Origin of the sequence: Buchnera aphidicola (Pentalonia nigronervosa), from assembly GCA_014622685.1 — a bacterium.
Classification (GTDB): domain Bacteria; phylum Pseudomonadota; class Gammaproteobacteria; order Enterobacterales; family Enterobacteriaceae; genus Buchnera; species Buchnera aphidicola_BD.
Genome location: CP061275.1, coordinates 519,045 through 576,715, shown reverse-complemented (window position 1 = coordinate 576,715; position 57,671 = coordinate 519,045). Strand labels below are relative to the sequence as shown.

Annotated in this window: 48 protein-coding genes, 7 tRNA genes, 1 other RNA gene and 2 pseudogenes (2 of these 58 cut by a window edge); 32 read left to right on the top strand and 26 right to left on the bottom strand. The window is 26.3% G+C overall.

Annotated features, from left to right (window positions below; all coding sequences use genetic code 11):
• Together tal and ICW73_02575 are read right to left on the bottom strand one after the other, a co-directional pair.
• Positions 1–753, bottom strand: partial view of a transaldolase gene (tal, locus tag ICW73_02580; protein ID QNS01834.1) — the 5' portion only. 198 nt of this gene lie to the left of the window's left edge; the window shows 753 of its 951 coding nt (coding positions 1–753); the start codon lies at positions 751–753; its stop codon lies beyond the left edge, outside the window.
• A gap of 207 nt (positions 754–960) precedes the next feature.
• A pseudogene (locus ICW73_02575) lies at positions 961–2,180 on the bottom strand (beta-ketoacyl-[acyl-carrier-protein] synthase I).
• Between the two features lie 186 nt (positions 2,181–2,366).
• Here ICW73_02575 and rsmI point away from each other — a divergent pair.
• Both rsmI and rnpB read left to right on the top strand, forming a co-directional pair.
• A complete protein-coding gene (gene rsmI / locus ICW73_02570) occupies positions 2,367–3,212 on the top strand; it encodes a 16S rRNA (cytidine(1402)-2'-O)-methyltransferase (protein QNS01833.1) in 846 nt (281 codons plus the stop codon).
• 33 nt (positions 3,213–3,245) lie between these two features.
• Positions 3,246–3,633, top strand: an RNA gene (gene rnpB, locus ICW73_02565) — RNase P RNA component class A.
• Between the two features lie 92 nt (positions 3,634–3,725).
• On the opposite strand, the gene pmbA is transcribed toward rnpB, so the two are convergent.
• A complete protein-coding gene (gene pmbA, locus ICW73_02560) occupies positions 3,726–5,066 on the bottom strand; it encodes a metalloprotease PmbA (protein ID QNS01832.1) in 1,341 nt (446 codons plus the stop codon).
• 228 nt (positions 5,067–5,294) lie between these two features.
• Between pmbA and ppa the strand changes: the two genes are divergently transcribed.
• Entirely contained in the window at positions 5,295–5,828 is a 534-nt protein-coding gene (gene ppa, locus ICW73_02555) for an inorganic diphosphatase (protein QNS01831.1), read from the top strand.
• 39 nt (positions 5,829–5,867) lie between these two features.
• Here ppa and ICW73_02550 read toward each other — a convergent pair whose 3' ends face one another.
• A complete protein-coding gene (locus ICW73_02550) occupies positions 5,868–8,783 on the bottom strand; it encodes a hypothetical protein (protein ID QNS01830.1) in 2,916 nt (971 codons plus the stop codon).
• 359 nt (positions 8,784–9,142) lie between these two features.
• Between ICW73_02550 and rpmB the strand changes: the two genes are divergently transcribed.
• Both rpmB and rpmG read left to right on the top strand, forming a co-directional pair.
• Positions 9,143–9,370 (top strand): 50S ribosomal protein L28, encoded by a 228-nt coding sequence (gene rpmB / locus ICW73_02545; GenBank protein ID QNS01829.1) that lies wholly within the window; start codon positions 9,143–9,145, stop codon positions 9,368–9,370.
• 12 nt (positions 9,371–9,382) lie between these two features.
• Positions 9,383–9,550 carry a 50S ribosomal protein L33 gene (gene rpmG, locus ICW73_02540; GenBank protein QNS01828.1) on the top strand — a complete coding sequence of 56 codons (168 nt, stop codon included), beginning with the start codon at positions 9,383–9,385 and terminating at the stop codon, positions 9,548–9,550.
• Positions 9,551–9,684: 134 nt separating this feature from the next.
• Here rpmG and fliR read toward each other — a convergent pair whose 3' ends face one another.
• The 12 genes from fliR to fliF form a co-directional block, all read right to left on the bottom strand.
• Positions 9,685–10,452 carry a flagellar biosynthetic protein FliR gene (gene fliR, locus ICW73_02535; GenBank protein QNS01827.1) on the bottom strand — a complete coding sequence of 256 codons (768 nt, stop codon included), beginning with the start codon at positions 10,450–10,452 and terminating at the stop codon, positions 9,685–9,687.
• Positions 10,452–10,721 (bottom strand): flagellar biosynthesis protein FliQ, encoded by a 270-nt coding sequence (fliQ, locus tag ICW73_02530; protein ID QNS01826.1) that lies wholly within the window; start codon positions 10,719–10,721, stop codon positions 10,452–10,454. Before fliQ ends, fliR begins: the two co-directional genes overlap by 1 nt.
• A gap of 73 nt (positions 10,722–10,794) precedes the next feature.
• The gene (gene fliP / locus ICW73_02525; protein ID QNS01825.1) at positions 10,795–11,934 is read right to left on the bottom strand and encodes a flagellar type III secretion system pore protein FliP; all 1,140 of its coding nucleotides are present in this window, start codon (positions 11,932–11,934) and stop codon (positions 10,795–10,797) included.
• Positions 11,935–11,959: 25 nt separating this feature from the next.
• Positions 11,960–12,349 carry a FliM/FliN family flagellar motor switch protein gene (locus ICW73_02520; protein ID QNS01824.1) on the bottom strand — a complete coding sequence of 130 codons (390 nt, stop codon included), beginning with the start codon at positions 12,347–12,349 and terminating at the stop codon, positions 11,960–11,962.
• Between the two features lie 26 nt (positions 12,350–12,375).
• Positions 12,376–13,275 (bottom strand): FliM/FliN family flagellar motor switch protein, encoded by a 900-nt coding sequence (locus ICW73_02515; GenBank protein QNS01823.1) that lies wholly within the window; start codon positions 13,273–13,275, stop codon positions 12,376–12,378.
• A gap of 98 nt (positions 13,276–13,373) precedes the next feature.
• Entirely contained in the window at positions 13,374–14,048 is a 675-nt protein-coding gene (locus ICW73_02510) for a flagellar hook-length control protein FliK (GenBank protein QNS01822.1), read from the bottom strand.
• A 149-nt stretch (positions 14,049–14,197) separates the two neighbouring features.
• Complete coding sequence (locus tag ICW73_02505) at positions 14,198–14,446, bottom strand: hypothetical protein (GenBank protein ID QNS01821.1); 249 nt, start codon at positions 14,444–14,446, stop codon at positions 14,198–14,200.
• Positions 14,447–14,501: 55 nt separating this feature from the next.
• Entirely contained in the window at positions 14,502–14,972 is a 471-nt protein-coding gene (locus ICW73_02500) for a flagellar FliJ family protein (GenBank protein QNS01820.1), read from the bottom strand.
• A 35-nt stretch (positions 14,973–15,007) separates the two neighbouring features.
• The gene (locus tag ICW73_02495; GenBank protein QNS01819.1) at positions 15,008–16,366 is read right to left on the bottom strand and encodes a FliI/YscN family ATPase; all 1,359 of its coding nucleotides are present in this window, start codon (positions 16,364–16,366) and stop codon (positions 15,008–15,010) included.
• Between the two features lie 16 nt (positions 16,367–16,382).
• A complete protein-coding gene (locus ICW73_02490; protein ID QNS01818.1) occupies positions 16,383–17,036 on the bottom strand; it encodes a flagellar assembly protein FliH in 654 nt (217 codons plus the stop codon).
• The gene (fliG, locus tag ICW73_02485) at positions 17,029–18,021 is read right to left on the bottom strand and encodes a flagellar motor switch protein FliG (protein QNS01817.1); all 993 of its coding nucleotides are present in this window, start codon (positions 18,019–18,021) and stop codon (positions 17,029–17,031) included. Before fliG ends, ICW73_02490 begins: the two co-directional genes overlap by 8 nt.
• Positions 18,018–19,658: a flagellar M-ring protein FliF gene (fliF, locus tag ICW73_02480; GenBank protein QNS01816.1), complete on the bottom strand. Its 1,641-nt coding sequence runs from the start codon at positions 19,656–19,658 to the stop codon at positions 18,018–18,020. The genes fliG and fliF overlap by 4 nt, the downstream gene beginning before the upstream one ends.
• Positions 19,659–19,878: 220 nt before the next feature.
• Between fliF and fliE the strand changes: the two genes are divergently transcribed.
• Complete coding sequence (gene fliE / locus ICW73_02475) at positions 19,879–20,190, top strand: flagellar hook-basal body complex protein FliE (GenBank protein QNS01815.1); 312 nt, start codon at positions 19,879–19,881, stop codon at positions 20,188–20,190.
• Positions 20,191–20,288: 98 nt separating this feature from the next.
• Here fliE and ICW73_02470 read toward each other — a convergent pair.
• Positions 20,289–20,361 (bottom strand) — tRNA-Ala (locus tag ICW73_02470).
• A gap of 296 nt (positions 20,362–20,657) precedes the next feature.
• Positions 20,658–22,067 (bottom strand): glutamate--tRNA ligase, encoded by a 1,410-nt coding sequence (gene gltX / locus ICW73_02465; GenBank protein QNS01814.1) that lies wholly within the window; start codon positions 22,065–22,067, stop codon positions 20,658–20,660.
• Between the two features lie 204 nt (positions 22,068–22,271).
• Here gltX and ICW73_02460 point away from each other — a divergent pair.
• Positions 22,272–22,346: transfer RNA gene (locus ICW73_02460), tRNA-Val, on the top strand.
• A gap of 7 nt (positions 22,347–22,353) precedes the next feature.
• Positions 22,354–22,426, top strand: a tRNA-Lys gene (locus ICW73_02455).
• Here the strand turns inward: ICW73_02455 and ligA are convergent.
• Positions 22,392–24,437, bottom strand: coding sequence for an NAD-dependent DNA ligase LigA (gene ligA / locus ICW73_02450; GenBank protein ID QNS01813.1), 2,046 nt, complete (start codon positions 24,435–24,437; stop codon positions 22,392–22,394). The genes ICW73_02455 and ligA overlap by 35 nt on opposite strands.
• A 1,206-nt stretch (positions 24,438–25,643) precedes the next feature.
• Here ligA and ICW73_02445 point away from each other — a divergent pair.
• From ICW73_02445 to ICW73_02430, 4 genes and pseudogenes are all read left to right on the top strand, one after another.
• The gene (locus ICW73_02445; GenBank protein ID QNS01812.1) at positions 25,644–25,901 is read left to right on the top strand and encodes an HPr family phosphocarrier protein; all 258 of its coding nucleotides are present in this window, start codon (positions 25,644–25,646) and stop codon (positions 25,899–25,901) included.
• Positions 25,902–26,048: 147 nt separating this feature from the next.
• A complete protein-coding gene (gene ptsI / locus ICW73_02440) occupies positions 26,049–27,758 on the top strand; it encodes a phosphoenolpyruvate-protein phosphotransferase PtsI (protein QNS01811.1) in 1,710 nt (569 codons plus the stop codon).
• A 34-nt stretch (positions 27,759–27,792) separates the two neighbouring features.
• A complete protein-coding gene (gene crr / locus ICW73_02435; protein QNS01810.1) occupies positions 27,793–28,296 on the top strand; it encodes a PTS glucose transporter subunit IIA in 504 nt (167 codons plus the stop codon).
• 80 nt (positions 28,297–28,376) lie between these two features.
• Positions 28,377–29,173, top strand: a pseudogene (locus ICW73_02430) (undecaprenyl-diphosphate phosphatase).
• Positions 29,174–29,191: 18 nt separating this feature from the next.
• On the opposite strand, the gene ICW73_02425 reads toward ICW73_02430, so the two are convergent.
• Entirely contained in the window at positions 29,192–30,427 is a 1,236-nt protein-coding gene (locus ICW73_02425; protein QNS01809.1) for a tRNA CCA-pyrophosphorylase, read from the bottom strand.
• Between the two features lie 195 nt (positions 30,428–30,622).
• Between ICW73_02425 and rfaE1 the strand changes: the two genes are divergently transcribed.
• Positions 30,623–31,567 (top strand): D-glycero-beta-D-manno-heptose-7-phosphate kinase, encoded by a 945-nt coding sequence (gene rfaE1 / locus ICW73_02420; GenBank protein ID QNS01808.1) that lies wholly within the window; start codon positions 30,623–30,625, stop codon positions 31,565–31,567.
• A 263-nt stretch (positions 31,568–31,830) separates the two neighbouring features.
• Entirely contained in the window at positions 31,831–32,478 is a 648-nt protein-coding gene (gene ribB / locus ICW73_02415; protein ID QNS01807.1) for a 3,4-dihydroxy-2-butanone-4-phosphate synthase, read from the top strand.
• Positions 32,479–32,491: 13 nt separating this feature from the next.
• Here ribB and tsaD read toward each other — a convergent pair whose 3' ends face one another.
• Entirely contained in the window at positions 32,492–33,505 is a 1,014-nt protein-coding gene (gene tsaD / locus ICW73_02410) for a tRNA (adenosine(37)-N6)-threonylcarbamoyltransferase complex transferase subunit TsaD (protein ID QNS01806.1), read from the bottom strand.
• A gap of 220 nt (positions 33,506–33,725) precedes the next feature.
• On the opposite strand from tsaD, the gene rpsU reads away from it, so the two are divergent.
• The 3 genes from rpsU (at position 33,726) to rpoD (ending at position 37,672) form a co-directional block, all read left to right on the top strand.
• Complete coding sequence (gene rpsU, locus ICW73_02405) at positions 33,726–33,941, top strand: 30S ribosomal protein S21 (GenBank protein ID QNS01805.1); 216 nt, start codon at positions 33,726–33,728, stop codon at positions 33,939–33,941.
• 65 nt (positions 33,942–34,006) lie between these two features.
• Complete coding sequence (locus ICW73_02400; protein ID QNS01804.1) at positions 34,007–35,758, top strand: DNA primase; 1,752 nt, start codon at positions 34,007–34,009, stop codon at positions 35,756–35,758.
• An 81-nt stretch (positions 35,759–35,839) separates the two neighbouring features.
• Complete coding sequence (rpoD, locus tag ICW73_02395) at positions 35,840–37,672, top strand: RNA polymerase sigma factor RpoD (protein ID QNS01803.1); 1,833 nt, start codon at positions 35,840–35,842, stop codon at positions 37,670–37,672.
• 913 nt (positions 37,673–38,585) lie between these two features.
• On the opposite strand, the gene secB is transcribed toward rpoD, so the two are convergent.
• From secB to ICW73_02375, 4 genes are all read right to left on the bottom strand, one after another.
• On the bottom strand, positions 38,586–39,032 hold the full coding sequence (secB, locus tag ICW73_02390; GenBank protein ID QNS01802.1) for a protein-export chaperone SecB: 447 nt from the start codon (positions 39,030–39,032) through the stop codon (positions 38,586–38,588).
• 135 nt (positions 39,033–39,167) lie between these two features.
• Positions 39,168–39,593 carry a rhodanese-like domain-containing protein gene (locus ICW73_02385; GenBank protein QNS01801.1) on the bottom strand — a complete coding sequence of 142 codons (426 nt, stop codon included), beginning with the start codon at positions 39,591–39,593 and terminating at the stop codon, positions 39,168–39,170.
• A gap of 150 nt (positions 39,594–39,743) precedes the next feature.
• Positions 39,744–41,123, bottom strand: coding sequence for an argininosuccinate lyase (argH, locus tag ICW73_02380; protein QNS01800.1), 1,380 nt, complete (start codon positions 41,121–41,123; stop codon positions 39,744–39,746).
• A gap of 50 nt (positions 41,124–41,173) precedes the next feature.
• Complete coding sequence (locus ICW73_02375; protein ID QNS01799.1) at positions 41,174–42,385, bottom strand: argininosuccinate synthase; 1,212 nt, start codon at positions 42,383–42,385, stop codon at positions 41,174–41,176.
• A gap of 215 nt (positions 42,386–42,600) precedes the next feature.
• On the opposite strand from ICW73_02375, the gene ICW73_02370 reads away from it, so the two are divergent.
• Together ICW73_02370 and ICW73_02365 are read left to right on the top strand one after the other, a co-directional pair.
• Positions 42,601–42,738, top strand: a complete 138-nt coding sequence (locus ICW73_02370; protein QNS01798.1) for a hypothetical protein — start codon at positions 42,601–42,603, stop codon at positions 42,736–42,738.
• Positions 42,739–43,552: 814 nt separating this feature from the next.
• Complete coding sequence (locus ICW73_02365; protein ID QNS01797.1) at positions 43,553–43,753, top strand: hypothetical protein; 201 nt, start codon at positions 43,553–43,555, stop codon at positions 43,751–43,753.
• 1,718 nt (positions 43,754–45,471) lie between these two features.
• Here ICW73_02365 and metF read toward each other — a convergent pair.
• On the bottom strand, positions 45,472–46,383 hold the full coding sequence (metF, locus tag ICW73_02360) for a methylenetetrahydrofolate reductase (GenBank protein QNS01796.1): 912 nt from the start codon (positions 46,381–46,383) through the stop codon (positions 45,472–45,474).
• A 101-nt stretch (positions 46,384–46,484) separates the two neighbouring features.
• Between metF and murB the strand changes: the two genes are divergently transcribed.
• The 13 genes from murB to rpoC all read left to right on the top strand — a co-directional run.
• Positions 46,485–47,534, top strand: a complete 1,050-nt coding sequence (murB, locus tag ICW73_02355; protein QNS01795.1) for a UDP-N-acetylmuramate dehydrogenase — start codon at positions 46,485–46,487, stop codon at positions 47,532–47,534.
• A 272-nt stretch (positions 47,535–47,806) separates the two neighbouring features.
• Positions 47,807–47,879, top strand: a tRNA-Thr gene (locus ICW73_02350).
• A 14-nt stretch (positions 47,880–47,893) separates the two neighbouring features.
• Positions 47,894–47,975 (top strand) — tRNA-Tyr (locus ICW73_02345).
• A gap of 26 nt (positions 47,976–48,001) precedes the next feature.
• Positions 48,002–48,072, top strand: a tRNA-Gly gene (locus ICW73_02340).
• An 8-nt stretch (positions 48,073–48,080) separates the two neighbouring features.
• Positions 48,081–48,153: transfer RNA gene (locus ICW73_02335), tRNA-Thr, on the top strand.
• A gap of 286 nt (positions 48,154–48,439) precedes the next feature.
• Positions 48,440–48,823, top strand: coding sequence for a preprotein translocase subunit SecE (secE, locus tag ICW73_02330; GenBank protein QNS01794.1), 384 nt, complete (start codon positions 48,440–48,442; stop codon positions 48,821–48,823).
• Between the two features lie 2 nt (positions 48,824–48,825).
• A complete protein-coding gene (nusG, locus tag ICW73_02325; protein ID QNS01793.1) occupies positions 48,826–49,374 on the top strand; it encodes a transcription termination/antitermination protein NusG in 549 nt (182 codons plus the stop codon).
• Between the two features lie 41 nt (positions 49,375–49,415).
• On the top strand, positions 49,416–49,844 hold the full coding sequence (rplK, locus tag ICW73_02320; GenBank protein QNS01792.1) for a 50S ribosomal protein L11: 429 nt from the start codon (positions 49,416–49,418) through the stop codon (positions 49,842–49,844).
• A 2-nt stretch (positions 49,845–49,846) separates the two neighbouring features.
• Positions 49,847–50,542 carry a 50S ribosomal protein L1 gene (rplA, locus tag ICW73_02315; protein QNS01791.1) on the top strand — a complete coding sequence of 232 codons (696 nt, stop codon included), beginning with the start codon at positions 49,847–49,849 and terminating at the stop codon, positions 50,540–50,542.
• 236 nt (positions 50,543–50,778) lie between these two features.
• Positions 50,779–51,285 carry a 50S ribosomal protein L10 gene (gene rplJ, locus ICW73_02310; protein ID QNS01790.1) on the top strand — a complete coding sequence of 169 codons (507 nt, stop codon included), beginning with the start codon at positions 50,779–50,781 and terminating at the stop codon, positions 51,283–51,285.
• A 51-nt stretch (positions 51,286–51,336) separates the two neighbouring features.
• A complete protein-coding gene (rplL, locus tag ICW73_02305; protein ID QNS01789.1) occupies positions 51,337–51,705 on the top strand; it encodes a 50S ribosomal protein L7/L12 in 369 nt (122 codons plus the stop codon).
• A gap of 173 nt (positions 51,706–51,878) precedes the next feature.
• Positions 51,879–55,907: a DNA-directed RNA polymerase subunit beta gene (gene rpoB / locus ICW73_02300; GenBank protein ID QNS01788.1), complete on the top strand. Its 4,029-nt coding sequence runs from the start codon at positions 51,879–51,881 to the stop codon at positions 55,905–55,907.
• A gap of 69 nt (positions 55,908–55,976) precedes the next feature.
• On the top strand, positions 55,977–57,671 hold the beginning of the coding sequence (rpoC, locus tag ICW73_02295) for a DNA-directed RNA polymerase subunit beta' (GenBank protein ID QNS01787.1). 2,532 nt of this gene lie beyond the right edge of the window; 1,695 of the gene's 4,227 nt are visible here — the first part of the coding sequence; the start codon lies at positions 55,977–55,979; its stop codon lies off the right edge, out of view.

Sequence of the window (57,671 nt, the reverse complement as noted above, 5' to 3'; positions counted from 1 at the left end):
TAATTCTTTTAGTAGTATCGGAGAAATAGTTAATCGATCACATCCAGATAAACATAAAATCTGCTGAACATTACGAAAGCTAGCACCCATAATAATTGTTTTATAATTATGTTTCTTATAATAATCATATATTTTACAAACAGATAATACACCTGGATCTTTTTCAATGGAATCTTTTGCAATTAAATTTTTTTCAACATACCAATCATAAATCCGCCCAACAAATGGAGAAATTAAAAATACATCCGATTCAGCGCATGCACGCGCCTGAGCAAAAGAAAACAATAAAGTTAAATTACAAAGAATATTATCTTTTTTCAATTCTGCTGCTGCTTTTATACATTCCCAAGTAGAAGCTAATTTAATTAAAACACGAGTACGACATACACCTTGTTCTTCGTACATATCAATAATTTTTTTCGCTTTTGAAATACACTGATCTGTATTAAATGACAAACGAGCATCCACTTCACTAGAAATATACCCAGGTATATATTTTAATATTTCTGATCCAATATCAACTAATATTTTATCACTCGCATTAATTATTTTATCGCTATGTACACCGCCTTTTTTCTTAGCATATTGCACTGCTTGATTAATAAAATATTGATTAGAATCTAAACTTACTGCTTGCAAGATTAAAGATGGATTTGTAGTAGCATCTTCAGGTTTATACTTGCGAATAAATTCTATGTCACTAGTGTCTGCAACAATCGTAGTAAATTGTCTTAATGCTTGTAACTGATTCATAATTTTATTTCTCTAGTTTTTTTTAAACATCATAATTTTAAAATATATATAAATTATATATATTTTACTGAATATCAGTAAATAATGTTTTTTTAAATTTATACAATTAATATGATGAAACTATTACATTGTTACATCACCATATAATTAAAAATTATTGTAATATTATCAATGCATAAAAAATTTTATATATATTATTTTTGAAAATTATTCATATTTTTGTATAATTAATGATGTATTGACGCCACCAAAACCAAAACTATTGGACATTGCTGTTGTAAAACGTATATCTAATTTATTTTGTAGAATATTAATATTTTCTGCACTAGGATCTAAATTTTCAATGTTAATTGATGGTGCTATAAAACTGTTTTTTAACATTAATAATGTATAAATAACTTCATGCACTCCAGAAGCTCCTAATGCATGACCAGTTATTGATTTAGTTGATGAAATAATTGGTTTTTTTTCATCTGAAAACACCGTCCTTATTGCATTCAGCTCTACAATATCACCAATTTTAGTTGATGTACCATGTGTATTAATATAATCAATAGATTTATTTTTATATTGTTTTGCTAACCGCATACAACGTACTGCTCCATCACCTGATGGTGTAACCATGTTAAAACCATCAGAAGTAGCAGCATATCCAATAATTTCGCCATAAATATTCGCAGTACGCGATAAAGCAGAATTTAAACTTTCTAAAACTATAATTCCAGCACCACCGGAAATCACAAAACCATCTCGGTTGATATCATAAACACGCGATGATTTTGTAGGATATTCATTAAAATTAGAAGATAAGACTCTCATTGCATCAAACACACAAGCTGATTCTAAACTAACTTCTTCTCCTCCGCCTGCAAAAATAATATCCTGATGACCAGACTTAATCAGTTCAAATGCATGACCAATACAGTGTGCAGAAGTGGAGCAAGCAGCACTTACAGAGCAAGTAACACCATAAATTTTAAATAAAGTAGACAAAACAGCTGATATCCCTGAAGTCATCATTTGTATTGCAATATATGGATTGAAAAGTTTTATGTTGCACATATTTTTTTTGCGTTGCAAAGCTTGTGCGTAACATTTTAAAGATCCTAAACTTGAACCAACTATTAATCCAACACGAGGATTTTTTTGATAATTTCGATCTTGTAAATTTGCATCTTTTATTGCTTCGTACATACAAAGTACGGCATATTTCGAACTGTCGTTCATAAAACGATAGATTTTATTTTTTATAACAATTTTTTTTTTAGCTTAATATTGCCCCAAACTTGACTCTTCATCCCTAAACATTTCATTTCTTTTGAAAATTCAATGCCTGATGTTCCATGATATAAAGATTTAAGTACTTCTTTTTGATTATTACCAATACTCGAAATAATCCCAAAGCCTGTAATTACGACTCTTTTCATGCATCTTTCCTATCTTTTTAGAATAACATTTTTATGAATATTCAATGTTGTAAATAAATTAAAAAATTCATTTAAAAAAATCATTTTTTAGTCTTAACTAAAATGATCTTTAAATAGACATAAACATTGACCATTTAAAAAAAAGTTTTATATTATTAAAATATCATATTTATATATGGATAAAAAATGAAGCTATCTCATTCCGGTATTCTTTACATTGTTCCGACGCCTATTGGTAATTTATTAGACATTACTTACCGTGCGTTGAAAATATTAAAAAAAGTCGATGCTATAGCTGTTGAAAGCATTCAACACACAAACATTTTACTTAAACATTTCGATATTAAAAACACTTTGATCTTATTAAACAAACATAATGAACATACACAAAGTGAAAATATAATCGAAAAACTAAAAAAAGGTGCAATAATTGCATTAGTTTCCAACGCAGGCACTCCAAATATCAACGATCCTGGTCATATTTTAATCGTACGATGTCGCGCTTGCAACATTACTATTGTACCTCTTCCTGGAGCTTGTGCAGCTATTACTGCGTTAAGCGCTTCTGGTATATCTACGAATCGTTTTTGTTACGAAGGTTTTCTTCCTATTAAAAAAAAAGCAAGATGTGATCTGTTAAATTCATTGAAAGAAGAGACTAGAACAATAATTTTTTATGAATCAAAATATAGAATCATAAATAGCATAAAAGATATAATAGAACAAATTGATAAGCATCGACATATTGTAATAGCTCGGGAAATAACAAAAAAATGGGAATGTATATACGGAACGCAAGCATCATTAATGCTAACATGGCTGCAACAAGAACAACATCGACACAAAGGTGAGTTTGTTATAATTATTGATGGATTTAAAAAAAAATATGTCAGTTTATCTAAAAAGGTATTAAATACGTTTCTAATGTTAAGAGAACATTGCTCATTGAAACAAGCTGTTTTAATTACTAGCAAAATACATAATATTAAAAAGAACAATTTGTATGAATACGCTGTTAAAAAAACCACATGACAAAAATATTATAATAAGTTACAATCTGTATTTGAAGTTGACCAAACAGTCGCTGTTTAATGTTTTTTATAACATTTAAGAGAGGAAAGTCCGGGCTCCATAGAGCAAGGCGCCAGATAACATCTGGAAAGCGCAAGCTTATGACTAGTGCAACAGAAAAAAAACCACCTATTTTATATCTTTAAAAACATAAAATTCGGTAAGGGTGAAATGGCGTGGTAAGAGCACACCGCATAATTGGTAACAATTTTGGCATGGCAAACTTCCGCCTGGAGCAAAGCTAAATATAGGTCCATTTTTTTTATTATACGTATTGCTCGTACTGATAAAACCTGGGTAAGCTGCTTGAATCAGTAAGTGATTACTGATCTAGATAAATGACTGTTCAAGACAGAACCCGGCTTATAGGTCAACTTCATAATTTATAAAATATTACTAAAATAGTATAAAAAATTTAAAAATAAAAAAATAATCAATTTCTTATTTCTCGTAATTACACAGCATAACTTGAATCTAATAACCAGAAATTTGCATATTTTCTAACAATATTGAACCACATTGAATATCATTACGCGTATCGATATCGTTACTGATGCTAAGAATAGAACGCCATATATTTCTTAAATTTCCAGATATAGTAATCTCATTTACTGGATGCGCGATTTTTCCATTTTTTACCCAAAAACCTATTGCACCCCGAGAATAATTTCCACTAACAATATCGACTCCTTGACCCATTAATTCTGTAACTAATAAACCATTATCCATTTGTCTCAACAATTCTTCAAAAGATATATCTTTAAAACTAATAAACCAATTATAAACATCACCGCAATTTCCAGTACTAATTAAGTTTAATTTTCTTGCATTATAACTGTTTAATAACCAAGTTTTTAATATTCCATTTTTAATAATGTCTTTATAACGCGTAGATACACCTTCATCATCAAACGGTCTACTACCCAAACCCTGTTTAACATGCGGATCTTCATGAATATTAATCCATTCAGGAAATATTTTTTTATTTAAATCATTAATTAAAAATGTAGATCTTCTATAAACATTATTTCCGTGGATTGCGTCAAAAAGATGTGAAAATAACATATGAGATATTTCTGATGAAAAAATTATCGGAGATTTCATAGTACGAATTTTCTGCGAACCTAACCGAGAAATTGCGCGTTCAGCAGATTTTCTACCAAGAATTTCAGGTGATTTTAAAAAATCTGTTTTTCTTGAAATTGAATAATCAAAATCTCTTTCCATATAATTTTTATCTTGAGCAATAACACAATTATATGCTGAATAACGAGTAGATTTATATGTTTCTAGCATACCTAAACTATTACCAAAAATATTTATAGTAAGATGATTACTAAAAAAACTACCTTCACTATTAGTAATCCGTTTATCAAATTTAAACGCTTCTTGCTCTGTTAAAATAGCATATTTTATTGCATTTTTAATATTTAATTCTTCAGGATGGAATAAATCAAGATCCAAAACATCGGAAAACAATAAATTTTCATCTGGTAGTCCTGAAAAAAAATCAGAAGAAGAATATTTAGAAATATTTATAGCAATGTCTAACATATTTTTAATACTATCAACACTAAAATGTTTTAGTGATACACTACCTTTAGAAAATTTATTGTACACTGTAATAAATAATGCGCCATCACTATTAAATGCTATATTTTCAACGATGCTATTTCGTACATTTACACTAATACCAATTGTTTTTTTTATGCATACCTCAACTTCGCTTACTCTATTCTTCGACAAATTCAGTGTCTCTTTAGCAATATTTAAAAGTAAGTTTTCTTCTTGGCAAATATCTTGAATTAACTGCATTTAAAAATCCTTAAAACATATATTTTTATATGTTAACATTATATAAAAAAAACATCTATAATCCAAATAATTACTACGTTTCAAAACGTAATCACTTTTTTATATATAAATAAATTATATTTAAAAGACACACTGAAATATATACAATATTAAAAATATCTATTTTAAAGAAGAATATTCAAACCAATTGAAAAATTACAAAATACGAAATGTATTTAAGGAATAAACGTGAGCATCAATAAAGTAAAGGCAGGAGATAATATCCCTAATGATATATATGTTATAATAGAAATTCCATCGAATTCATATCCTATAAAATATGAAATTGACAAAAAATCCGGTGTGCTATTTGTAGATAGATTTATACCTACACCAATGTTTTATCCATGTAATTACGGATATATTAACCAAACTTTATCACTTGACAATGATCCTTTAGACGTTTTAGTTCCCTCACCTTATCCGATACAATCTAATACAGTTATTCATTGTAGACCCATTGGTATTTTAAAAATGCATGACGAAGCAGGACATGATGCAAAAATCATTGCTGTCCCAAATGTAAAAATTTGTGAAGAATATAAAAATATAAACAATATATCTGACATATCTAATTTATTAAAAAAACAAATTGTACATTTTTTCCAAAATTACAAAAACCTAGAAAACAATAAATGGGTAAAAATTCTTGGATGGGGAAATCACGAAGCAGCGAAAGACGAAATTCATGAATCCTATACACGATATAAAAATAAAATATAATGTTTCAAATCAGATTAAAAAATACCGTTAAATAAAAATCTAAATAACAAAATTTTTTTCATCTATATCTAGATGAAAAAAATGAAAATCTATGTATCCTAATAAACTATATTTTCCAAGAAAATAATGTAAAATCAATCGTGAAAAGAAATGTAATTTAATCCGAGGAACAATTTCAATTATTGACTTGTTACTATTAAATACAATATTCCATTCAAGATTTTGATTTTTATTTAAACCAGATTTTAATGTTAATACAATGTGCCCATTTTTAAGAAAAATTTTTGCATTAATTTTAAAAATTTCTATATTTTTTAAAAAAGAATGGAAACATAAAGCAACATATTTTAACAAATCATGATTCGTAAAAAAAATATTTTTAAAATGTATATCAGCTAATATTTGAGGTTCATACAGTGAACCAGTAATGTTAATATTACTATTAAATATTCCACTAATATGCTTAAATTTTGTATTAAAAAAATTTAAATATGATGCCGAATAGTCTGTAAAAAAAATTCTTCCATTTATCTTTTTTTTCTTATAAATATCTATAATATCTAAATACCCAAAAAAATAACTTTTTTTTGACATATTTTGTAAATTTTTAATCCACCAATTAGTGTGTATTTTACTATTCTGAAAATTAATAGCAATCTTTAAACAATCTATTTTTTTTTGAAGATATATCTTATTACTTCGTTTTTTTAATTTAATATTATCACCGGTTAAAAATATATTTCCATTAGATACACCATTGCCAAACGTCCATTTTAATTGAGTATCAACAGAAAATTGACCTGAAAAACTAATAGAAGATCGTTTAAAAAAATTAAATAAATACATTTTTTTTTGATATATATAATCCGAAAATAAACTAATTTTATTTAAAAAAATATTGCTGGTATAAATTATGTTTTTGTTTATATAATGACTATTAAAAAATATAAAATTTTTTAAATGCCATTTACCCAAAAACGTATAAATATTTAATTTTTTAGCAATGCTATGCCAATTTTTCGACTTTACATTAAAAGTACTATTAATGTTTAATTTCACACGAAAAACATGGCTATTAATAAAAAAAGAAAATTGCTTTTTATACTTTGTCCAAACCGATCGAAAACAAATTGAACGAATAAAAAACTTAGAAAAAAATATATTCTTTGCATTTAAAATAAAATATCCTGAAGATCCATGTATTAAACGTATATTTGTACGTATATTGACATGTTTTAAATATATCTTTTGCCAAGATAAATTACGTCCTATAATATTACCTTTCACAATCGGGTGTAGTCGAACACCATCTATATTTGATACAGCAGTTATCATTCCTTTTAAGTCTGGAAAAAAATACTCTAAATGATTAGCATGTATAAAGGTATTAATATGTAATTGATGATTTACTGAACCGTGCAAAGATAAGTGATTTTTTCCAAAAAATAAGTTCATTTTTGGAACATTTATACAGTGTAAATTTCTAAAATTTAACGAACCTAACAACAACATCTTCTTATCCATAATATTTCCATGTAAATATATCTTCGGAACAAAAATATTACGATTACCATGATATAAATTATTTAATATTTTAATTTTTCCAAATATATTTAACATGTATTGATCAAAATACACATGATCATCGATATTTTTTTTAAATTGTGTAACATGAATGTCATTTAATTTTTTATTTTTAATAGGGATAAAATTAATTTCTTTTAAAAAAATATGCTGAAAATTACCTTTTGCTTTTACACGCATTAATATCGACGGTATATTTTTTATATGAATTATATTTTTAAAAAATATAAAATAATTATTTATGTCACCTTTCAAAATAGCATGAACATGATAAAAATTTAACAAGACATCTGTATTTTCAGAAAAATGTACATGATGACTTCTGGCAGTGATAAAAAATGGATAATTTAATGAATTCAATAAAAATGCACCATGAATTCTAAAATTAAACAAATTTTTACATTTTATTTGAAATACTAAACGATCATATATATTACCAGTGAAACAAACATACATTTTTTTTCTTTTTAAACCAGATATAAATACTGTATTTTTTAAAAAATATGAAATAGATAAATTTTTTTCAATCGTCAAACAACCATGCGATTCTATTTTAAAAAATGGACAAGATAATTTTATTTTCTTAATATTTAAAACATTTTTTTTTATTTTTGCTGTAAACGTAATACTGGAAAAGCGTACATTTTTATAATTAAAAAAAATTAATTCTTGACATTTTACAAACATGACATTGATATCAATAGGAAAAAATGAACTATGCTGTTTTAAAATAGAATTTAATAACAAATATATATTTCTTTTATAAAAAACATATTTTTTTTTTAATAAACTTTTATGCTTAAATTTTTTTTGCATGTTCTTATGAAAAAAAAACACACTAATTTTTTTTATTTTAGTAGGAAATAATGTAATACTGTGATTTTCTGCATTTACTCCGCTCAATACATTTAAAAATCGCATTTCTCCTTGATTCGAGTGCAATAAAATTTTATCAACGTATATTTTCTTTACATAGAATGGATTTCGAATAACAGAATTTTTTTTTAAAAAATGAATTGACATACTACTATTTGATGGAAAAAATTTATCTTTTTTAAATAAAACAATTAAATCTTTTATTTTAATATATTTAAATATTGTTGAAATATGACATAAAGAGTTCATATCTGTTTGTATATGTACATTTGATGCTTTCATAATAAAGTCAGGCTGATCAACATAAACACTCTTAATTTTAAAATCTCTCCAATTACCTGATATACCGTCAATATTTAAATCTAAAAAACAATAGTTAGAAAGATACAAAATATATTTAAATCCAATATTGCTTTCTAATAATAGTAACAATAAAATACAAAAAATAGAAATCAAAATAGAAAATTTAGATAAATATTTTTGGAATACACTCATAAAAGATTATTTTAATTTTAACATTAGTTTATAAAAAAATATTGTTAATTCATTTTAAACAAAGCAATTAAAAATATAATGCATATTATATCAAATTCGGCATCAAAATGATATTTTTCTATATTTCAATTTTAAAAAAAATATTTAATTTAAACTAAAAAATCAAAAAATATACTTTTAACTACACAATTATTAAAAAATAATATAAATTTTAATAATAAAACACCTGTAAATAATCACAATATGCATTCAACAATACTAAAAATATCTATAAACACTGATATTCTTTAATATGTTATTATTCTTATGATGCATCAAATATTATTCAATATGTTTTAACTCAAAATAAGGAAAAAATTATGTCCCGAATATGCCAAATTACTGGAAAAAAAAGAATGATTGGTAATAATCGATCACATGCTATGAATGCAACTAAAAAAAAATTTTCCCCAAACATACATGACCATCGTTTTTGGATACCAGATCAAAAAAGATTTATAAAATTAAGAGTTTCAACAAACGGGATGCGTATTATTGATAAAAACGGAATTGAATCTATCATAAAAAATATAAATTGTAAAAAATAAGGATTTTTAATAATGGCAAAAAAAAATCGTGAAAAAATAAAAATGATTTCATCTGCAGGAACAGGACACTATTACACAACCACTAAAAATAAAAGAAACACACCAGATAAACTACAATTTAAAAAATATGATCCTGTAATTCGAAAACATGTCTTATATAATGAGGGAAAATTAAAATAAAAAAATTTCTTTCTCTTTCTTAAAAAAATAAAGTATAATTTTAAAAAATTATACTTTATTTACAGATAAATTAAACATTTTAATTATTATTACGTATATAACTATGTAAATTCTAATAATGAAAAAACTCGTTTTTAGAAAATCTGAATATATAAAGACAGCAGTTTAATTAACATATTTTTAAAAATTGGCAACATATCCGAAATTAAAAGATATAACATTAACATACCAATTAACAAATTTAAAGGAAAACCAATAGAAAAAATAGATATTTGAGATGATATACGATTTAATAGACTCATGACAAAATTTAATGCTAATAAGCAAATCATAATCGGAAAAATTAAAATAATACTATCAAGAAAAATATGACTAAAAAATTGTAATAATATTAAAAATGTATTTTTATGAATAAATACTATATTAATTGGTATGCTATTAAAACTATTAACTAATACAGAAATTATGTCAAGATGCGCATTTAATGCCAAAAAAAAACAAAACATTAAAATATTTAAAAAACGTGATATTATCGAAACACCAATGTAATTATTATGATTAAAAAAAGTTGCAAATGATAAACCCATTTGCAAGCCTATAATTTCTCCAGATAAACTAATTGCTGAAAAAATAAACTGTGTAGTCAAACCCAATACAATACCAATTAAAATTTGATAAAAACACGTAATTATACCAAAACATGAAAATAATTCTATATCAATTGTAGGTAAAAATGGAAAAATCAACCAACTAATCAAACTAGATAAAATTATTTTACTCTTTCTACTAATAATTTTATTGTCAAAAAAAACAGCCGTTGAAAAAAAAGAAAAAATTCTTATTAATGGCCAAAAAAAACTACTTATTAACGCAATTAGTTGTGTAGAATTAAATGTAATCATTATTTCACGATTAACGGTATACTATTAAATAAATTATGTATATAATCTAACATAACACCCAACATCCAAGGACCAAATATTGCAATAACTCCTACAATAGAAATAATTTTGGGAATGAAAGACAATGTTTGTTCATTAATTTGTGTTGCAGCTTGTAATATACTAATAATTAAACCACTGATTAATGCAGCTAATAACAACGGTGCAGATAAGATCAGTGCAACTTTTGCAGATTGATGAAATAATTCCATGACATACTCAGGCGTCATAAAAATCTCCGTTTATTAAATAAATTTAAAACCTATCATAATAATTTATTACTAAAATAAAAAATAAAAAAAATTACGCATTAAAACTTTGTGCTAACGAGGTAATCAACAATTGCCATCCATCAACTAGTACAAATAACATCAATTTAAAAGGTAGAGAAATCGTCGACGGCGGCACCATCATCATACCTAGTGCCATTAAAACACTAGCAACCACCAAATCAATAATCAAAAATGGTATAAAAATAGTAAATCCAATTTGAAATGCCGTTTTTAATTCGCTAGTAATAAATGATGGCAATAAAATACGCATTGGAATGTCCTGTTGACTTTTAAAACCAGAAATATGTGCTAATTTTGAAAATAATTCTAAATCGGGCACACGAGTCTGATGAAGCATAAATTTCTTTAAGGGTAATGAAGCTTTTAAAATTGCATTCTCCATATTCATTTGTTCTTGAGAAAATGGTATGTAAGCATCTTTATAAATCTGATCAAATGTCGGAGACATCACAAAAAAAGTAAGTAACAATGCTAAACCAAGTAAAACTTGATTCGGTGGCGCATATGGTGTGCCTAACGCATTACGTAATAGACTAAAAACAATGATAATCCTTGTAAAGCTTGTCATCATTAAAAGAAACGCAGGAAGAAAAGTTAGAGACGTCAAAAAAACTAATGTTTGTATAGGAACAGACCAAGATTGACTTCCATCTTGCATTAAATGACTTGTTAAACCAGATATTTCAGCGTATGCTGATGGACAAAATAATGTTAGAAAAACGAATGAAACAATTCGCAAAAACATAGTTTTTTTCCAAGGAAATGTAAATAAATTCTTTAAAAAAGCGCTAAATACATTTTTTGATGATAAATCAATTTGTTTTTTATTCACCGTTTCGTTTTTTAAAAAAGATGACAATGTATACAAATGCGTAATATGTTTTTCTGTGACACCTAAAACTAATCTTATATTTTGTATTTCCATGATAATAATAGATTTATGAGGTTCAATGGTTAATTTATCTATAATTCGCATATAAGTAGTTGTATAAGATGTTTTTAAAAAAGACATTTTTTTTACAATCCAGCTTAAAATTAATATTAGTAATATTATTTCAGACAATGAACTTGCTATATGAGAAAATTGTATATTATCTGATATTGTTTGAAAATTATTTGATATAGATTTTAAAGATGTATTATTTTCCATAAAATACGCATTTCCATGTTAAAATTTATTGACTTTCAGAACGCATTATCTTAGTAATACGTATACCATATTCATTTTCTAAAAATACAATTTCACCTAATCCAATTAGACGATTATTAATAAAAATATTTAACGGTTCATGTTTTAACTTATCCAATGTTAACATACTTCCTATAGATAAATTAAGAAAATCTCTAATCTTAATTTTTGTTTTTCCTAACTCAACTCGTACTATTGCTGAGGTATTCAGTACAATTTTTTTTTGATCTTGTAAAATATTAGACGTGTTCTTGTTATCGTCACGTTTTATTTTTTTTGAATTTGTATCGTTTTTATTCACATTAATTTCTTTATGTATTTTTTTTTTATTTTTGTCTTTTTTTTGTTGAACATATATGTTTTCTGTATTATCCATTAAGACGTTCCTTATTTTTACAAATACTATGTTTTTTTGATAAATTTTTTCACAAAAACAACAATGCGCTCATGAAAAATTTTATAATTACTAAAAAATATAGGTTTATTTTCTAAATAAGCTATTGTTTTTTCAGGTTTATCAATTGATATAACACTACCCTTGATCAAATTTTCTACTTGAGAACAAGGTATAAAAAAATCAATCAAATTCACAGAAATATTTAGTTCAACATCATGTATATCAACAAAAGAAATATTGCTTGAAAGATTATTTTTTATAATTTTTTCATTTACTTTTTTTGTAATATGTTGCATATTATTGAATTTGTGAAGTGCGCTCAATGGAACAAAAATACTAAAAAAAATTTCTGTGTTAAAAACATTAAAACTAAAAAAATTAATTAAGAAAATTTTATTAGAATTAAAACATGTTTTTTTCAAAATCATTGATACATTCAGATCAATAAAATCTATAGGATAAAATTCATGATAAGCACTAGAATAAGCTGTAATGATTAATTTCATAATTTTTGATCGAATACACTTTTCAGATAATGTAATATCTGTATTTTTCTTTACTTTACTCGCAAAATTATCATGACCTCCAAAAAGTCTTTCTATTAATACAGAAAAAAAATTAGATGAAAATGTTATAAACGCTCGATTATTCAAGGGCAATATTTTTATTATGCTGCAGGGAGCGAATTTTTTTATTTTATCATAAGACTCTATTTTTATAGAAGACGAAATTAAACATATTTTAAAGTTAAACAATTTTAAAACAGCACTTATTGTTTTCTCTATAAAAATTTTGTTGATATGTTCTATTTTTTTTACATATTTCTCTGCAAGAAAACTATTTAAATTTTGATCGTGTTGACAAAGATTTTTTAACGTATCATGCATATTATTACTTTTTCCCATTCATATGCCTCATAGGTAAAAGCGATTGAAAACATAATTAAAAACAAATAATTGATAATTGTCGAAATTTACTAACAAAAATAAACTATTCTAAAAATTTATATATATAGATCAACAGCTCTATCTTGTTTGAGTATTCGATGCTTTTTTTTCAATAACATATCAGTGTTGAACTTATCGTTGTTCACGATAGTATTGTGAAAATAATGATTTTTCGATTGGTTATTTTTGAAAAACATTGTACTATAAATATTTACTTTCTTTAACTGAATTCCACGCTTTTTTAAGGAAGTCTTCAAAAAATCTACAGAGTTGTTCAAAAAATTTTTAATTTTATCATGATCAGAAGATAAATTCAATATTGCTTGATTATGTTGCATTTGGATTTGAATATGTATTAAACCTGTGCATTCTGGCTTTAAATGTATTTCAGCTTGATGTATTTTTTTTGAAATTAAAAATAATATTGTTTGATTTATTACTTTTTTCCATTCAAATAAATTATGTGTGTTATCTAAAAATAATGTTGATTTGTTTGATATAACAACATATTTCTTATTTTTTTCTCTTAACGTATTAGTTGTATTAATTAAATTATGACATATATTTTGTTGTTTATTAACAAGAGAACTAGATTTATTAGATTGAACATTGTTCACACAATTTAAATTATCATTAATATTTCCATTTTTAAAATTATTTTTATTAGATAAATTAAGTACTTTTTTCTTTAACTGATGATTTTTATATGCTATTTTTGAATTTCTATACATATCAAAACCATTTAAGTAATTGCATTTATAGAATTCAGATTGTGGTTTAATACAATATGAATCTGATATACTTGATTTAATATTATTAAATTTTTTTTTCTCCTGTTTTTTTTTGAAAAAAACAGTGTTTTTTAAAGCATTTAAAACATTTAGATCATTGTTCTTAAACACACATATTTTTTTTTTACTTTGATATCTTTTTTGTTGTCTTGTAAAAAAATATCCTGTGTTTTTAAAAAATGTATTAAATTGTTCATAGAAAAATTAAAACATGTATTATACTGATCATCATCATTTTTATCATCTTTGGTAACATTATCAAACTTTATTGTTTTTTCTATCAAATATTTACCAAAATTAACATCAAAACCTTGAAAATTTTGATTTCTATGAAACATGTTATAAAAAAAATTATTATCTATTTTAAAATTTATAGTGTTATGTAAAAAAACATTACATATAGTTTTTAACATTAATATCATGACCTTGTTTTAAAATCGTTAATTGAATGTATTCATCAAAATCTTTTTGTTCTTGCATATATTGTAATTTTGATATGTAAATTTTATGTTTATTAATAAAATACTGCCAAATGCGCAATTTTTTTTTACTTTTTAACCAAGACGTTAACGCTTCTTCGATCAATATTTGATCATTTTGAATCATATATTCGTTTTTTTTAATAATATTCTTTAAAATTAAAATAAAAGTATTATAATTTTTCCATTGGTGTACACACATCCCAGATTTTATTTTAAAAAACAATTTTTTTTCATATTCATTTCGATAATTTGTTAATTGTTTTGATTGATTTAGTGCATTTTGTTTTTTTAAACGTAAATTTTTTATTTTAACTATATCTTGTTCTATTTGTTTTTGTGTTGCTTTTTTTAAAACATCAAATAAAATATTCTTAGATTTCATAAATAAAATATATCCAATATTATGTAATGTTGAATTCAAATAAATATTTGATTTAAATCTGCACAAGATTGATGATAATTAATTTTTTCTGATTGTTCTTGCTGCAAAAAATTTTGTAATTTTGACCAAATTTTAATGGCATGATCTAAAACTATATCAGTGCCATTAACATATGCTCCAATGTTTATTAAATCTCGATTTCTTTGATATGATGCAACTAGTCTTTTAAAATAACATGCCTGTGAATACTGATTACTATTAATTATACTTGGCATTACGCGACTAACAGAAGATTCGATATCAATAGCCGGATAATGACCTAAATCAGAATAATAACGCGATAATGTAATATGACCATCTAATATAGAACGCGCAAGATGCGAAATTGGATCCTGTTCGTCCTCTTCTTCAGTTAAAACTGTATAAAATGCAGTAATAGAACCATGGTGACTATAAATGTTTCCCGCTCGTTCTATTAAATTAGGTATTTTTGAAAATATTGAAGATGGATAACCTTTAGAAACTGGCAGCTCTCCTAGTGATAACGAAACATCTCGTTGAGCCATGGCGTAACGAGTTAAAGAATCCATAATAAATAATACGTTTTTATTTTTCTTACAAAAATATTCTGCAATACTAGCAGAATAAACAGCTGCTTTTATCTTCAATAAAGAAGAAACATCAGCAGGAGCTACAATTACCACCGATTTCAATAAACCTTCATCTCCTAATATGTTGTCTATAAAATTCTTAACTTCTCTTCCTCTTTCTCCGATCAATGCAATTACAATAATATCAGCTTGCGTGTACTTTGCCATCATGCCTAATAAAATACTTTTTCCTACGCCAGAACTGGAAAAAATACCTATTCTTTGCCCTTTTCCAATAGTCAGTAAACCATTAATAGCGCGTATTCCTGTATCCAAAACATCAGTAATAGGTTTTCTTTGTAACGGATTAATATAATCATTGTTGATTTCAGAAAAACAATCAGAATGTAAATTAGGAAAATTGTCTAAAGGAAATCCGTAACTATCTAGCACTCGACCTAATAACTGTATACCTAATGGAAATTTCCGAATTGGTTGATTGATATAATTATCTTTCAAAAATACACGAGCATTAGGAAAAATACCATGCGTATCTTCTAATGCTAACAATACCGTCGTTCTATCCGAAAAACCTATTATTTCAGCACAAATATAATCGTTTCTTGAACCAGTTTTTTTTTCAATGTAACATGATGTTCCAATTGGTTTCTTTAATCCAATTACTTCTAAAATCAAACCACGTACACTAACAAGATAACCGTAATAGATAATATCTGAAAGACTTTGAATGTTACGTTCAAAAGAAGAGAATTTATTTAATAAATGAGAAAATCTTAAACTCATTAATGCGCCTCTATTTTTATTTAATTAAGCGACATAATTCTTGCCATCTGGCATCTATAGTAGTGTCTATATTACCGCTATCAGAGATAAATTGACAACTGTTTAAATCAATTTTCGTATCATAAATTACTTCCCATTTATGAATATTTAAAAAGTCTTGTAATGTTGATTCTATTAATACTTTATTGTCTGGATGAACAAACAATTTTGGTTTTTTTAAAAAAATACCTGTTTTATCAATTATGTTTTTGATATGTTTTAATAAAATTTTTTCATCAAAAGCAATACTTTTTCCGATGACATAAGACGAAACAACTAGTATTATCTTTAATAATCGCGCAAACAACACATCTTCAAACGTATTAAGAGCATTATTAAAATTCAAAAACAAATTATGCATTTTATTATTTAAAACATTATTTTCTTTTTTACAGTGCAACATGCCTGCCTGAAAACCAGCATCATATGCTTCTTTTTTTATTGTACTGATTTCTAATTCATCTATTTCTGACTTTTTTTCTTTTTTTACATTTTGTATATTATTACGTACCTGTTTTTCTGAAAAATAATCCAAATGATATAAAAATTGTGTATTATTTTCAACGTTTTTTAAAAATACATTTTTTGGATACCACCGTGTCCAATTTTTATCTGAAGGTAAATTAGACATAATATTCTCGTAAATTTTTCAATAAAACATTCCCATTTTCTATAATACTTCTAATCATTATTAAAATTAATTTTTGCTCATTTTTTATTGCTTCATTAGAAATGTACGATGTCTTTTGAAAATTTTTGCGTAATTCATCTATTTCATGTTGTGACATATTTTTAATAAACTTGTTCTGAACATCAACACTAGTATTTTTCAATGCAATAAATAATTTTTCTTTCTCAATATGTTGAAGTAATAATTTAATATATTTATCATTTAAATGTACTAAATTAGTAAATTCAAACCTTTCTTGAATGATTTTTTTTGCTAACTCGCGATTAAATGTGCTAAGTGTTTTTATAGTTTTTTTTTCACATTTAATTTTCATAAAATTCAAAATTTTAGTAGCAACTTTAATGCCACCTTTATCTGATGATGTTAGCGTATCATTGTTTAACAAATTATCTATTACATTTTTTAATTCAGCTAAACTAGATTTTTCAATACCATTAAATTCTGTAATTCTAAATATAATTTCAGCGCGTTTTTTATCATCAAAATAGGAAAGAACTGTTGCAGCTTGATTCATATCTAAATGTATTAGTATTGTTGTAACAACTTGAAGATGTTCATTTTCTAATAAAATAGCTACCTTTTTAGGATCTATTTTATTTAAGCAATCAATATATAATTGAGCTTCACGCATTTCTAATGCATGCTTTGATAAAGTATTGCCATAATCTTCACCTAATGCTTTAATCAACATGTTTGATAAATATTTATCACTATTAAAATTAAAAGCATCATTTTTTTGAAGAGCATCATAACATTCAAGCAAAACTTGATCCAACGTTTTTTTAGAAAATTGCTGCATATTTGCTATATAATTAGTCAATTCTCGAATTTCAAACGTAGTTAAATGCTTTAGTATCTCTGCGGATTGATCAGAGCCTAGTGACATTAATAATAATGCACTTTTTTTAATACCATTTAAAATCATTTTTTATCACTCATCCATTGACGAATAATTAACGCTATAGTACGCGGATTCTGATTTGATATATTACAAATTTTATGAATTAATTGCTCTGTATTCAAAGTAGTACTTTTAATCTTTTCTTGCACAATTGCGTTTTCTGCTTTATGCGAATCGATTTTACTTGATTTTTCTGCAATTATATTATCTTTTTTCTCATTTTTTTTAAAATTAGAAAAAATATATTTTTTTAATAAAAAACATAAAAATAAAAAAATCAATAACCATAGTACATAACTAAATAAAATATGTGATGATTGCGATGTTTTTAAATTAACAATTTGTACTGGATCTTTAACATGATTTTTAAAAAACAACGCATTTACAATGTGTACACTGTCTCCTCTATATTTCGAATATCCTATAGCTTCGCACACTAGTGATTTAATATTTTTTATTTGTTCTTCAGTTAAAGGGATTAGTTGAGCATGATTTTTCGAGGTGAAATTTATAATAACTGCTGCAGATAATCTCTTTATTTCTCCTACATTTTGTTTTGTATGAGATATAGTATGATCCAATTCATAATTAACTGTATTATCACGATTAATATCAGCATTCAAAGAGCTATGATTGTTTTTAAAATCTTGATTATTATCTGATATTATTTTTTTGGAACTATTTTTATGTTTAGACAAAAACACATCTGACATATTTTTTTCAAGATTATCTTTTATACTTTGACGATGTATATTTGTTTGGCGTGATCTGATTGATTGCTGTTTATAGTTAGTATTAGGTAAATATTTTTCTTGTGTATTTTCTTGTACGTTAAAATTAATTTGTGCAGTTACTTGAGCATCTACATTTCCAATTCCAAATAATGGCTCTAAAATATCTTTTATTTTATTTCTATAATGAGACTCAACATCTTCAGAATACTTAAATTGCGCATTATTTACTTGTTGATTATTTAAATATGAACTACCATTTAATAATGTACCAAATTGATCTACTATAGTAATATTTTCTATGGACAGATCAGATACGCTCCTAGCGATTAAATGTAATATAGAACTAATTTGATTTGAAGATAACATTTTTCCTGATCGTACATTTAAAATTACAGATGCTGATGGTTTTTTTTGTTCTTTTAAAAATAACGAAGTTTTTGGTAAAGCTATATGTATTTTAGCATTTTGTATAATGTTAATTCTTTGTATTGTCCGAGCTAACTCCCCTTCTAGTGCACGCTGATAATTTATTTGTTCATTAAATTGACTAATACCAAATCTTTCTTTATCCAATAGTTCAAAACCAATATCATCGTTTTGAAAAACATGATTTTCAGAAATATGAGTACGGATTTCATAAACCTGATTTTTTGGAACTAAAATTTGATTTAAATCATCAGTAAACTTATAAGATATTTTCATTTTTTTTAACTGAGAAGTAACCGCATTTCTATTTTCGTTAGATAAATTACTATATAATACTTCATATTCAGGACTTTTAGCCCAAATTGAACAAGAAATAGCAATAACAAATACAGATATTAACAAAATAATCAAAATACGAGAATTTTTTGAAAAACGAGATAAAAAATTATTCAATCGTTTTTTCTCTTCCAAAACTGAATCTTCTATATCACTAAAATTCATGAAATCTTCCTGTCTAAATAGTTGATTCTAATTGACTAATGTAAATTAAAATAATTTTATTAATAAAATAAAAGAAAAAATATCTTATTAATTTTTTCCTCAACAAAATTTTTTTAGATATACATCTAAAAACTATTTTTTTATTATAATGTTAAAAACTTATAAAAGATATGTTAGTATTTCTACATTCATAAATAAAAACTATTTATTTCAGGAAAATATGTTTATTAATAATATTGACTATCAAAATATACATAAAAACTATAATTGCTTAGAGAAAAACACTAATGTGGATAAAAACATAGAATCTAACAATTTTTTAAACTGCATAAACACAGTATTGAACAACATCAGTACAATACAGAATAACGTAAAAAATAACACTGAAAAATTTGAATTAAATCAATCAGATATATCATTGAATGATATAATGTTAAATTTACAAAAATCTTCTATCGCGTTAAAAATGGCTATTCAAATACGAAATAAAATTGTCACAGCTTATCAAGAAATAATGAACCAACAAATATAATTTTATGCTACTGTGTTAAATAATATTTAACACAGTAATTATTTTTACATATCAACTAAATCAGAAAAATCTTTTGTTATTTTAATTATGAAAATGTTTGGAGCTAAGCGGATTCGAACCGCTGACATCTTGCATGCCATGCAAGCGCTCTGCCAACTGAGCTATAACCCCAAAAAAGATTACAATATAAAAACATCAGAATTCTGTCAATAAATTTTTTGAACACAACTATTTTAAATTATCGATGTGATTAAAATATTTATTTTTCTAATTTTACCATTTTGGAAAAATTAAGAAAAATAAATTAATGTATATTAAAATTACTAAATTTTAAAAAATACATGTCTCTCTTAATTAATATAACTAATATTTAAATATCTGTGATGTTATTATAAAAAACTTCATAAAATTTTTATTAAACAATTTTATAATATTAAATATTTTTTTATTTAACAAATATATTAATGTTATTTTGTACAACTATTAATATAGTTAATAGCACGTTGAAGTCTAAGTACTGTTTTTGATTTCCCAAGTAAAAAAACAACAGAACTAATATTTGGTGAATGCATACCACCTGTTAATGATATTCGTAATATCATATTTATTTCTTTAATACTTATTTTTAATTTTTCAGATATATCGACTATTGTACGAAAAATGACATGGCTACACCAAACAGATAATTTTTTAAAATTTACATGACATGCATGTAAGATATAAATATTAGAAACTATTAAATATTTTTTTGATCCTTCTATGTCAAACGTTTTAAAATCTTCATAAAAATAACGACAAGAATCTATTAACTCTTGAAACGTGTGATAACGATTTTTTAATAATTTAATTAATGATTCTATATTAGGTCCGTTTTCTATATTAAAATTTTTCTGTTTTGCAAAATCTTGAAAAGCATTAGATATGTAAACTAATGGCAAATGATTAATATAGTATTTATTTAACCACAATAACTTCTTCATATTGATGATACAAGAAGATTTACTAATAGCATCTAAATTAAACAGTTTTTGCATTTCTGAAATATTGAATATTTCTTTATCACCGCAAGACCAACCTAATCGTATTATATAATTTAAAATTGCATCAGGTAAAAAACCTTGTTTATTATATTCAATAATGTCTATAGCATCATATCTTTTAGATATTTTTTTACCTTTTTCATTTAAAATCATTGACAAATGCGCATAAATTGGTTCTTGTTTTCCTAAAGACCGGAAAATATTGATTTGACGTGGCGTATTATTAATATGGTCTTCTCCACGAATCACATGAGTAATCTGCATGTCTAAATCATCAATTACAACACAAAAATTATAAGTAGGCATACCATTAGAACGTTGAATAATTAAATCATCTAATTCTGCATTATTAAAAACAATTTCTCCTCTGACTTGATCATTAAATTTTACCTGTCCAAAAAGAGGATTTTTAAACCTTACAACATACGGTTTATGGAATGTAACATGTTTTTCTATATTTCTACATTTACGATTATAACGAGGTTTCTCTCCTTTTAACATTTGTATATTTCGTTCTTTTATCAACTCTTGATTTGTACAGCAACATTTATAAGCAATGTCTTTTTGTAACATAATTTCTATCATTTCTTTATATCGTTTTAATCGATGTGTTTGAAAATAAGGACCTTCATCCCAATATAAACCCAACCATTTTAATCCATCGAGAATGGATTTTTCAGAAATAGATTTAGATCGTACAAGATCAGTATCTTCTACTCGAAGAATAAATTTCCCATTATAACGACGCGCAAATAACCAAGAATACAACGCTGTACGAACACTTCCAAGATGTAAACATCCAGTTGGACTAGGAGCAAATCGAGTTTTGATTTTCATATCATGTTCAATGTATAGTATTAATTTAAAATAAATTAAAAAAATAATATCGTGCATATTAAAATTACTTAATATTATTAATTGTAAATAATTATTGATTTTAAAAAACTATAGATTATAATCTATATATCAAAGTTTAAATATACAATAAGTACTTTAAAAATAACTGTCTTCTTATTAAATTTATCTAAAATACAAGAAATCGGGTGATTAGCTCAGTGGTAGAGCTTCTCTTTTACACGGAGGATGTCGGCGGTTCGAGTCCGTCATCACCCACCAAAAATTAGGGTCGTTAGCTCAGTTGGTAGAGCAGTTGACTTTTAATCAATTGGTCGCAGGTTCAAATCCTGCACGACCCAAAATATAGTTTAATTCTTTTTCATTCATAATTTTTATTTTATAATTTTTTGCTTGCGAAAATTTAGATCCTGCTTTATTTCCACAAATTACTATATCAACATTTTTCGAAATTCCATTTAATATTTTTGCCCTCATAGAAATTAAAATGTCTTTTAATTCAGTTCTAGAAAAAGTCTCAAATACACCCGTTATAACTATATTCTTTTGAAAGAAAAATGTATTTTTTATATTACATATAGTATTTTCTTTACTATTCTGTGAAATATTAACAATTTTTTCTAAATCAAAAACCATCGTACGATTTGAAGATATAGAAAAATAATTAAATATATTATGCGAAATGATTTTTCCAACTCCATAAATTCTATACAAGTTACCAACATCAGAACACATTAATTTATTTATATTAACAAAATGATTTGCAAGTATTTCAGCAACAGATTCTCCAACTTGAGGTATGCCCAATGCATAAATAAATCTTTTAAAAGTTGTATTTTTGCATCTTTCTATTGAAAAAAGAATTTTTTTACTTTTTTTACTACGTATGTTTTTCAATGTCATTAATTTATTATAGGTTAGATAAAAAAAATCTATGGGAGTAGCAACATACTTTTTATTTATAAGATCATCAATAATTTTATTTCCTAATCCTTCAATATACAAAGCATTTTTTGAAAAAAAATGATATATATTCTTTTTCTTTTGAGCATCGCACGTTAATCCTGCATGACAACGAATAATTTTTTCTTCCGGATTTTCTAACAACTTAGAATTACACACAGGACAAAAAATAGGAAAAAATATTTTTTTCATATTTTTAGGATTATTAAAATTTTCTATAACCTTTAATACCTTTGGTATAACGTCACCAGATCGACCAACAATAATAGAATCACCAATATGTAAATTTAACCGCTTTATTTCGTTTTTGTTATATAACGAAGCTTTTTTAATTGTTACACCAGATATATTAATAGGTTTAAACAATGCAATAGGTGTAATAACACCTGTTCTACCAACTTGAAATTTTACATCATATAATGATGTTATTCGCTCCTGAGATGTAAATTTAAATGCTATAGCCCATCTAGGATGCTTTGCAGTACATCCTAATCTTTTTTGTATTGTTACTGAATTGACTTTCACGACAATACCATCTATATCAAAATTAAGAGTATGTCGTTTTTTTTCAAATTTTTGATAAAATTTTAATATATCATTATAATTTGAACAAACTAAAAAACTCTTGTCAATTGGCAACCCCCACATCTCACATTGCATTAAAAGTTCATTTTGATTGTCATGTTGTTCTTCTAAAAAACATGAATGAACACTATAACAAAAAAAAGCTAGTTTTCTTGATTCAGTTATTTTTGGATTAATGTTCCGCAATGCACCGGCAGCTGCATTTCTTGGATTAGAAAAAGATTGTTTTTTATTAAGATAAAATTTTTTATTTAATTCTAAAAAATCCGATTTTAACATAAAAACTTCGCCACGAACCTCCAATCGTTTAGGTATGTTTAATCCTTTTAACTGAATTGGGATAGATTGAATAGTTTTAACATTAGCAGTAATATTTTCGCCCTTTATACCATCACCGCGAGTCGCTGCTCTTATCAAGGTACCTTCTTCATAAATTATACTAATTGCTACGCCATCTATTTTTAACTCGCAACAAAAAAATATTTCTTGATCCAGATGACATAATTTCTTAACCCTTCTTTCAAAATCTAATAATCCTTTTAAGGTAAATGTATTATCCAAAGATAACATAGGAGAAAAATGTAACACTTGTTTAAATCTTTGCAGTAAATCTGATCCAATTCTTTGAGTCGGTGAATTAGATACAATTAATTGTTTATTTTGTAACTCTAAAGTATACAATTGATGAAACAAATAATCATACTCTATATCAGAAATAATTGGCTGGTCTAAAGTATGATAAAAATACGCATATCTTGAAATTTGTTTTCTTAATCTATCAATTTTATTTTTAATGGATTTCATAAATGTATTATATGTATAATTAAAAACAGTGCATCATCAAATTATTATCAACTTTTATAATTAATAATATCGATATTTTTTGAAATTCTGTATTATATAATTTTAGATAAAATAAAACACTATCAATATAATTAATGCAGTTTTTAAAAAATAAAAAATATATTTTTACTATAATCTAAAAAATAGAGATTATATAAATGAACATTAAATACATCTGATATATAAAAATGTAAAAATTTAATTTTACTCATCAGAAAAATTTTAGAAAAAAATAAAAATTAATAATCAAATAGAATATAGATAAGATATATAAAATACATAGTTCAATTGATAAAAATCATATTAAAAATTTGTAAAACAATGTCAAACATAGAAAATACTTTAAGACATTCAGATATAGATATCCCAATTTTAATGAAAAAAAATCATATTGATAATAATTATAGTAAGAAGCAACGAAGAAAATATACAACGAAGAGAAATATTAACTAATATATTGATGTATCATGTTCGATCTCTAATAAACATTTCTAAAAAAATTATTAATTTAACAAATGTAAATTTTGTAAAATACTAAAAAACGAAAGAATTTAAAATAATAAATATATTAAAATAGACATATTAATTTTTTATTAATACTAAAAAATAATATTAAAAAATATGTTACATATGTTCAAAAAAATACCTTATTATTTCTGTAAAACCTACCGAATAATCTATACTTGTATAATTTTTAGAAAAAAAATAAAATCTAGATCACATAAACACTCAAAACATTAAATCAAAATATATATTAAAAATTTTAAATTAAGCGTGAACTAAATATAAGTAAAATGATTTCAGATAAAACTATATATAGATAAAAATTCACGTGGAATAAAAAATAATAGATATTTTTTAAAAAATATAAATTTGTCTTTTATATTGAGAATAGAAATGAAATATTTTAAAAAAAATATTACTACAGAATTTCTATCTTAAAAAATATTATCTAATATAAAATTACTGTCTTCATAAAAGTTGAAAAGACAGTATATTATTAACATGCACCTTCTGAAAGAATATCTTTCTGATAGTTATATTAAATTGACGATAGAAAACAATTTTAATAACGTATTATATCATACTTATGACACAGCATATTTCTTATTTTTTAAAACAAACAATATTATTTTTAAATAACACATTAAATTAAGGAATATTAACATGCTTCAAAATCAGATTACTATCACTGCTGTACACGGTTTACATGTTCGACCTGCCGCGCAATTTGTTAAAGAAGCAAAAAAGTTTATTTCAGATATTTTTATTATTTATAATGGAAAATCAGTAAATGCAAAAAGTTTATTTAAAATTCAAACATTAGGTTTAGTTCAAGGTAGTCTGATTACATTATCAGCACAAGGAACAGATGAAAAAAAAGCAATTGAACATTTATCAGCAGTAATAACTGAATTAGAATAAACATAAATTAAAAATTATGTGAAATTTTAAAAAATCCCGGAGGTTATACATATCACTTCCGGATAATACTATAAAAAATAGTATGTTCGCCTGATATTCGATGCTTTTCTCTCTAAGTAGAATTAAATTCATATTAAAGGTAATATTATGGTCTCAGGCATTTTAGCATCGCCAGGTATAGCCTTTGGCGCTGCTCTTTTATTAAAAGAAGAAAAAATTATTATCAAGAAAAAAAATATTTCTGTCGAAGATGTTCAAAGGGAAATAAAAAATTTTTTTTACGGCAGAAATACATCAATAAAACAGATTCAAAAAATTAAAACTCATAAAAAAAGCATATTTGAAAAAAATAGATTCAACATTCTTGATGGTCATATTATGCTTTTAGAAGACGAAGAATTGGAAAAAGAAGTCATTTTTTTAATTCGAGAAAAAAAAATTTCTGCAGCAGAAGCAACCAAACATATAATTAAAAAACAAGTGACTGCATTAGAGAACTTGCAAGACGAATATTTAAAAAATAGAGCAATTGATATAAAAGACATTGGTAATCGTTTATTAAAAAATATACTTAACATAAATATTATTGATCTAAATAATATACAAGATAAAATAATTTTAATTGCAAAAGATTTGACACCATCAGAAATTGCACAAATTAATATAAAATACGTTTTAGGATTTATTACAGATTTAGGCGGAAAAACATCACATACTTCCATTATGGCACAATCACTAGAAATACCTGCTATTGTAGGTACAAGCAACATTACAAATTTAGTGAAAAATAATGATTACATTATTCTCGATGGTATTCAAAATCAAGTTTTTATCAATCCTGATAATACATTGATTTGTCAAAAGAAACAATTACAAAAAAAATATTTCTTACAACAAAATTATTTAAAAAAATTAAAATATACGTCAGCTACTACAATTGATGGACACAACGTTAAAATTGGATCTAACATTAACAATCTTAAAGATATAAATTCAGCTAAAAAACATGGATCTGAATGTATTGGTTTATATCGCACAGAGTTTTTATTTATGGAAAGAAATGTACTGCCGAGCGAAAATGAACAATTCCAAGCATATAAAAATATTGCTGAATGCATGAATAATAAATCTGTGATTATCAGAACGATGGATATCGGTGGAGACAAAGACTTACCATATATGAATTTACCTAAAGAAGAAAATCCTTTTCTTGGATGGCGCGCTATACGTATTTCAATCGATCGAAAAGAAATATTACACACACAACTAAATGCTATTCTTCGAGCATCAGCTTTTGGAAAAATACGCATTTTATTTCCTATGATTATTTCGGTAGAAGAAATTAGAGAATTAAAATTAGAACTTGAAAAAATAAAATATCAATTAAATAAAAAAAACATATTTTTTGATAAAAATATAGAAATTGGAATCATGATTGAAACACCCGCATCAGCTATAATATCTGAGTATTTAATCAAAGAAGTCGATTTTTTTAGTATTGGAACAAATGACTTAACACAGTATACTTTAGCTGTTGACCGAGGAAATGATTTAATTGCACATCTATATAATCCTATGCATCCATCTGTATTAAAATTAATTAAAAAGGTTATTGATGTATCACATATACATGGAAAATGGACTGGTATGTGTGGAGAACTTGCTGGAGATGAACGTGCTACGATATTACTCCTAGGTATGGGTTTAGATGAATTTAGTATGAGCGCAATTAGTATTCCTAAAATTAAAGAAATCATTCGAAAAACATCTTTTTTACATGCCCAAAAATTAGCAAAAAAAGCATTAACGCTACCAACAGCACAAGAAATATTTCATTTGATAAACTCTTATATCTAACGGAAAAATAAAAATAGCAAATTAGGAGAAAAAAATGAATTTCTTTTCTGATTTTTTTAATAATAAAAAATCCCAATTTTCGAAAAAAATAGATATTTTTGCTCCGTTATCAGGTCACTTAATAGATATTAAAAATGTGCCAGACGTAGTATTTTCTAAAAAAATTGTAGGTGATGGAATAGCAATTAATCCATTAGGTGATCAAATACTTGCACCAGTCAACGGGACGATCGAAAAAATATTTAAAAGCATGCACGCTTTTTCAATAATTTCAGAAGAGAAAATCGAATTATTTGTACATTTCGGAATCGACACCATAAAATTAAATGGAAAAGGTTTTACAAAAATAGCTCAAGACAAGCAAAAAGTACGTATCGGTGACCCAATTATTAAATTTGATTTAAATTTTTTAAAACAACACGTTCAATCTATTTTAACTCCAGTAGTAATATCTAACATAGAAAATTTTAAAAAAATAAAGAAATATTCAGGCACCACTATTGCTGGACAAACAGTGATTATGTCTCTATACAAATAATTTATATAATCAAAAACGGTGCTATCATTTCAGTACCGTTTTTACATGTTTTACACTGACGTACGCAAAAAGGAAAAAATATGTTTTATTTAAATAACATAATTATTTCAATATTTCTCGGAATTATTGAAGGAATAACAGAGTTTCTTCCTGTATCTTCCACGGGGCACATAATCATATTTTTACATTTGTTTAAAATAGAAAATAACAAAATAAAAATGTTTGAAACATTTATTCAAATCGGAACTACATTGTCTATATTATTTTTTTTTATAAAAAAATCATCATATTACTGACGTACAAACACAATAAAATTCATAAAATAATAAAAAATACACATATTTTTCTTGCAATATTTCCTACAATATTTTTAGGATGTATGTTTTATAGAAATATTAAATTATTGTTTGATCCAAAAAATGTTATGTATGCTTCAATTGTCGGTAGTTTATTTTTAATAATATCTGAAATATTTAGACCAAAAAAACATACTACATCCCATATAAAAAAAATAAATTTACTTCAATCGTTATTTATTGGGTTATTTCAAACATTATGTTTATGTCCTGGTTTTTCTAGATCTGGTGCAACAATTGCTGCTGGAATACTATTAGGATTAAAACGATCAGTAGCTATTGAATTTTCTTTTATCATTTCCATTCCTTTATTATTAGGTTCTTCTTTTTTAGATATCGTTCATAACATAAAAAATATTACAATATCGGATTACCCGATATTATGTACTGAACTAGTCACATCTTTTCTCGTTTCACATGTTTTGATTAAAAAACTATTGAAAATCATTAATAACACATCATTAATATTTTTTGGAATATATCGTCTTATCATAGCCATGATAATCTATTTTATTAACTAAAAGAAAAATATCAATAAATTAATATTTTTTATAATTTTTAGTACGCCATAATTCCAGTTTTCTAATTCTTAATCGATTTAATTCATCTTTTATCTCTTTTCCTTTAAAACCTTTTTTTAATATTGTTGTAATAGAAATGTTTTGTAAAACTAAAAAAGATTTTTCTAGAAAGGTATTAGAACGCAAACAAAAATCACGATATTTAATATTTTTTGAATAATTGAAATTACTTAAAAAGGCTAATTTTTTTACGCGATCAGGTTTTCTCCAAGCATCAATTTTGGAAAATAAGTATACAATATTTTTTGATGATTGATAAACCAACGTTTTTAAAAAATAGAAAAAACCAGCGTTTAAAACAGCAATCTCTTGAATATATAATGGAACATTAAAACGTACACACAAATTTTTTATAAAAGAAGATAACACGATATCATAACATGTTGAAAAAGACCGATAATATATTTTTTTAAAAAATAAAAATTGACATAAATAAGAAAAACGAATATCCACATCCTCTGTTAAATACGATATTTTAGATAAACCCATAGATATTAACATTGTATTTTTTAAACATGTGCAAACTGCATAGTTAAAAAACGTTTTTTGATCATAAATAAAATGTATTTCAGGAAATAAAAGTTGTAATGCTTTGCATTCATACAACACTTGAAAATATACCTGGGGATTAGAAGTTTTTAAAGCTTTTTCTGTTTCATTCCAAATTCTATTTACAGTTAAATAAGATAATTCTTTTTTTTTAACGATAATACACATTAATTCCATAGTTTCTCTTGCAATTTCAAAACCCAGATGCATTAAAGATGCAGCAAATCTTGCTGTGCGCAATACGCGCAACGGATCTTCTATAAATGACTTTGAAACATGACGTATTATACGTAATTTAATATCTTTTTTCCCTTGATACGGATCAATATAATTACCATATTTATCTTGTGCAATTGCATTTATTGTTAAATCTCGTCTTATTAAATCCTCTTCTAGTGTAACTGTAGCATCATAATATACATTAAAATTAGTATGTCCTGTTCCAGATTTTCTTTCTTTTCGTGCTAAAGCATATTCTTCGCGTGTAATAGGATGCAAAAATACTGGAAAATCTTTTCCAACTGGATGAAAATTATTTTTCAATAGCATTTCTTTTGTCCCTCCGACAATTACCCAATCTCTATCTTTTACAGGCAAATTAAGTAAAGCGTCGCGAACAGCCCCTCCTACTAAATAAATTTTCATAAAAAATTCTTCCATACCAAAAAAAAATTAATTTATAATATAAGTATGTAGAAAAAAAACAATTATATTAGGATTTACTCACATATCTAATTAAACACTTTACATAATATATAAAAAAACAATTTTTTAATATTAATAAATTATAATTTAAATTAATCAGCATAAAAATTTTATTTTTTAAAAAGCGATCATATTATGAAAAAAAAAAATATTCATTTTCGAAACGCATTGATACTTGTTGTAGGAGATTTAATTCTAGATTGTTATTGGTACAATAAAAATTATAATATACTATCTAATGAATCTATACCAATTTTGCCTATTCAGAAAATTCAAAAACAAGCTGGAGGTGCAGCTAATGTTGCTAAAAATATTGCAGAAATTGGCGGATTCTCCAAAATTATTGGTGTAATTGGTTCAGACTATGAAGGGTTGACCTTAAAAAAACTTCTGCATCACTCGAGAATTAATTGTGATTTTATAACTATCCAAAAACATAAAACCATTACTAAAATTAGAGTTTTAATTCAGAAAAAAAAATTCATTCGATTGGATTTTCAAGAAAAATATAATTTTACAAAAAATCACTTATTAAAAAATAAAATTATTCATGCACTGCCAAAATTTAAAGTTTTAGTATTATCAGATTATGGAAAAGGAACACTAATAGATATAAAAAAAATCATCTATTTAGCAAAAAAAATATCTATTCCTGTACTAATAGATCCGAAAGGAATAAACTTCAAAAAATATTCAGGAGCAAGTTTACTAACTCCTAATCTATTAGAATTCGAAAAAATAGTCGGAAAATGTTACAAAGAGAGTCAAATTCTTGAAAAAGGTGTAAAACTATTGCTAGATCTCAATCTATCAGCATTATTAGTAACACGTGCACAAAAGGGAATGACGTTATTTCAAAGAAAAAAAAATCCAATACATTTTCCAGTAATATCAAAAACTGCACATGATGTTACAGGAGCAGGAGATACAGTAATTGCAATTATCGCCGCTTCCTTAGCAACAGGATATTCATTGGAAGAAGCCTGTTTTCATGCAAACGTCGGAGCAAGTATAGTGATAAAAAAAACAGGAACTGAAACTTTGACCATTCGTGAATTGAATAACATTTTAAATTTATAATTCGCTTAATCAAAAAATATTTACGCTGTAATATCAGTATACTATTCTTTTAAAAATTATACGATTAATCTTAATGTATGCTTCTAAAAAATATAGTAACGTGTTATAACATACTATTTATAAATAACTCACAAAAAAAAATAGATTTAAGATTTCTCTTAAATTTAATGCAGTATATAATACTGCACTATTAATTTTTAAAACAGTCATCAAAAAATAATAAAAATTATATAATAATACAATATTACTTGCTAGGTTGTAAAATGATAAAAACATTACTATCCGGATATAAAAATTCTATAGAACGAGTAAAAAAATCAATATTTGCTTTGAAAGCAGGTCAGGGTATTATTATATTAGATGATGAAAAACGAGAAAATGAAGGCGATTTGGTTTTTGCTTCTGAAAATATGACAGTAGAGCAAATGGCGTTGTCGATTCGATATGGTAGCGGAATTGTATGTCTTTGCATTACTGAAACTCGACGTAAAAAACTAAATCTGCCTATGATGGTTAAAAAAAATACTAGTACATATCAAACAGGCTTTACTGTAACAATAGAAGCTGCACAAGGTGTATCTACCGGCGTATCAGCAAAAGATAGATTAACGACTATAAAAACAGCAATAGCAGATAACGCACGACCAAGTGATTTAAATAGACCAGGCCATGTTTTCCCTCTTTTAGCAAAGCATGGAGGGATTTTAGCACGAGCTGGACACACGGAAGCTGCAATTGAAATAGTTTCATTAGCTGGTTTTAAACCAACCAGTGTGATTTGTGAATTAACTAATAAAGACGGTACTATGTCACGAATACCTGAAATTTTGCAATTTTCTAAAGATAAAAAAATGGAAATTGTAACTATAAAAGATTTATTAGTATATATTAATAAAAAAAATAATATTTAATATTTATAAAAAATTAAAAAAATAACTCACTTATAGACCATTTTGGTTTAACTAAAATCTTTAATTGATTTATGCTTTCTGCTTTTTTATGACGTAAAAAACCTACATATGCAATCATAGCAGCATTGTCTGTGCAAAATTCTGGACGAACATAAAACACTTCACCATTAAAATGTTTTTCCATCATCAATTTTGCTTTTTTTCTTAACATTGCGTTAGCACTAACTCCGCCAGCAATAATTAAACGTTTCTGTTTTTTCTGTTGTAATGCTTTTTTAATTTTAATTAACAATATATCAACTACTGCATCTTCAAATGCTCGTGCTATATTTGCTTTTTCTTGCATATTTTTATCGTATTGCTTAATAATATTAGTAGCAAATGTTTTTAACCCTGAGAAACTAAAATCTAAATTTGCATGACGTATCATAGGTCTAGGAAAACAAAAACGATTTTTTATTCCTTTACGAGCTAATTTAGATAATTCAATACCACCAGGATAACTTAATCCTAACAATTTTGCTATCTTATCAAATGCTTCACCAGCAGCATCATCTAAAGAACGACCAAGTAATTCATACGAACCTAACTTGCTAGCAAAAACAATTTGAGTATGTTTTCCTGATGCTAACAATGCTATAAATGGAAATTTAATTGATTTACATTCTAACATTGGTGAAAGCAAATGTGCTTCCATGTGATTTATTGGAATGACTGGAATATTTAAACACATACCTAAAGCATGCGCAAATGTAGAACCAACTAGTAACGAACTCGCTAAACCTGGTCCTGCAGTATATGAAATATAATTAATTTTATTAAAAAAATTATTTTTTACTAACATATTTTTAAACAATAAAACTATATTTTGTACATGCTTACGAGCAGCTATTTCTGGAACAATGCCGCCATGTATATTATGTAATGCATTTTGATTAAATACCCTGTGAAATAATAATCCTCGTTCACTATCATATATAGCTATTCCAGTATCATCACAAGATGTTTCTATACCTAATATCTTCATGACTTGTAATATCCAAAAATTTAAATAATAAAACTAAAAAATAAAAATACGAAACATATTTATAATAAATATTTCTACTAACAAATCTTGTCAGTTAAAAATATAAAATGATACTTTACAACGTTACATTGATTGATATAGGATTAATTATACTAAGAAAAATAAAATTATGCATATTATTTTTTATCATTTAAATAAAATTAATTGAGGTAATTTTTAAATGCCAATAATAAAAATACGCGAAAACGAACCATTTGATGTCGCACTGCGACGATTTAAACGATCTTGTGAAAAAGCAGGTATCTTGTCTGAAATTCGTAGAAGAGAGTTTTATGAAAAACCTACTACTGAACGAAAACGTGCTCGAGCATCTGCTATAAAACGCCTTACAAAAAAACTAATACGAGAAAATGCAAAACGTGTTCGCATGTATTAAATCATATAAATTTTCAACGCCGTTCTTAATGCAAGAACGGAAACAAATTTTGTAATATAAAAAATATGACTGGAACAATACCTAAATATTTTATTAATGAATTACTATTTCGCACTAACATTATAGAACTTATTAACACACGCATAAAATTAAAAAAAAATGGTAAAAATTATCAAACCAATTGTCCTTTCCATTATGATAAAACTCCATCGTTTACTGTAAATTATGAAAAACAATTTTACTATTGTTTCGGTTGTAGAAACTATGGAAACGCAATTGATTTCCTTATGCATTATGAACATTTAACTTTTGTAGAAAGTATTGAAGAGCTTTCTATATTGCATGGCATGCAGATTCCGTTTCATAATTCACAAAAAAATCATAATAATGATTATATAAAAAAACAAAAAATGTATTTTTTAACTAATAAAATAGCTTTTCTATATCATAAAAACATACATTGTACGCACATAGCACATCAATACTTATCCAAAAGAGGAATCAATAAAAAAATGATTCAAATGTTTTTAATTGGATATTCTGATGTAGAATGGCAGATTTTTTCTAGTAAAATAAATATAACAACAAACTTAGAAAAACAATTATTAGATCAAAAAATTATTAATATTAATAAAATGGGAAAAAGGTATGATTGTTTTCAAGGACGCATAATATTTCCTATACAAGACAAACATGGTAGAATTTTAGGATTTGGTGGACGATCAATTAATAATACCTTTCCAAAATATCTAAATTCACCTGAAACAAATATTTTTCATAAAGGAAAACAAATTTATGGATTGTATCAAGTAAAAAAAAAACATCCAAAACCTGCATATTTATTAGTTGTTGAAGGGTATATAGATGTAATAATCCTCACTCAATATAATATTGATTATGTTGTTTCTCTTCTAGGAACGGCAATTACTAAAGAGCAAACTCGTTTATTATTTCAAAACTCTAGCACAATTATATATTGCTATGATGGCGATACAGCTGGAAGAAACGCATCTTGGCACGCTTTAAAAAATTCATTACCATATATTTCAGACGAAAAAATATTAAAATTTGTATTTTTACCAAAAAATGAAGATCCAGATTCTATTATTCAAAAAGAAGGAAAAGAAAAATTTCAAAAACGTATTGAAAACGCCATGACTATGACGGAATTTTTTTTTAAATACATATCAAAAAATATTAATTTATCATCTAATGATGATAAATTTCATTTAAGCGCTCAAGCGTTACCACTAATTAATAGTATACCAAGTGATACAATACAGTTATATTTGCGCCAGGTACTAGCAAGAAAAATAGGTATTTTAGACGATGATCAACTTGAAAAATTTTTATATTATAAAAAAAACGAAACAAAAAAAATACAACAATTTCAAATTAAAAGAACCTCAATGCGAATTCTAATCGGTCTTCTCGTACAAAATCCTCATTTGTCTAAAATAACACCTGAACTTAAACAGTTTGAAAATGCAAAAATAAAAGGACTATCTATATTCTTAGAAATATTAAATACTTGTACAAAATATCCAAATATTAACACTGGTCAATTATTAGAATTGTACAGAGATAAAAAAATAATCCATATTCTAAAAATTTTATCCAGATGGGATCATATGATTGTTCAAAAAGAAATTTCAAATGTGTTTTTAGATTCATTGACTAACATATATAATAAAATTCTTGAGAAAAGACAAGAATATTTAATTTCAAAAGAACGATTAATAGGATTAAAAAAGTGTGAAAAACAAGAAATTTGGAATATTAACAAAAAATTATCAAAAAAATGTAAATTATTTTAAATGTGCAAATAATCATTCAATTTATTATTGACTGAAGTCAATTAATATTATTTTAATCAACAGACAGTTGGATACCATCTTATGGACCATAATCCACAATCACAGCTTAAACTTCTTATTACACATGGTAAGGAGCAGGGGTATTTAACCTATTCTGAAGTCAATGATCATCTACCAGAAGATATTATAGATTCCGAACAAATTAATGACATTATTCAGATGATTAATGATATGGGAATTCCAGTTGTTGAAGAAGCACCAGATACTGATGATTTAATTTTAAACTCAATACATACAGACGCAGATGAAGATACAGTAGAAGCAGCAACACAAGTTTTATCCAATGTCGAATCGGAACCTGGACGAACAACAGATCCCGTTCGTATGTATATGCGAGAAATGGGGACTGTTGAACTATTAACACGAGAAGGTGAAATTGACATAGCAAAACGCATTGAAGATGGAATTAATCAAGTTCAATGTTCCGTTTCAGAATATCCAGAAGCGATTAATTATCTGCTAGATCAATACGATCGTATCCAAACGGGACAAATCAGATTGTCTGATATAATAACTGGTTTTGTTGATCCGAATGCAGAAGAATATTTTTCTCCATCGACTATTCATATAGGATCAGATATTTTAGACATAGACCAAAATACAGAAGATGATGACGAAGAAAGACATGATGAAAATGATCATAGTGTCGATCCTGTTTTAGCTAACGAAAAATTCTCTGAACTACGCAATCAATTTGTTAACACACACAAAGTGATAAAACGAAAAAATAGAAAACACAAAGATGCATTATTAGAAATTTATAATCTTTCAGAAATATTTAAACAATTTAGATTAGTACCAAAGCAATTTGACCGCTTAGTTAACAATATGCGTTACATGATTGAAAGAATTCGAACAGAAGAAAGAGTCATTATGAAATTATGTGTAGAACAATGTGCCATGCCTAGAAAATATTTTATAAAAATTTTTTCAGGGAATGAAGCAAATCATCAATGGTTTAAAATTGAACAAAATGCAAACCAACCATGGTCTAAAAAATTACACACTATTGAAAATACTGTTTTTTCTAGTATTAATAAATTAGTTCAAATTGAACAAGAAACTGGTTTAACTATTGAACAAACAAAAGATATTAATAAAAGAATGTCCATTGGAGAAGCAAAAGCCAGAAAAGCAAAAAAAGAAATGGTTGAGGCGAATTTAAGACTAGTGATTTCTATTGCTAAAAAATATACCAATCGCGGATTACAATTTTTAGATTTAATTCAAGAAGGAAATATTGGACTGATGAAAGCTGTAGATAAGTTCGAATACCGTCGAGGATATAAATTTTCCACTTATGCTACATGGTGGATTAGACAAGCAATTACTCGATCTATCGCAGATCAAGCTCGCACTATTCGCATTCCTGTCCATATGATTGAAACTATTAATAAGTTAAACCGCATTTCTAGACAAATGTTACAAGAAATAGGACGCGAACCTACTCCAGAAGAATTATCTGAAAAAATGTTAATTCCAGAAGATAAAATTAGAAAAGTATTAAAAATTGCAAAAGAACCAATATCCATGGAAACTCCAATCGGAGATGATGACGATTTGCATTTAGGAGATTTTATTGAAGATACGAATTTAGAACTACCCTTAGATTCTGCGACATCGGAAAGTTTACGATCAGCTACGCACGACGTATTATCAGGATTAACTGCACGTGAGGCAAAAGTGCTGCGCATGCGTTTTGGAATTGACATGAATACTGATCATACATTAGAAGAAGTTGGAAAGCAATTTGATGTAACTCGTGAGAGAATACGACAAATTGAAGCGAAAGCCCTTAGAAAACTTCGTCATCCAAGTAGATCAGAAGTATTGCGTAGTTTTTTAGATGATTAAGAATGTTACTCAATATAAAATAAAACTTCTGTATTTAACATGAACATATTTATTACATATTTAATAAAAACAGAAGTTTTTTATATCCATAACAACTCATTGTAAACATTTTTAATTAATTATATAGTATAGTTAAAATACGTATCTTTAAAAATTGTATTTTATAAAATTATTTATATTATTTAATAGTAAAAAAAATAATGACAATCCAAAAAAACATATTTAATATAATTGAATCAAATCCTTTTTAATATTTGTTTTAATTTGAATATTATTAAAAATATCGCTAAATTTTAAAATAGCTATTTTTCAATCATTATCATGTTTTTTATTTGCGTCACTTAAAAAAATTTAATGTTTATTACAATACGTTTTTGAAATAATGCAATACTATAATAAATTTAATAAAATTAATACAATGCATATCCATTAAAAACTAATCAATTTAGTGCTATAAAAACAACGAAAAAAATAACTCTATTACGTATTATTAAAATGATTACTTCATTATATATTTTTTCATATAAATAATTTTATAAGAGGAAAATTATAAAAAACAAATATTTTTTTGAATATCATTCAAAAAAACTTACCTTTGTTCAACAAATATCGTGTACATAAACTTCTTGAAAAGATTCAAAATTTTATATATATTTTTAAAATTAAAACGCATCGTCTTTTTCTAATGCAATAGAAGAAAATATATTCAAATAAAAAAATACCAAAATATGTTTCTAATAAAATAAATCTAAAATATTAACTTTTCATTGATATATAATGAATCATAAAATACCACTTTATTCACGTTGTCGTTGTTTATAAAAACATCAATTTTTCTCAAAAAATATGTAAAAATTTTATTTTTCTGAATTTTTTTTGAATACGTAAAATCGATAATTTAATACACGTTTAGTCATAATACATCTTGATGATTCTTTATATTATTATAATACATATCATGAAAATTCACTGGCGCAATATTTAAACTAGGAAAACTTGCATTAGATACTAGATTAGATATACATGAACGAGAATATGGAAATAAAATATCTGGACAATAAGCATACAAACAATATCGTAATTTTTTCTCATCTAAATTTAAAATACAAAAAATTCCAGCTTGATGTACATTACATAAAAAAACTAATTCTGTTTGAATTGTAACTACAATTTTTATTTTTAATATTACTTCAAAAATATTTTTTTTAATGTTTTCAACGGCAATATTTAAATTAAATTTTATATTTGGATCCCAGTTTTTACAAAATATTTTCGGTGTATTAGGAGATTTAAAAGAAATATTTTTTAAATAAATACGTTGAATCTCAAAAAACTCACGTGTTGTTTGTGACTTTAACATAACATTCCTATAGTATGCACTATAAAATATATCTTACAAATAAATATATCTATAATATATGAGTATTTTTATACACTTATAAAAAATTAAATAAATAAAATAATATTTTTGAAAAAAAATTTACATACATTTATTTTATGACACAAGAGGGAGATTTTCTAAATCCCAACCATATATACCATTTCTTAACACAAAAATCTTTTTAAATCCACATTTAAGAAATTCATCGATGTATTTGTTTTGAATATACGATGAACTAAAAATCAAAATAATCGGATGAGAATTATAAAAAATTATATTTTTTATTTTTCCTGAAAGAACTTTTTGTAATGAAATATGAATGGAATTAACAATATGTCCTTTTTGATAATTTCTTGAAGAACGAGTATCAATTACGATCGCATTCTTTTTATTTATTAAGTTGATTGCTTGAATATTATTAATAAATTTAAACTTTGAGCAATATTCTTTAAATAATAAAAATATTATTAAACACAAAAGCAACACCCACAAAAAACTAAGTATTAAATGCTCATGAACAAAAAAAACAATTTTTTCCATAAAAACACACCTTATATCTTTTATTTTATGGTAATTAAATATTAATTATTCGATTTTTAAAAATGTATACTTAACTGAGTATTTAAGAAATAATTAAATTCTCAGTTAATTTTTAAAACAGATAAATATTTATTTAATAGTGAACATGTATTAAAAAATGTTTAACCTTTTTTTTATTTCTACAATTTCTTTTTCTATTTGGTTTGGTGCTACACCACCTTGGGATAATCGTTTTTCCAGACAAGATTCTAAAGTTATATTTTGATATATGTCTTCTTCAATTAAACTACTATATTTCTTAAAAACGGATAGTTTTAAACTATTTAACGATTTTTTTTCTTTTATTGCATGTAACACTAATTTTCCAGATATATTATGCGCATCACGAAATGTAACACCCTTTTTTACTAAATAATCTGCAAGATCTGTTGCATTAGAATAACCGTGTTCTGCTGCTTGACGACAAATTTTTTTTTGAACTTGTATGTTCTTTAAAATTAATCGAGCCATAGACAAACAATCATTCCATGTCTTTATAGCATTAAATAAACCTTCTTTATCTTCTTGCATATCTTTATTATATGACAAGGGTAGTGATTTTAATACAACTAACATTGCAATTAATGCACCATAAACACGACCACATTTAGATCGAATTAATTCTAATGCATCCGGATTTTTCTTTTGTGGCATTAAAGATGAACCAGATGTAATACTATCAGATAATTCAATAAAACCTGCTTCATGTGAATTAAAAAAAATTAAATCTTCTGAAAAACGTGATAAATGCATCATACTAATTGATGCAGTAGATAATAATTCAATTATGTAATCCCGATCAGAAACACTATCGAGTGCATTAATTGTTGCTGATTCAAAACCCATTGATAAAGCTAATTCTTTACGGTCGATATTCCATGATGTTCCTGCAAGTGCACCAGAACCCAACGGGCTAATATTTACTCGTTTTAATACATCTTGCAAACGTTCTGTATCTCTTTTAAACATTTCTACATAAGCTAAGCACCAATAAGAAAATGTGATCGGTTGTGCACGTTGTAAATGTGTGTATCCAGGCATAATAACATCACTATTCGCTTCAGCACTCAAAATAAAATATTTTTGCAACATCATTAAATTTTGTAATATACAAAAAATCCTATTTTTACACCATAATTTTAAATCAGTTGTCACCTGATCATTACGACTACGCCCAGTATGCAACTTTTTACCTAATGGACCAATTTTCTTAATGAGCTGATCTTCAACCCAACTATGAATATCTTCACAATCGCTTTCAAGGATTATCTGAGTGTTCTTTGTAACTTTTTTTAATAAATCTACTAATGCAGATTCTATTAAATTTTGCTCTTTAACTGTAATAATACTACACTTCATGAGTGCTTTAGACCAAGCAATTGAAGCAGTTATATCCTCTTCTGCTAAGATGTAATCAAAAGATAACGATGAATTAAATTTTTTAAATGTTTGATCAGATTCATATATGAATCGTCCACCCCACAGTACCATATTTTTTCTCAATTAAAAAATGTCTATAATTTATTAAAATATATATTATTTTATTTTAATTTGTTTTGTGCGCGAATTTTTGACGATAAAGAAAACAAACGAATAAACCCATCTGCATCAGATTGTTTGTATACTTTATCTTGACCAAAAGTAGCATACTCTGCAGAGTATAATGCATTAGGAGATTTTTTTTGTACAGCAGTGACACAGCCTTTATATAATTTCAACATAACTTCACCATTAATATCAGATGACAATACATCTGCAGCTGCCTGTATAGATTGTCGTATCGGAGAAAACCACCGACCGTCATACACTACTGAAGCCATTTCTAATGCAATTTGTTCTCTCCATTTAAAACTATCGCGATCTAAAACTAATTGTTCTATTGCCTTTATAGCAGTTATTATAATTGTTCCACCAGGCGTTTCGTAGCAACCGCGCGATTTGATACCAATTAATCGATTTTCAACAATATCTACTCGTCCTATGCCATGTTTAGAACCAATCTTATTTAATAAATCGACACATTGCAATGGATTTAATTTTATTTGATTTACAGCAATAACTGTACCAAAACGTAATTTTAACAAAACATATTCTGGTTGCTCTGGAGCATGTTGAGGATCTACTGTCCAACTCCAACAATCTGCGTCTGATGCATTCCAAGGATGTTCAAGCAAACCGCCCTCTGTAGAATGATGCCAAACATTTTCATCTTTACTGTAAATTTTTTCTAAAGTTGCTGTTGTGGCAACATTGTTTTTCTTTAAGTATGTTAATATTTCTTCTCGAGATCGAAAATGCCATTCACGCCATGGTGCAATTACACGAAGATTCGGCGCTAACGACGCATATGCAAGTTCAAATCTTATTTGATCATTACCTTTTCCGGTAGCACCATGACATAATGTATTTGCTCCAATTTCTAATGCCAATTCAATTTGTTTTTTTGCAATAATAGGACGAGCCATAGCTGTTCCTAACAAATAACTTCCTTCATACAAAGCTCCAGTCTTTAAAACTGGATATACATAACTTGCTATAAATTCCGCTTTTAAATCAAAAATATAACATTTGGTTGCACCAGACTGTAATGCTTTTTTTTTAATTCCATTCAAATCTTGAACAGATTGCCCAATATCTGCAACAAATGCAATTACTTCAACGTTATAATTTTCTTTAATCCATGGAATAATCGCAGACGTATCTAATCCACCAGAATACGCTAAAACAACTTTATTAATATTTTTATTGATCACATCGAAACCTATACAATTAAACAAATTATAAAAAAACACATGTTCTTATATTAACGCCATTCAACAAATATCTTGATACTATTTCGTATCTTGCAAACTTTTACAAACATCCACAAGACTTATTAAAAAACGCAACACATCCAAAATAGCACATACTTTAACAATCATACCATTTAAAAAAAACGCCTTAAGCAATTAACTGTTATTCTAAAATTATGTTAATGTCTTCAATTATTTGTCTTTTTCAATCTAATATTGAACTAACATCTGATAAAACAAACAAATTAGCTTTTAAAATAGATGCTAAACCGGTATCAAACACATCCGAATTAACATTATTTAAAAAACCATAATAAATAAATACCTATGGAATTAATAATCGGTAAAATATGTCTTTTATATAAACTTTTTAAAAAAATTGGTTAACCTGATAAGACTGCACTAATATAACCTAAATTTTCGTCCATTTTTTTACATTTGAAACATGTTTATCTACTAAAAATAATCTAATAGAATCCATACTATGTTTTAATTCTAAAATTTAAGAGAACGTTATTAGAAGTACCAGACCACGCCCCTATAATTAAATTCATATGTTCTATTAGAGTCATATGTAGATCGTTTTTTATTTTTTACTTTAATTGAAAACGAACACGCTAAATTACCAATAACGCTTTCTTCTATAAACAATTAAGATGTCATATTTATGATGTTTTTGATAACAAAATAAATCTGAAAAATCGCATCATAGCATCATAGATTTCTAAAAATAGACTACCTAATTTAATCACGAAAAGATTTTTCATATAATTTATATCTCACTATCAAATAAATAATTGATTCTGTTTTAGTAAAATCAAAAAAATGTTAAAATATTGAACTGCTTGTATAGTTGCATATTACAATAAATTATCTTTATCAGTCACAAGAACAATACAATCTTCTTTTATAACGAATCCAATATCATCAGGAGATAAATTTATCACTGATTTAATATTCAGCAAGGAGTGTTTACAAATACATACTGATAGTTAATCCTAATTTTTCAAAAAAAATTTTATATGCACCCATTTCTGTAATACCATTTTTTATTTTTCGTAAAATAGTAGAAATAATACTACGATTAAATACTTCTACATGTGGAATAAAAATTATTGGAATACCTAAATGTTTAATTATTTCAGAAATGTAAAGATAAGAAAAATATTTTATGGAACTAGGATACCCTCACAAAAAAAATTATTAAAATTACATGTTCTTCCTGATTCGCTCACACCACTGATAGCATTAATAATAGGTATATTATTACCTTCCAGCATATCAAATTCTACAATTAGTTTTAATTCTAGTAATATACAAGTAGCATAAAATCCAGGAATTGAAATTCAATTAAACTGTTCAATTTGTTTTTTATTTCATTTTAGTCACTCATAAATAAGTTGATCAAAAAGATATGCATGTTTATGATAAAATTCATAATACTTTGAATAAGTGGATCTTGCTTTAACTCAACATGCCCTGAAATATCAAAAGCAATACACCTAAAAGGTACAAAACACGAAGCTCAAAAATGACTAACATGATGATTCATTGTGAGAAAAACCATATCAATATCCTTGTATGACAAATCAAAATCATATATAAATTCGAAAATCACGTCCACATTTTTTTAAATTATCAGTGCATATTATAAAATAATTTTCCCATTCCTGAACTATTTTTTAAGACTGGTATTTTTTATATTAACCAATCTATAAAAGTTAATATAATTAACTAATTCAGATCCAACATATCCGATCGCTAAAAATCAATACATTTAACATAAAATTAACATACCTTATAAAATATATTAAAAAATTTTTTAAAAAAATTTATATATAATAAACATTGATAAATTATTTCTTATTTAATGCAGTACTTAAAAATAAAATAAAACAACCGTATTATAAAAAGAAACTACCTGATTTTTTTTGAAATATATAAAAATTAATTAAAATCTCTACAATAAACAATGATATTACAGTTATAAATCAAAGAAATAAACATTTTATTGATTTTTTATCTAGTTATTTTCCGATTTAAAATCTTCTATTAAAATACATAGTACGCCAAGTAAAAAGCAATTTAACATGCTAGAAAAAATTGGCTCCAAGATATGGATGACTGCTATTATAAAAACATACAAATACTGTTGATATTGACAGTAACAAATGAAAAAATATTTTTAACTCTATATATACAAAAATAACAAATTTTATGGAATAAAGGACACAGATATGAAAGGTTTTTTCGTTCTTATATTAGATGTTCTATTTTCTATCAAAATAAAAAAATAAATAAAATAATTTATATTCTTGTAACTGCTAATGAAGAAATAGATATGCCTGGAAACAACACTTTTCAAAGTGCATAATAATTAAATCAGAATGTATTATTCTGAAAAACCGACATCGTTACAATTAGTCAATGAATAAAAAAGATACATATCCTATACAATTACAATAAACAGAACCACTAAACGTGCTCAGTAACTCTGAAAATAAAATTAATAACGTCGAAATCATGCATGAAATTATATAAAATTTAATGTTGATAAAAAAAAATAAAAAAAGGTACTATCATCTTAAATTTTCCACTATTTATAAAACAATAAATTTATATTCTATATAAGTAGGTCGATCAATCATCTTGTCTCTTCATGCGCATTAAAATTTGAAATACAGCCGGCACCAAATCCGTCTTTAAATTATCAAAATAGCGATTTATTTATTCAAAAAAAAATTACAATCTATCATAGAAAGGTAACCAAAACACGTTTTTAAAACAATTATTTCATTCTATTTCATCTTATTATTTTTCTCAAAAAATCGAAAAAAATAAAAATACTTCATTATTTGATAAATACTGCAGATAATTACTGCACAGAAGAACTTTCCTTAAGAAAAATTGCACCAACATTAACATTTAATCTTGGTGCTATTAAAAAACATATCAACCAGATGAATATTTAGATAATTTCTTATGTTAAACCAACTAAAAATTATACAAACTAATAACATATTTTTGTCTTTAATAATGTTTTTATATTAATCTCGAAAAGTATTATGCATACATTTATTTTTAAATCTTAAAAGATGACAAATAGAATAAACAATATCTGATCGATTTAAAGTATAAAAATGAAAATGTCGTACACCTTCTAAATATAATTTTTGAACCAAATCAACAACAATGTTAAAACCAACAATTTTTTGTATCGAAATATCGTTTTCTAACCCGTGAAACACTTTAAATATCCAATCAGGAATGCAAACATTCGTCATGCTAGAAAAACGCTGAATTTGTTGAAAGTTATAAATTGGTAAAATACCTGGTATAATTTCAACATTAATACCGCGTTTTACACAGCGATCCCGAAAATTTAAATAACTTTCGACATTAAAAAAAAATTGTGTAATAGCGCGATTTGCACCCGCATCAATTTTCTTTTGAAAATTAGAAATTTCAGATTCAAAATTTTTTGATTCTGGATGTAATTCAGGATAAACAGCAACAGAAATATCAAAATTGGCAACTTTTTTTAATAATACAACTAAATCTACAGCATACATTGTATGTTTGTAAGAGTTACTGTTGATATCACCTCTTAATGCTACTACGCTTTGAATACCGTGATTCCAGTAATATTCTGCAATTTTTTGTAATTCTGTTGCAGTTAAACCAGCACAAGTCAAATGAGGAGATGTTAAAATATGTGTTTTATTACGTATCTTTTGAGTAATATCATATGTTTTTTCACGTTCACCACTGTTTGCGCCATAAGTTACAGAAAAAAAAGATGGGTGCAATTCTTTTAAACAACAAATTGATGCCCATAATTTTTCCTCTAAAATTAAATCTTTAGGGGGAAACACCTCAAAAGAAAACTTTATAATGTTATAAAATCCATTTATTTTTTGATTTATTTTATCTTGATAATTTTTTTGAATGCGATTCATATCTAAAATCCTATTAAACACTTTTGATATATTTTAGGAATTAACTTTTAATTAATACAGATTTTTTTATTAATAAATTCATTATATTTAAGTCGAATACTATGTATAAAAAACAATGCCCATCCCATGAATCTTTAAAACATTTAAATACATTTTTAATAAATGTTAATGCAAAAAAAATTATTTTTGTACAAACAATTCAATCATTACTGAAAACATGGAAAATGTGTCAATTATACAATATACCTTATATAATTTTAGGAGAGGGGAGCAATGTACTTTTTTTAGAAAATTACATAGGTTTAGTTATAATCAACCGAATTAAAGGAATTAGAATAACAGAAAAAAAACACATTTGGTCATTACATGTATTTTCAGGAGAAAAATGGCACGATTTCGTAAAATATACCTTGCGTACAGGTATATTTGGATTAGAAAACTTAGCATTAATTCCCGGATGTGTTGGATCTGCTGTTGTTCAAAATATTGGAGCATATGGTTTAGAATTAAAAAATGTGTGCCAATATGTTGATGTAATATCTTTAAAAAATGGAACTGTCAAAAGAATTAATGCTAAATTCTGCAAATTTTCATATCGTCATAGCATTTTTAAAAATCAATATAATAATGAACATGCGATTATCGCTGTTGGAATTATAATAAAAAAAAAATGGAATCCTATTATTGTTCGATCTATGCTAAAATACATTCAGCCGAAAAGAGTGACTGCATATCATATTTTTAAAACAATATGCAAAATACGTATTAAAAAACTCCCAAATCTAAAAAAGGTAGGAAATGCCGGGAGTTTTTTTAAAAACCCAATAATTACACAAGCACACGCAAAAAAACTCATATCTTTATACAAAAATATTCCTTATCAATTGCAAGATCACGGTCTAGTAAAAATTTCTGCTGCATGGTTAATCGAAAAATATCAATTTAAAAATATCCAAATTGGCGGCGCTTCAATTTATAAAAGACAAAAATTAATCTTAATAAACCAACAAAACGCAACAGCCCATGAAATAATTCAATTAGCTAAAATCATACAAAAAGGTATCTTTAAAAAATTTAACATATATTTACAATTAGAAGTAGATCTTATAACAACATCAAAAAAAATAACATCATTAAATATAAGTACGTAAACTTTTTGAAATGCACTATTTCATTTTCAAAAAAAATTAATTTTATCATATACTCAAATATTTTATTGTAATCTGATAAAACAGAATGAAAACAAAAATTACATTACATTAATAACATATTTTTTTCATCAAAGTAAACAATCAAGTTGAAAAATAACATTATATTAAATTTATAAGATAAAATTTTTTCTTAAAAAACTTGCAATCAAAGATAAAAATTATATAATGTAAAAAAATCTAAATAATTTTTATAAAGTAAAAAATATAAAGTAGCCGGCTTAGCTCAGCAGGCAGAGCAACTGACTTGTAATCAGTAGGTCACCAGTTCAATTCCGGTAGCCGGCAAAAAAAAATAATCAGGTGAGATTCCCGAGCGGCCAAAGGGAGCAGACTGTAAATCTGCCGTCATCGACTTCGAAGGTTCGAATCCTTCTCTCACCAAAAAATAATCGCATCGTATAAAAAATGCGGACATCATATAATGGCATTATCTCAGCCTTCCAAGCTGATGATGCGGGTTCAATTCCCGCTGTCCGCTTAAAATTTGCTGATATGGCTCAGTAGGTAGAGCACATCCTTGGTAAGGATGAGGTCCCCAGTTCAATCCTGGGTATCAGCATAGCAAATGAAAATTTATAATTTTAAAAAAATAGTATTTAAATACACATTTATACAATTCATTTTTATTCTTTTATTAAATAGCACATTAAATGAATCATTATCATCAATCTCGCCTCATTTTCTAGTTTTACTCTAAAATTATTTTAAACGATAAAACACCAATTAAAAAATTATTTTTATCTCTTTTCTGAAAAAATGTTAAACACTCATTTTCTACAAAAAATATATTTTCTAAACATACATTTCTTTCGATATTGTTATTTTATCTAATTTTAGAGGAAAATATGAAAAAAAATGTTAAAAATAAAAACATATACAATGCAATAGAAAAAATAAAATGGTTATTTGCTTCTCTATGTTTTATTTTAATATATTCTATAAATTATTATTTATACGAAATACAATTTTTTATACGTATATTAATTATATTTTTTTTAATTATCTTATCTACGAGTATTATACTTTCTACAAAAATAGGAAAATACATGTTACTGTATATAAGTACCACTAAAAATGAAATACGCAAAATTACGTGGCCTCAATATAAAGAAACTTTATATACTGCATGTATAATTATTATCGTAACGATTTTGATATCTTTATTACTATGGGGTTTAGACAACATCATATTTCATTTAATAGCATTTATTGTAAGTTTAAGGTTCTAAACATGCATTTGAGTCAAAAAAAAAGATGGTATGTATTGCAAGCATTTTCAGGTTTTGAAAGTCGCGTTGCACAATCAATACGAGAATACGTGAAACTGAACGCAATGGAAACGTTTTTTGGAGAGGTTATGATACCTTCAGAAGAAGTGATTGAAATCAGAGGAGGTCAACGCCGAAAAAGCGAATATAAATTTTTTCCTGGATATGTTTTAATACAAATGATTATGACAGATTCAACATGGCATTTAATACGAAACATTCCAAGAGTATTAGGATTTATCGGCGGTAAATCAGATAAACCAACACCAATTAGCGACAAAGAAGTAGAAACTATTATTAAAAAATTACGTCAAATTGGAAATAAACCGAGACCAAAAACTCTATTTGAACCTGGAGAAATGATCCGTGTCAATGACGGACCATTTTCTGATTTTAACGGAGTAGTTGAAGAAGTAGATTATGAAAAAAACAGATTAAAAGTCTCTGTATCTATTTTTGGAAGATCAACACCTGTAGAATTAGATTTCAGACAAGTAGAAAAACATACATAAATTTTATTTATTAAAAAATAATTTCATAATTTGAGAAAAACATGGCTAAAAAAATACAATCCTATATTAAATTACAAGTATCTGCTGGAATGGCTAATCCTAGTCCACCAATAGGACCAGCATTAGGTCAAAAAGGTGTTAATATTATGGAATTCTGTAAATTATTCAATCAAGCAACAGAAAAAATAGAAAAAGGGCTTCCCATTCCAGTTGTTATTACAATTTACTCCGATCGCTCATTTACATTTGTTACAAAAACTCCACCAGCGTCTGTTTTATTAAAAAAATTTGCTGGTATTCAAACTGGTTCTAAAAAACCCAAATTCGAAATCGTAGGAACAGTTACTCATATGCAAATCAAAGAAATTGCAATGCTCAAAAGCGTTGATATGACAGGATCAAATGTTGAAAATATGATGCGTTCTATTGAAGGAACTGCTAAATCTATCGGATTAAAGATTGAGAAATAATAATGAAAAAAATTACAAAACGCATGAAAAATATAAAAAAAAATATCGATTTAAAAAAAAAATATCATCTTGATGAACTAATTACTTTATTACAAAATACTTCAACAACAAATTTTATTGAAAGTGTTGATATCGCAATCAATTTAGGAATCAATACAAAAAAAACTGATCAAAACATTCGAGGTTTTTCAATACTACCATATGGACTTGGACGAACCATTAAAGTTGCTGTATTCACGCAAGGAAATAATGTAAAAATAGCTCAAAATGCCGGCGCAGAATTGGTTGGAATGGAAGATTTAATTGACATTATTAAAAAAGAAGGCATTAACTTTAATGTTGCTATTGCTTCGCCAGATGCTATGAAAATAGTTACTAAAATAGGACATATATTAGGTCCTCGTGGATTAATGCCAAATCCAAAATTAGGAACAGTAACTAAAAATATCGCTGAATCTATAAAAAACGTTAAAACAGGACAAATACGTTATCAAAATGATAAAAATGGAATTATTCATGCTACAATTGGTCGAATTAATTTTAAAAAAAACCATATAAAAGAAAATTTCATTACACTAATATCATCGATAAAAAAATCCAAACCACCACAATCAAAAGGAATATATATAAAAAAAATAGTCTTGTCAACGACTATGGGAATAGGATTAACTGTAGATCAATCTAATCTTGCTATATAAATTAATAATCTTATATCAATGTTAAAAAATAGTCTCTGACCTAATATTATAGCATTCTTAAAAATTAGAAAAAAATCGATTAAATGTATTGCAAATCTTACATTTTTAAAATAAATAGTTATTTTATAAATATAAAATTTAAAAAACACATGTCTTGATACTAATTGTTTTAATTAAAATAGAATAAAATTTAATAAAAAATATTTTCTTTCTAAAAAGCAGGAGAATGTTATAAAATGGCATTAAATTTTGATAGAAAAAAAATTATTGTTGCCAATATTCATAAAATATCAAATACAGCATTATCAGCTGTTACTGCAGATTCTCAAGGTATTTCAGTTAATCAAATTAATGAACTTCGAAAAAACGGACGAAAACACAATGTCAAAATGAGCATTGTTCAAAATAATCTATTAAATTTAGCCATTCAAAAAACAACATTTGAATGTTTAAAAAAAAATATAAAAGGATCTACTTTTATTGCATATTCTATGCAACATCCCGGTAGCGGAGCAAGATTATTTAGAGAATTTTCAAAAATAAATGAACAATTTAAAATTACAGGAGCAGTTTTTGAAGGGAAATTACTTTCAACCATTGAAATTGATCAACTTGCAGATATGCCGACTTATCAAGAAGCAATGACAAAACTTATATTAACATTAAAAATGTTATCAACTGGAAAACTGGTTTATGTTTTACATTTAATTAAAAATAAAAAAAACGAGAGCCAGAAAAAATAATTAATTATGTTAATAATAAAATACTTTTCATCGTGACTAGGAATTATATTTATGTCCATTACTAAAGAACAAATTTTGCAAGCTGTATCAGAAATGTCAGTTATGAACATCGTTGATCTCATTTCGTTAATGGAAGAAAAATTTGGAGTTTCTGCAAATATTTCTATGCAATCCAGCAGCAATAACGACATAAATCCTCCAGAAGAAAAAACTGAATTCAACGTTTTTTTAAAATCAATCGGACCGAATAAAGTATCAGTTATTAAAACTGTACGTAGTGCGACAGGATTAGGATTAAAAGATGCTAAAGACTTGGTAGAATCAGCACCTGTAGTTCTAAAAGAAAATATAAATAAAGAAGATGCTCAATCGCTCAAAAAGACATTAGAAAACGTCGGTGCCGAGGTTGAAATTAAATAAAAAAATTATACTTTGAAATTAACTAATTTTTAATATAGCTGGTGATTTTTAACTCACCAGCCCGTTTCAATGTAAGCAAATACGTTATTTCAAAATATGCTAAAAAACCATTTCTCCGTCAGAAAAAAAGATAAATTAATTTTAACTTATCTGTTAGAAAACTTAGGAAACCTATGGTGTACTCTCATACCGAAAAAAAACGCATTCGCAAAGATTTTGGAAAACGCCCACAAGTTTTAGATATACCATATCTTCTTTCCATTCAAATAGATTCTTTTAAAAAATTCATACAATCAGATAGAAAGGGTCAACAAGGATTAGAATCCGCATTTTGTTCTGTATTTCCTATACGAAGCTATAACGGAAATTCTGAACTACAATATGTTAGCTATCGATTGGGAAATACTATGTTTGACGTAAAAGAATGTCAAATACGCGGATCAACTTACTCAGCACCATTAAGAGTAAGATTGCGACTTGTAATTTACGAACGTGATATGTTAGAAGAAACCGTTAAAGATATTAAAGAACAAGAAGTATATATGGGTGAAATCCCATTAATGACTGAAAATGGAACATTTATTATAAACGGAACAGAAAGAGTGGTTGTATCTCAATTGCATCGCAGTCCTGGCGTATTTTTTGATAGCGACAAAGGTAAAACACATTCTTCAGGAAAAGTGTTGTATAACGCTCGAATTATTCCTTATCGAGGATCATGGTTAGATTTTGAGTTTGATCCAAAAGACAATTTATTTGTTCGTATTGATCGACGTAGAAAACTACCTGTAAGTATCATCTTAAGAGCAATGAATTATAATACAGAAGAAATACTGAGCTTATTTTTTTTAAAAAATATTTTTAAAATAGAAAAAAATAAAATTCAATTAGAATTAGTTCCTGAAAGACTACGGGGTGAAACTGCATCTTTTAATATTAAAAAAAATGGAAAAATATATGTAGATAAAGGTCGTCGTATAACTGCTAAACATATTCAAAATCTTAAAAAAAATAAAATAACATCAATTGACGTACCTACTGAATATATTTTAGGAAGAATTGTTGCTAAAGATTACTTAAATCATAATACAAATGAAATAATTGCATTAGCGAATACAGAATTATCTTTAGAAATACTAGATAAGATTAAAAAAGCAAATTTTTCTACTATTGAAACACTATTTACTAATGATTTAGATCATGGCCCGTACATATCAGAAACACTGCGTATAGATTCTTCATATGATCGAACTAGTGCATTAATAGAAATTTATCGGGTTATGAGACCAGGTGAACCTCCAACTAAAGAAGCAACAGAAAATTTATTTGAAAATCTATTTTTTTCTGAAGATAGATATGATTTATCATCTGTAGGGCGAATGAAATTTAATAGCTCTTTATTGCGCAAAACCGTTACTGGATCGAACACGTTAAATAAGGAAGATATTATTGATGTTATAAAAAAAATTATCGACATCCGAAATGGAAAAGGAGAAGTAGATGATATTGATCATTTAGGTAACCGACGTATTAGATCGGTAGGAGAAATGGCAGAAAATCAATTTAGAATTGGATTAGTACGAGTAGAAAGAGCCGTTAAAGAACGATTATCAATTGGTGATTTAGACACTCTAATGCCTCAAGATATAATTAATGCAAAACCAATTTCAGCTGCTATTAAAGAATTTTTTGGTTCTAGTCAATTATCACAATTTATGGATCAAAATAACCCATTATCAGAAATTACACATAAAAGACGAATTTCAGCATTAGGATTAGGCGGATTAACTCGAGAACGAGCAGGTTTCGAAGTACGCGACGTACACCCTACTCATTATGGACGTGTTTGCCCTATAGAAACACCAGAAGGACCAAATATAGGTTTAATTAACTCTTTATCAGTATATGCTCAAACAAATTCATATGGTTTCTTAGAAACTCCATATCAAAAAGTAAAAAATGGATTAGTGACTAAAGAAATAAACTATTTATCAGCTATTGAAGAAGGAAACTACATTATTGCACAAGCGAATACAAACATAGATAAAAACGGATTTTTTACAGATGATTTCGTTACTTGTCGACATAAAGGTGAATCTGGTTTATTTAATCGCGATCAAGTTAATTATATGGATGTTTCTACACAGCAAATAGTCTCCGTTGGTGCATCTTTAATTCCATTCTTGGAACATGATGACGCAAATCGAGCATTGATGGGTGCAAATATGCAACGTCAGGCTGTTCCAACTTTAAAAGCTGATAAACCTTTAGTAGGAACAGGTATGGAACGCGCCGTAGCAGTGGATTCGGGAGTAACAGTAGTTGCTAAAAGAGGGGGTATTGTTCAATATGTAGATGCTTCTCGTATAGTTATTAAAGTATATGAATCAGAAAGACGCATCGAAGAAGCCGGAATAGAAATTTATAATTTGACAAAATATACCAGATCAAATCAAAATACCTGTATAAATCAACAACCCTGTGTTCATTTAAACGAACATGTTCAAAAAGGCGATGTTTTAGCTGACGGACCATCTACAGATTTAGGAGAGCTTGCATTAGGACAAAACATGAGAGTTGCTTTTATGCCATGGAACGGATATAACTTTGAAGATTCAATCTTAGTTTCAGAAAAAGTTGTACAAGATGATAGATTTACTACAATTCATATTCAGGAATTGTCCTGTATATCACGAGATACTAAATTAGGACCAGAAGAAATTAGTTCCGATATACCCAATGTTGGAGAAGCTGCATTATCAAAATTAGATGAATCAGGAATTGTTTACATCGGAGCAGAAGTCACAGGAGGTGATATATTGGTCGGTAAGGTTACACCAAAGGGCGAAACACAATTAACGCCAGAAGAAAAATTACTACGTGCAATTTTTGGAGAAAAGGCATCAGATGTAAAAGATTCATCATTACGTGTACCTAATGGAGTATCAGGATCTGTTATAGATATACAAATATTTACAAGAGATGGTGTAAAAAAAGATAAAAGAGCGTTAGAAATTGAAGATATGCAATTTAAAAAAGCTAAAAAAGATCTTACTGAAGAATTTAAAATATTTGAGTTAAGTCTATTTTCACATATCAAAAACATTCTTATATCTTGCAATATTACAGAAGAGCAATTAAATCAATTACCCCATGAAAAATGGTTTACTTTTAATATAAAACAAGAAGATAAAAAAAACGAAATTGAAAAATTTTTCAAACAACATCAAGAACTAAAAAAAATATTTGAAAAAAAAATTGAAATGGAACGACGTAAAATCACTCAAGGTGATGATTTATCACCCGGAGTGTTAAAAATTGTTAAAGTATATTTAGCCGTGAAACGGCAAATTCAACCAGGCGATAAAATGGCTGGTAGACACGGTAATAAAGGTGTAATTTCTAAAATTAACCCTATTGAAGATATGCCATATGATAAAAATGGAATACCAGTTGACATCGTTTTAAATCCATTAGGCGTACCGTCACGTATGAACATCGGACAAATATTAGAAACTCACTTAGGCATGGCTGCTAAAGGAATCGGTGATAAAATTAATCATATGCTTAAAATGCAAGAAAAAATATCTAATTTACGAAAATTTATCCAAAAAGCTTTTGATTTAGGAAATAATTTACGTCAAAAAATTGATTTAGATACTTTTTCAGATGACGAAATATTATGTTTGGCTAAAAACTTGAAACATGGTATTCCAATTGCTACTCCTGTTTTTGATGGTGCACAAGAAAGTGAAATTAAAAAATTTTTAAAATTAGCTAATTTACCTACTTCTGGTCAAATCACACTGTTTGATGGACGCACAGGAGAAAAATTTGAAAGACCAGTTACAGTTGGTTATATGTATATGCTGAAATTAAATCATTTAGTAGATGATAAAATGCATTCACGATCTACTGGTTCTTATAGTCTAATTACGCAGCAACCACTAGGTGGAAAAGCACAATTTGGCGGACAACGGTTTGGAGAAATGGAAGTATGGGCATTAGAAGCATATGGAGCATCATATACATTGCAAGAAATGCTTACTGTAAAATCTGATGATGTTAACGGAAGAACTAAAATGTATAAAAATATTGTAGATGGCAACCATCAAATGGAACCTGGAATGCCAGAGTCTTTTAATGTACTTTTAAAAGAAATTCGATCATTAGGCATCAATATAGAATTAGAAAACGAATAAAAATTAATTTAAACAAGCGATCAATCTGATCACCATCAAAAACGTTTCACTCCGATAAGGAGCCAATGCGTGAAAGATTTATTAAAATTTCTTAAATATCAAATTAAGAATGAAGATTTTGATACTATTAAGATTTCATTATCTTCACCTGACATGATTAGATCTTGGTCATTCGGTGAGGTAAAAAAACCGGAAACAATAAATTATCGTACATTTAAACCTGAAAGGGACGGATTGTTTTGTGCGCGTATTTTTGGACCGGTTAAAGATTATGAATGTTTATGTGGAAAATATAAAAGATTAAAACACCGTGGTGTAATTTGTGAAAAATGTGGTGTTGAAGTCACACAAAGCAAAGTACGTAGAGAAAGAATGGGACATATTGAACTTGCTTCTCCTATAGCTCATATTTGGTTTTTAAAATCCTTACCTTCTCGAATAGGTTTGTTGTTAGACATGCCATTAAGAGATATTGAACGCGTACTCTATTTTGAATCCTATGTCGTTGTTGAAACTGGTATGACTAATTTAGAAAAATACCAAATATTAACTGAAGAACAATATTTAGATGCATCCGAAGAATTTGGCGATGAATTTCACGCAACAATGGGCGCAGAAGCAATTCAACTTTTATTAAAAGATATTAATCTTATAAAAGAATGTAATGTACTACGACAAGAACTAAACGACACAAATTCTGAAACAAAACGAAAAAAAATAACCAAAAGAATTAAATTGTTAGAAGCATTTGCGCAATCAAATAACAAACCAGAATGGATGATTCTTACCGTTTTACCAATATTACCACCAGATCTAAGACCATTAGTTCCATTAGATGGAGGTAGATTCGCAACATCTGACCTAAATGATTTATATCGTCGGGTAATTAACAGAAATAATCGTCTGAAACGTTTATTGGATCTCTCAGCTCCAGACATAATTATTAGGAATGAAAAACGCATGCTTCAAGAAGCAGTTGATGCTTTGTTAGATAATGGTAGAAGAGGTAGAGCGATTACCGGATCAAACAAGAGACCTCTAAAATCATTAGCAGATATGATTAAAGGGAAACAAGGAAGATTTCGGCAAAATCTCCTCGGAAAACGCGTAGATTACTCGGGTCGATCAGTAATTACTGTTGGTCCTTATTTAAGATTAAATCAGTGTGGATTACCTAAAAAAATGGCATTAGAACTTTTTAAACCATTTATATATGGAAAGCTAGAAATACGTAATTTAGCAACTACAATTAAAGCTGCAAAAAAAATGGTCGAACGAGAAGAAGCAATAGTTTGGGACATATTGGATGAAGTCATACGATCACATCCAGTGTTATTAAATCGCGCTCCTACTTTACATAGATTAGGTATACAAGCATTCGAACCTGTATTAATTGAAGGAAAAGCCATTCAATTACACCCTTTAGTCTGCGCTGCTTATAACGCAGATTTTGATGGAGATCAAATGGCTGTACATGTACCATTAACTTTAGAAGCGCAATTAGAAGCAAGAGCATTAATGATGTCAACTAACAACATCCTATCGCCAGCTAATGGAGAACCAATTATTGTTCCTTCACAAGACGTTGTTTTAGGTTTATATTACATGACTCGAAAAAAAATTAACGGAAAAGGAGAAGGTATGTTGTTAAGCAATCCAAACGAAGCAGAAAAAATATATCGTTTAGGCATTGCTGAATTGCACTCTATAGTAAAAGTGCGCATAACAGAATTTAAAAAAACACAAGGCAATAATTTTTCTGAA

Bases quoted from the DNA above. Each gene is read 5' to 3' on its own strand.
- rsmI (QNS01833.1), top strand. From the start codon at position 2,367: ATGAAGCTATCTCATTCCGGTATTCTTTACATTGTTCCGACGCCTATT.
- pmbA (QNS01832.1), bottom strand. From the start codon at position 5,066: ATGCAGTTAATTCAAGATATTTGCCAAGAAGAAAACTTACTTTTAAAT.
- ICW73_02550 (QNS01830.1), bottom strand. From the start codon at position 8,783: ATGAGTGTATTCCAAAAATATTTATCTAAATTTTCTATTTTGATTTCT.
- rpmB (QNS01829.1), top strand. From the start codon at position 9,143: ATGTCCCGAATATGCCAAATTACTGGAAAAAAAAGAATGATTGGTAAT.
- rpmG (QNS01828.1), top strand. From the start codon at position 9,383: ATGGCAAAAAAAAATCGTGAAAAAATAAAAATGATTTCATCTGCAGGA.
- fliR (QNS01827.1), bottom strand. From the start codon at position 10,452: ATGATTACATTTAATTCTACACAACTAATTGCGTTAATAAGTAGTTTT.
- fliQ (QNS01826.1), bottom strand. From the start codon at position 10,721: ATGACGCCTGAGTATGTCATGGAATTATTTCATCAATCTGCAAAAGTT.
- fliP (QNS01825.1), bottom strand. From the start codon at position 11,934: ATGGAAAATAATACATCTTTAAAATCTATATCAAATAATTTTCAAACA.
- ICW73_02520 (QNS01824.1), bottom strand. From the start codon at position 12,349: ATGGATAATACAGAAAACATATATGTTCAACAAAAAAAAGACAAAAAT.
- ICW73_02515 (QNS01823.1), bottom strand. From the start codon at position 13,275: ATGGGAAAAAGTAATAATATGCATGATACGTTAAAAAATCTTTGTCAA.
- ICW73_02510 (QNS01822.1), bottom strand. From the start codon at position 14,048: ATGTATAGAAATTCAAAAATAGCATATAAAAATCATCAGTTAAAGAAA.
- ICW73_02505 (QNS01821.1), bottom strand. From the start codon at position 14,446: ATGTTTCATAGAAATCAAAATTTTCAAGGTTTTGATGTTAATTTTGGT.
- ICW73_02500 (QNS01820.1), bottom strand. From the start codon at position 14,972: ATGAAATCTAAGAATATTTTATTTGATGTTTTAAAAAAAGCAACACAA.
- ICW73_02495 (QNS01819.1), bottom strand. From the start codon at position 16,366: ATGAGTTTAAGATTTTCTCATTTATTAAATAAATTCTCTTCTTTTGAA.
- ICW73_02490 (QNS01818.1), bottom strand. From the start codon at position 17,036: ATGTCTAATTTACCTTCAGATAAAAATTGGACACGGTGGTATCCAAAA.
- fliG (QNS01817.1), bottom strand. From the start codon at position 18,021: ATGATTTTAAATGGTATTAAAAAAAGTGCATTATTATTAATGTCACTA.
- fliF (QNS01816.1), bottom strand. From the start codon at position 19,658: ATGAATTTTAGTGATATAGAAGATTCAGTTTTGGAAGAGAAAAAACGA.
- fliE (QNS01815.1), top strand. From the start codon at position 19,879: ATGTTTATTAATAATATTGACTATCAAAATATACATAAAAACTATAAT.
- gltX (QNS01814.1), bottom strand. From the start codon at position 22,067: ATGAAAATCAAAACTCGATTTGCTCCTAGTCCAACTGGATGTTTACAT.
- ligA (QNS01813.1), bottom strand. From the start codon at position 24,437: ATGAAATCCATTAAAAATAAAATTGATAGATTAAGAAAACAAATTTCA.
- ICW73_02445 (QNS01812.1), top strand. From the start codon at position 25,644: ATGCTTCAAAATCAGATTACTATCACTGCTGTACACGGTTTACATGTT.
- ptsI (QNS01811.1), top strand. From the start codon at position 26,049: ATGGTCTCAGGCATTTTAGCATCGCCAGGTATAGCCTTTGGCGCTGCT.
- crr (QNS01810.1), top strand. From the start codon at position 27,793: ATGAATTTCTTTTCTGATTTTTTTAATAATAAAAAATCCCAATTTTCG.
- ICW73_02425 (QNS01809.1), bottom strand. From the start codon at position 30,427: ATGAAAATTTATTTAGTAGGAGGGGCTGTTCGCGACGCTTTACTTAAT.
- rfaE1 (QNS01808.1), top strand. From the start codon at position 30,623: ATGAAAAAAAAAAATATTCATTTTCGAAACGCATTGATACTTGTTGTA.
- ribB (QNS01807.1), top strand. From the start codon at position 31,831: ATGATAAAAACATTACTATCCGGATATAAAAATTCTATAGAACGAGTA.
- tsaD (QNS01806.1), bottom strand. From the start codon at position 33,505: ATGAAGATATTAGGTATAGAAACATCTTGTGATGATACTGGAATAGCT.
- rpsU (QNS01805.1), top strand. From the start codon at position 33,726: ATGCCAATAATAAAAATACGCGAAAACGAACCATTTGATGTCGCACTG.
- ICW73_02400 (QNS01804.1), top strand. From the start codon at position 34,007: ATGACTGGAACAATACCTAAATATTTTATTAATGAATTACTATTTCGC.
- rpoD (QNS01803.1), top strand. From the start codon at position 35,840: ATGGACCATAATCCACAATCACAGCTTAAACTTCTTATTACACATGGT.
- secB (QNS01802.1), bottom strand. From the start codon at position 39,032: ATGTTAAAGTCACAAACAACACGTGAGTTTTTTGAGATTCAACGTATT.
- ICW73_02385 (QNS01801.1), bottom strand. From the start codon at position 39,593: ATGGAAAAAATTGTTTTTTTTGTTCATGAGCATTTAATACTTAGTTTT.
- argH (QNS01800.1), bottom strand. From the start codon at position 41,123: ATGGTACTGTGGGGTGGACGATTCATATATGAATCTGATCAAACATTT.
- ICW73_02370 (QNS01798.1), top strand. From the start codon at position 42,601: ATGTTAATGTCTTCAATTATTTGTCTTTTTCAATCTAATATTGAACTA.
- ICW73_02365 (QNS01797.1), top strand. From the start codon at position 43,553: ATGTTTAATTATTTCAGAAATGTAAAGATAAGAAAAATATTTTATGGA.
- metF (QNS01796.1), bottom strand. From the start codon at position 46,383: ATGAATCGCATTCAAAAAAATTATCAAGATAAAATAAATCAAAAAATA.
- murB (QNS01795.1), top strand. From the start codon at position 46,485: ATGTATAAAAAACAATGCCCATCCCATGAATCTTTAAAACATTTAAAT.
- secE (QNS01794.1), top strand. From the start codon at position 48,440: ATGAAAAAAAATGTTAAAAATAAAAACATATACAATGCAATAGAAAAA.
- nusG (QNS01793.1), top strand. From the start codon at position 48,826: ATGCATTTGAGTCAAAAAAAAAGATGGTATGTATTGCAAGCATTTTCA.
- rplK (QNS01792.1), top strand. From the start codon at position 49,416: ATGGCTAAAAAAATACAATCCTATATTAAATTACAAGTATCTGCTGGA.
- rplA (QNS01791.1), top strand. From the start codon at position 49,847: ATGAAAAAAATTACAAAACGCATGAAAAATATAAAAAAAAATATCGAT.
- rplJ (QNS01790.1), top strand. From the start codon at position 50,779: ATGGCATTAAATTTTGATAGAAAAAAAATTATTGTTGCCAATATTCAT.
- rplL (QNS01789.1), top strand. From the start codon at position 51,337: ATGTCCATTACTAAAGAACAAATTTTGCAAGCTGTATCAGAAATGTCA.
- rpoB (QNS01788.1), top strand. From the start codon at position 51,879: ATGGTGTACTCTCATACCGAAAAAAAACGCATTCGCAAAGATTTTGGA.